The 51686-nt window shown below is 69.5% G+C and carries 43 protein-coding genes; 25 read left to right on the top strand and 18 right to left on the bottom strand.

Going from position 1 to position 51686, the window contains the following annotated elements; translation table 11 throughout:
• The first annotated feature begins 1101 nt into the window (after positions 1-1101).
• From FHG71_RS14220 to FHG71_RS14170, 11 genes are all read left to right on the top strand, one after another.
• Positions 1102-1554 carry an RbsD/FucU family protein gene (locus tag FHG71_RS14220; protein ID WP_139082356.1) on the top strand — a complete coding sequence of 151 codons (453 nt, stop codon included), beginning with the start codon at positions 1102-1104 and terminating at the stop codon, positions 1552-1554.
• Positions 1555-1899: 345 nt separating this feature from the next.
• Positions 1900-3090, top strand: coding sequence for a cation:proton antiporter domain-containing protein (locus FHG71_RS14215; protein ID WP_139082355.1), 1191 nt, complete (start codon positions 1900-1902; stop codon positions 3088-3090).
• A gap of 88 nt (positions 3091-3178) precedes the next feature.
• Entirely contained in the window at positions 3179-4141 is a 963-nt protein-coding gene (locus tag FHG71_RS14210; protein WP_139082354.1) for a metal ABC transporter solute-binding protein, Zn/Mn family, read from the top strand.
• Positions 4138-4920, top strand: coding sequence for a metal ABC transporter ATP-binding protein (locus FHG71_RS14205; RefSeq protein WP_139082353.1), 783 nt, complete (start codon positions 4138-4140; stop codon positions 4918-4920). Before FHG71_RS14210 ends, FHG71_RS14205 begins: the two co-directional genes overlap by 4 nt.
• Positions 4920-5972 carry a metal ABC transporter permease gene (locus FHG71_RS14200; protein WP_139082352.1) on the top strand — a complete coding sequence of 351 codons (1053 nt, stop codon included), beginning with the start codon at positions 4920-4922 and terminating at the stop codon, positions 5970-5972. Before FHG71_RS14205 ends, FHG71_RS14200 begins: the two co-directional genes overlap by 1 nt.
• Entirely contained in the window at positions 5972-6898 is a 927-nt protein-coding gene (locus FHG71_RS14195) for a metal ABC transporter permease (protein WP_139082351.1), read from the top strand. The genes FHG71_RS14200 and FHG71_RS14195 overlap by 1 nt, the downstream gene beginning before the upstream one ends.
• A 66-nt stretch (positions 6899-6964) precedes the next feature.
• Entirely contained in the window at positions 6965-7603 is a 639-nt protein-coding gene (locus FHG71_RS24310; protein WP_139082350.1) for a paraquat-inducible protein A, read from the top strand.
• Positions 7579-8223 (top strand): paraquat-inducible protein A, encoded by a 645-nt coding sequence (locus FHG71_RS24305; RefSeq protein WP_139082349.1) that lies wholly within the window; start codon positions 7579-7581, stop codon positions 8221-8223. The genes FHG71_RS24310 and FHG71_RS24305 overlap by 25 nt, the downstream gene beginning before the upstream one ends.
• Positions 8220-10598 carry an MlaD family protein gene (locus FHG71_RS14180; RefSeq protein WP_139082348.1) on the top strand — a complete coding sequence of 793 codons (2379 nt, stop codon included), beginning with the start codon at positions 8220-8222 and terminating at the stop codon, positions 10596-10598. The genes FHG71_RS24305 and FHG71_RS14180 overlap by 4 nt, the downstream gene beginning before the upstream one ends.
• Position 10599: 1 nt before the next feature.
• Positions 10600-11169 carry a PqiC family protein gene (locus FHG71_RS14175; protein WP_139082347.1) on the top strand — a complete coding sequence of 190 codons (570 nt, stop codon included), beginning with the start codon at positions 10600-10602 and terminating at the stop codon, positions 11167-11169.
• Positions 11170-11244: 75 nt separating this feature from the next.
• Positions 11245-12219, top strand: a complete 975-nt coding sequence (locus tag FHG71_RS14170; RefSeq protein ID WP_139082346.1) for an SGNH/GDSL hydrolase family protein — start codon at positions 11245-11247, stop codon at positions 12217-12219.
• Here the strand turns inward: FHG71_RS14170 and FHG71_RS14165 are convergent.
• From FHG71_RS14165 to FHG71_RS14150, 4 genes are all read right to left on the bottom strand, one after another.
• The gene (locus FHG71_RS14165) at positions 12216-13568 is read right to left on the bottom strand and encodes a formimidoylglutamate deiminase (protein ID WP_139082345.1); all 1353 of its coding nucleotides are present in this window, start codon (positions 13566-13568) and stop codon (positions 12216-12218) included. The genes FHG71_RS14170 and FHG71_RS14165 overlap by 4 nt on opposite strands.
• A 192-nt stretch (positions 13569-13760) precedes the next feature.
• Positions 13761-14567 carry a 3-methyl-2-oxobutanoate hydroxymethyltransferase gene (locus FHG71_RS14160; RefSeq protein ID WP_139082344.1) on the bottom strand — a complete coding sequence of 269 codons (807 nt, stop codon included), beginning with the start codon at positions 14565-14567 and terminating at the stop codon, positions 13761-13763.
• Positions 14567-14881 carry a MocE family 2Fe-2S type ferredoxin gene (locus tag FHG71_RS14155; protein WP_139082343.1) on the bottom strand — a complete coding sequence of 105 codons (315 nt, stop codon included), beginning with the start codon at positions 14879-14881 and terminating at the stop codon, positions 14567-14569. The genes FHG71_RS14160 and FHG71_RS14155 overlap by 1 nt, the downstream gene beginning before the upstream one ends.
• An 81-nt stretch (positions 14882-14962) precedes the next feature.
• Positions 14963-16057, bottom strand: coding sequence for a fatty acid desaturase family protein (locus tag FHG71_RS14150; RefSeq protein ID WP_139082342.1), 1095 nt, complete (start codon positions 16055-16057; stop codon positions 14963-14965).
• 154 nt (positions 16058-16211) lie between these two features.
• On the opposite strand from FHG71_RS14150, the gene FHG71_RS14145 reads away from it, so the two are divergent.
• The 10 genes from FHG71_RS14145 to iolB all read left to right on the top strand — a co-directional run bounded on the left by FHG71_RS14145 (position 16212) and on the right by iolB (position 27521).
• Entirely contained in the window at positions 16212-17243 is a 1032-nt protein-coding gene (locus tag FHG71_RS14145) for a LacI family DNA-binding transcriptional regulator (protein ID WP_139082341.1), read from the top strand.
• A gap of 163 nt (positions 17244-17406) precedes the next feature.
• The gene (locus tag FHG71_RS14140; protein ID WP_139082340.1) at positions 17407-18225 is read left to right on the top strand and encodes a TIM barrel protein; all 819 of its coding nucleotides are present in this window, start codon (positions 17407-17409) and stop codon (positions 18223-18225) included.
• A 156-nt stretch (positions 18226-18381) separates the two neighbouring features.
• Positions 18382-19284, top strand: a complete 903-nt coding sequence (locus FHG71_RS14135) for a sugar ABC transporter substrate-binding protein (RefSeq protein WP_139082360.1) — start codon at positions 18382-18384, stop codon at positions 19282-19284.
• Positions 19285-19731: 447 nt separating this feature from the next.
• The gene (locus FHG71_RS14130) at positions 19732-20778 is read left to right on the top strand and encodes an ABC transporter permease (RefSeq protein ID WP_139082339.1); all 1047 of its coding nucleotides are present in this window, start codon (positions 19732-19734) and stop codon (positions 20776-20778) included.
• Between the two features lie 12 nt (positions 20779-20790).
• Positions 20791-21561, top strand: a complete 771-nt coding sequence (locus tag FHG71_RS14125; protein ID WP_139082338.1) for an ATP-binding cassette domain-containing protein — start codon at positions 20791-20793, stop codon at positions 21559-21561.
• Between the two features lie 132 nt (positions 21562-21693).
• Positions 21694-22698: an inositol 2-dehydrogenase gene (gene iolG, locus FHG71_RS14120; protein WP_139082337.1), complete on the top strand. Its 1005-nt coding sequence runs from the start codon at positions 21694-21696 to the stop codon at positions 22696-22698.
• Positions 22699-22711: 13 nt separating this feature from the next.
• Complete coding sequence (locus FHG71_RS14115; RefSeq protein WP_139082336.1) at positions 22712-24634, top strand: bifunctional 5-dehydro-2-deoxygluconokinase/5-dehydro-2-deoxyphosphogluconate aldolase; 1923 nt, start codon at positions 22712-22714, stop codon at positions 24632-24634.
• Positions 24631-26460 carry a 3D-(3,5/4)-trihydroxycyclohexane-1,2-dione acylhydrolase (decyclizing) gene (gene iolD, locus FHG71_RS14110; protein WP_139082335.1) on the top strand — a complete coding sequence of 610 codons (1830 nt, stop codon included), beginning with the start codon at positions 24631-24633 and terminating at the stop codon, positions 26458-26460. The genes FHG71_RS14115 and iolD overlap by 4 nt, the downstream gene beginning before the upstream one ends.
• 54 nt (positions 26461-26514) lie before the next feature.
• Positions 26515-26718: a hypothetical protein gene (locus tag FHG71_RS14105; RefSeq protein ID WP_139082334.1), complete on the top strand. Its 204-nt coding sequence runs from the start codon at positions 26515-26517 to the stop codon at positions 26716-26718.
• The gene (gene iolB / locus FHG71_RS14100; RefSeq protein WP_139082333.1) at positions 26715-27521 is read left to right on the top strand and encodes a 5-deoxy-glucuronate isomerase; all 807 of its coding nucleotides are present in this window, start codon (positions 26715-26717) and stop codon (positions 27519-27521) included. Before FHG71_RS14105 ends, iolB begins: the two co-directional genes overlap by 4 nt.
• 719 nt (positions 27522-28240) lie before the next feature.
• Here the strand turns inward: iolB and FHG71_RS14095 are convergent.
• From FHG71_RS14095 to FHG71_RS14055, 9 genes are all read right to left on the bottom strand, one after another.
• Positions 28241-29872: an alpha-D-glucose phosphate-specific phosphoglucomutase gene (locus FHG71_RS14095; RefSeq protein WP_139082332.1), complete on the bottom strand. Its 1632-nt coding sequence runs from the start codon at positions 29870-29872 to the stop codon at positions 28241-28243.
• Positions 29873-29881: 9 nt separating this feature from the next.
• Positions 29882-32026 carry a glycogen debranching protein GlgX gene (gene glgX, locus FHG71_RS14090; RefSeq protein WP_139082331.1) on the bottom strand — a complete coding sequence of 715 codons (2145 nt, stop codon included), beginning with the start codon at positions 32024-32026 and terminating at the stop codon, positions 29882-29884.
• Positions 32016-33449 (bottom strand): glycogen synthase GlgA, encoded by a 1434-nt coding sequence (gene glgA, locus FHG71_RS14085; RefSeq protein WP_139082330.1) that lies wholly within the window; start codon positions 33447-33449, stop codon positions 32016-32018. The genes glgX and glgA overlap by 11 nt, the downstream gene beginning before the upstream one ends.
• Positions 33446-34708, bottom strand: coding sequence for a glucose-1-phosphate adenylyltransferase (glgC, locus tag FHG71_RS14080; protein ID WP_139082329.1), 1263 nt, complete (start codon positions 34706-34708; stop codon positions 33446-33448). The genes glgA and glgC overlap by 4 nt, the downstream gene beginning before the upstream one ends.
• A gap of 21 nt (positions 34709-34729) precedes the next feature.
• On the bottom strand, positions 34730-36919 hold the full coding sequence (glgB, locus tag FHG71_RS14075) for a 1,4-alpha-glucan branching protein GlgB (RefSeq protein WP_139082328.1): 2190 nt from the start codon (positions 36917-36919) through the stop codon (positions 34730-34732).
• A gap of 84 nt (positions 36920-37003) precedes the next feature.
• The gene (locus FHG71_RS14070; protein ID WP_139082327.1) at positions 37004-37639 is read right to left on the bottom strand and encodes a nucleoside/nucleotide kinase family protein; all 636 of its coding nucleotides are present in this window, start codon (positions 37637-37639) and stop codon (positions 37004-37006) included.
• 1 nt (position 37640) lies between these two features.
• Positions 37641-38465, bottom strand: coding sequence for an ATP-binding cassette domain-containing protein (locus FHG71_RS14065; protein WP_246045458.1), 825 nt, complete (start codon positions 38463-38465; stop codon positions 37641-37643).
• On the bottom strand, positions 38465-39547 hold the full coding sequence (locus FHG71_RS14060) for an ABC transporter permease (RefSeq protein ID WP_139082326.1): 1083 nt from the start codon (positions 39545-39547) through the stop codon (positions 38465-38467). Before FHG71_RS14060 ends, FHG71_RS14065 begins: the two co-directional genes overlap by 1 nt.
• A 122-nt stretch (positions 39548-39669) precedes the next feature.
• Positions 39670-40686 (bottom strand): sugar ABC transporter substrate-binding protein, encoded by a 1017-nt coding sequence (locus tag FHG71_RS14055; protein ID WP_139082325.1) that lies wholly within the window; start codon positions 40684-40686, stop codon positions 39670-39672.
• A gap of 172 nt (positions 40687-40858) precedes the next feature.
• Between FHG71_RS14055 and FHG71_RS14050 the strand changes: the two genes are divergently transcribed.
• Entirely contained in the window at positions 40859-42058 is a 1200-nt protein-coding gene (locus FHG71_RS14050) for an ROK family transcriptional regulator (RefSeq protein WP_139082324.1), read from the top strand.
• An 80-nt stretch (positions 42059-42138) separates the two neighbouring features.
• Positions 42139-43014, top strand: a complete 876-nt coding sequence (phhA, locus tag FHG71_RS14045) for a phenylalanine 4-monooxygenase (protein WP_139082323.1) — start codon at positions 42139-42141, stop codon at positions 43012-43014.
• 232 nt (positions 43015-43246) lie between these two features.
• On the opposite strand, the gene FHG71_RS14040 is transcribed toward phhA, so the two are convergent.
• Genes FHG71_RS14040 through glmU form a run of 4 tightly spaced genes read right to left on the bottom strand, consistent with a single transcriptional unit; the run spans position 43247 to position 47663 of the window.
• Positions 43247-43915 carry a DNA alkylation repair protein gene (locus tag FHG71_RS14040; RefSeq protein WP_139082358.1) on the bottom strand — a complete coding sequence of 223 codons (669 nt, stop codon included), beginning with the start codon at positions 43913-43915 and terminating at the stop codon, positions 43247-43249.
• 14 nt (positions 43916-43929) lie between these two features.
• Positions 43930-44472 carry a pyridoxamine 5'-phosphate oxidase family protein gene (locus FHG71_RS14035; protein ID WP_139082322.1) on the bottom strand — a complete coding sequence of 181 codons (543 nt, stop codon included), beginning with the start codon at positions 44470-44472 and terminating at the stop codon, positions 43930-43932.
• A 1-nt stretch (position 44473) separates the two neighbouring features.
• Positions 44474-46294 (bottom strand): glutamine--fructose-6-phosphate transaminase (isomerizing), encoded by a 1821-nt coding sequence (glmS, locus tag FHG71_RS14030; protein ID WP_139082321.1) that lies wholly within the window; start codon positions 46292-46294, stop codon positions 44474-44476.
• A gap of 4 nt (positions 46295-46298) precedes the next feature.
• The gene (gene glmU / locus FHG71_RS14025) at positions 46299-47663 is read right to left on the bottom strand and encodes a bifunctional UDP-N-acetylglucosamine diphosphorylase/glucosamine-1-phosphate N-acetyltransferase GlmU (RefSeq protein ID WP_139082320.1); all 1365 of its coding nucleotides are present in this window, start codon (positions 47661-47663) and stop codon (positions 46299-46301) included.
• A 141-nt stretch (positions 47664-47804) separates the two neighbouring features.
• On the opposite strand from glmU, the gene FHG71_RS14020 reads away from it, so the two are divergent.
• Positions 47805-48464 (top strand): HAD-IA family hydrolase, encoded by a 660-nt coding sequence (locus tag FHG71_RS14020; protein WP_139082357.1) that lies wholly within the window; start codon positions 47805-47807, stop codon positions 48462-48464.
• Between the two features lie 648 nt (positions 48465-49112).
• The gene (locus FHG71_RS14015; protein WP_139082319.1) at positions 49113-49991 is read left to right on the top strand and encodes an SDR family NAD(P)-dependent oxidoreductase; all 879 of its coding nucleotides are present in this window, start codon (positions 49113-49115) and stop codon (positions 49989-49991) included.
• Between the two features lie 44 nt (positions 49992-50035).
• Here FHG71_RS14015 and FHG71_RS14010 read toward each other — a convergent pair whose 3' ends face one another.
• Positions 50036-51403, bottom strand: coding sequence for a M20/M25/M40 family metallo-hydrolase (locus FHG71_RS14010; RefSeq protein WP_139082318.1), 1368 nt, complete (start codon positions 51401-51403; stop codon positions 50036-50038).
• Positions 51404-51686: the final 283 nt, after the last annotated feature.

The following is a 51686-nucleotide window of genomic DNA, read 5'->3' as shown; positions in this document are numbered from 1 at the left end:
CCCAAGGTCTTTCTCTCGGCCATCGCCTTGGCCGCAACCGTCATGTTCTGGCTATGAGTCCTGAGCGTAGCCACGACTCCCAACCTCCAGAACACCTTTATCGCCTTGCCAAATGGACTGCTTGTTCACTCTTTCGACGTTGGCGACGGCTAGAGGCATCGCCCGACCGTGGACCCGACAGGCGGCCCGATGCCAAGCCAAGTCTACCCACGGCTGGTCGAAGCGGAACTCAGACGCCAGCCCAACGACTGGCACGGGCCCTAGGCTGCGAGTTCTTCTTAGATGAAACGCCGAGTTCAGGTACCCGGTCCACGATGAACTGACTTGCCGGCACATGGAATTGCCTGACCACTCAGGGTCGGACATCGGCCCCCGTCCGATCGAGGTGTCCAAACTCACCCAACAGGGGCAACCTCGGAAGAGATAGACGCTCTGGCCCGGAGGCTGACCAAGACTTGCGCCGCCGGTGCAAAGTTCGATCCGTCACTGCCCATCCAAGATGGGTCCGACATGCCTACATGGACAGGCCGAACACCCACAGCTACGGTTTTCTGGACTGCATCGGGGAGGGGTGATGGCCGAAGTCGCAAGACGAAACCCGCACAGGGCTGCCGACATCGTGGCCAGATCGTTGCCGGGCCGACCTTGACCAGTCGGACCATCCCATGGGCACGCCGGCCGACCTATTGTAGTCCGGTCGGCCCTGACATGCTCGCCTGCGCCTCAGGCTCCACGAACGCTCTTATCTTGGGACCTACTCCGGTTGCAGACTGCGGCGTCTATCATCATGACGGCGATATGGTGCGCGAGCCCTGGGTGAGCAGTGGGCACGACTCGGTCGCAAGAGTCACGATTGTGAAGCCGAGACCGGCAATCTGGCGAGAGAAGTTCGGGCGCTGCATGAAGCATGACTTGGAACCATGCAGCACAACAGGTCTTTTCGGTCGAGCGCCTCGCGAGGGCGTGGGGCATATGCAACCGGAAATGGCCCAAGGCCCCACCATCCTTTTCACCCCGACCGCTTTCGATGCTTGATCGGTTGGCCTTGGGCGCATCTCTTCGGTGCAGGCACAGGAAAATTCATCAATAGAGGGACGGAACATGTTGAAAGGAATCGACAACCGGCTGAGCGCAGACGTGCTCTATGCTCTTCGCGCGATGGGGCACGGGGACCTCCTGGTGGTCTGCGACACCAACTTCCCCGCCGACAGCATCGCGCGCGAGACGGTGCTGGGCGAGCTGCTGCACATGGACAATCTCACGGCCGCGCAGGCCATCGAGGCAATCCTCTCGGTGCTGCCGCTCGACACCTTCGTGCCCGACTTCGCCGGCCGGATGGAGGTGGTGGGCGAGCCCGCGACGGTTCCGGCGGTGCAGAAGGAGGTGCAGGAGGTCATCGACCGGGTCGATGGTCGCGAGGCGCGCCTCGTCGGCATCGAACGCTTCACCTTCTATGACACGGCGCGCCAAGCCTACGCGGTGATCCAGACCGGCGAGCGGCGGTTCTATGGCTGCTTCACGTTGCGCAAGGGCGTAATCCCGCCCGAGGGCTGAGCGCCCCGGGCGCGATCGGCGGTCCAGTGATCGGGCGTGTCGCGCCCTGACCGGAGACGTGTTCGCACGAGCGGCTCTGGGCGTGGCGAACGGCGTGATCCGATCCTTCAAGGGTGAAGAGGGATGGCGCCGGACCGGTCCGACCTTGCCCGGAGATCCGCTTCCGCCACGCAGCACGGTTCACGATGGTCCTGGTGCGGGTGGTCCCCGCGTGAGGGGCGGCCACGCCGAAAAAGCGCTCTACACGATTCTGGTCGGAACTGTTCCCAAGCCGAGGCCCTTGCGCATCTCGGATCCGAGGCCCCAGATCCGCACCATCCCGAACCGCTCGCTGAAGGAGACCCGATGGAGGGCCACAGCCTCATCACCACGCTCGTCGCCGGCTTCGTCATGGCCTTCCTGTTCGGCCTCGTGGCTAACCGGCTCCGGCTGTCGCCCTTGGTGGGCTACATCCTGGCGGGGGTTGCGGTGGGTCCCTTCACGCCGGGATTCGTGGCCGACACCGAGCTTGCTCCCCAACTCGCCGAGATCGGGGTGATCCTGCTGATGTTCGGGGTGGGGCTGCACTTCTCGCCCAAGGATCTCATGTCAGTGCGCCGCGTGGCACTGCCGGGGGCAGTGGCGCAGATCGCCGCCGCCACTGGCCTGGGCTGGCTCCTAGGCGAGATCTATGGCCTGAGCCATGCCGAGGCGCTGCTGATGGGCTTCTCGGTGTCGGTGGCCTCCACGGTCGTCCTGATCCGCGCGCTCGAGGAGCGCGCCCAAGTCCGCAGTCCCACGGGCCGCCTCGCCGTCGGCTGGCTCATCGTCGAGGACCTCGTGATGGTGCTGGCGCTCGTGCTCCTGCCGCTGATGGCGGGCTCGGGCGAGGAAACTTCGGCCGCCGGCGCCGCGGCCCAGGTGGGCTGGGTTCTGTTCAAGGTCGCGACCTTTGTTCTCCTCATGGCAGCGGTGGGGACGCGGGTCCTGCCCAGCGCCCTCATCGCCATCGCCCACGAACGCTCGCGCGAGCTCTTCACGCTGGGCGTCCTGGCCATCGCCATGGGCATCGCCTGGCTGGCCTACGCCGTCTTCGACGCCTCCTTCGCGCTGGGGGCCTTCGTGGCGGGCCTCGTGCTGGCCGCCTCGCCCCTGGGCCACAGCGCGGCCGAACGCTCGCTGCCGCTGCGCGATGCCTTCTCGGTGCTGTTCTTCGTGTCGGTGGGAATGCTCTTCGATCCCAGGATCCTTGTCGAGCAGCCGGTCAAGGTCCTGAGCCTTCTGGCGATCATCATGCTGGGCAAGTCCCTGGCCGCGCTCGCCATCACCTCGGCCTTCGGCCAGGACCGACGCACCGGCCTCACCGTCGCCGCAAGCCTCGCGCAGGCCGGGGAATTCACCTTCATCCTGGCGGGCCTGGGCGTGTCGCTGGGGGTGATGGCATCCCGGACGCACGACCTCGTGCTGGCGGCGGCGCTCCTGTCCATCGCCCTGAATCCCCTGATGTTCAAGCTCGTCGACCGGCTCGCGCCGCGTCCCGTGCCGCAGCCGGCCTGAGCGCCACTGCTGCGAATTACTCGCATTTGACTTGACGTATTGCGAATGCCTCTCAATATCATCCTGTGGATAACACGAGGGGGACCGCATGCCGCCCACGCCGCTCTGCCGACGCTCCGTGATCCTGGGCCTCGCGGCCGCGCCTTGGCTGACGGGGGCGGCCCGTGCCGCCGGGCCGCTTCGGGTCGTCGCGACCATGAGCATGATCGCCGACACCGCCCGGGCCCTCGGGGGTGAGGGGGTGGCTGTGCAGGGCCTGATGGGGCCGGGCGTCGACCCCCACGCCTACCGGCAGACCCGTAGCGACATCGCCGCCATGGTTAACGCCGACCTCACGCTCTGGCACGGCCTCTTCCTCGAGGCGCAGATGGAGGACTTCCTCCACGACCTCGCCGCGCACAAGCCCGTGGCGGCCGTGGCCGAAAGCCTACCGCGCGATCGGCTTCTGGGGCACGACCGCTACGCCGACCGCTTCGACCCGCATGTCTGGATGGACCCGGCGCTCTGGTCGGGCGTCAGCGACGCCATCGGCGGGGCGCTGCTCTCGGTCGCGCCCGACCTGCCCGTGGAGGCGGCGCTCGGCCCCTACCAGGCCGAGCTCGCCTCGCTGCGCGCCTATGCCGACGAGGTGCTGGGCTCCGTCCCGCCCGAGTCGCGCGTCCTGGTCACCGCCCATGACGCCTTCGCCTATTTCGGCCGCGCCTGGGGGTTCGACGTGCAAGGCATCCAGGGAGTCTCGACCGAGTCCGAGGCCGGCGTCGCTCGCATCGAGGAACTGGTGAGCCTTCTCGTGGAGAGGCAGGTCCGCGCCGTCTTCGTCGAAAGCTCCGTCTCGGACCGCGGCCTGCGCGCCCTGATCGAAGGCACGGCCGCCCGTGGCCACACGGTGCGCATCGGCGGCGTGCTCTTCTCCGACGCCATGGGCGAGGAGGGCACCTACGAGGGCACCTATCTCGGCATGATCGACCACAACGTGACGCTGGTCGCCCGCGAACTCGGGGGCACCACCCCCGAGGGCGGGCGGCTTGGCCGGCTCTGGAGGCCCGCATGAACGCCCTGGGACGCTTCCCCGAGACGCTGATCCCGCTCGACGAGAGCCCCCTGGCCGTTCATGGCCTCTCGGCAGGCTATGGCGGCAAGCCGGCCGTGATGGATGTCGACATGACGGTCATCCCCGGAACGCTGATGGCCATCGTGGGGCCCAACGGCGCGGGCAAGTCCACGCTCCTCAAGGCCGTGCTGGGCCTGGTGCCGCGCCTGGCGGGCGAGGTTGCCGTCTTCGGCGAGCCTTTCGCCCGCGCGCGCCACCGCGTGGCCTACGTGCCCCAGCGCGCCTCGGTGGATTGGGACTTCCCGGTGCGCGTCATCGACGTGGCGCTGATGGGCCTCCACCGCGAACTGGGGCTCCTGGGTCGCATCCGGCCCCACCACCGCGCCCGCGCCGAGGCCGCGCTCGAACGCACCGGCACGCTGGAGCTCGCGGACCGCCAGATTGGCCAGCTTTCGGGTGGCCAGCAGCAGCGCGTGTTCCTGGCGCGCGCGCTGGCGCAGGGCGCCGATCTCGTCCTCCTCGACGAGCCCTTCGCAGGCGTGGACGCCGCGACCGAGGCCGCCATCGTCCGCGTGCTCAAGTCGCTGCGCACCGAGGGCAGGTCGGTCGTCTGCGTCCACCATGACCTGGGCACCGTGGCCGAGTACTTCGACCGCGTGCTCCTCCTGAACCGCCGGCCGATCGACGAGGGCCCGACCGACCTCGTCCTGACCGACCGCAACCTCCAGGCCACCTATGGCGGCCGCTTGTCGGCCCGCCATCTCGCGCTGGTGCGCTGATGATGCTCTTCCTCGAAGCGCTGCTGCTCCAGGCGGGCCGCAACGCTGCGCTCGTGTCCGTGGGCGCGGCGCTCCTCGGCCTCTCGGCCGGAGCGGCCGGGACCTTCATGGTGCTCAGGAAGCGCGCGCTCGTGGCCGACGCCATGGCGCATGCGACGCTGCCCGGCGTGGCGCTGGCCTTCCTGGTCATGGTGGCCTTCGGCGGCGAGGGGCGCTCGCTTCTAGGGCTCCTCCTCGGGGCGGCGGCCACGGCCGCGCTCGGGCTCTGGGCGGTCGAATGCCTCACCTCCCGCACCCGACTGCCCGAGGACGCATCCATCGGAGCGGTCCTGTCCGTGACCTTCGGGGCCGGGCTCGTGCTCCTCACGGTGATCCAGGCCATGTCGGCAGGGCAGCAGGCCGGGCTCGAAGGCTTCCTTCTGGGCTCGACGGCCGGGATGCTCCAGGCCGATGCGCTCACGGTGGCGGCCGGGGGCGCGATCGCGGGTCTTGTCATCTGGGCGCTGCGCCGGCCCATGGCCATCGTGGCCTTCGACGAAGGCTACGCCGCCACTGCCGGGATCGACGTGCGCCGCACCGACCTCGCCGGAATGCTCCTCGTGCTCTTCGTGACGGTGGCGGGGCTGCGGATCGTGGGCCTCGTGCTCATCGTGGCGCTCCTCATCATCCCGGCCGTCGCCGCGCGCTTCTGGACCGACCGGGCCGGGGTGCTGCTCGCGGTTGCGGCCGGTATCGGCGGCGTCTCGGGTTGGGTGGGCACCGCGCTTTCGGCCACGGCGCCGTCCCTCCCCGCGGGGCCGCTCGTGGTGCTGGTGGCCGCCGGGATCTTCGCGGCCTCGCTCCTCTTCGCCCCTGGCCGGGGGGCCGTCGCCCGCGCCCGCGCCGCCCGCCGGGCCGCGCCGATCCTGAGCCGCGAGGAGTCGCTCCGCTGGATCGCGCTGCGCCATGCCGACCCGTCCTCGCCGCTCATCGCGCAGGACGACGGCCGCACGCCGCTCTCGGCCCTGTTGCCCGTCGAGCAGATCGCGGGTCTCGACCGGAGGATCGGCTGATGGGGGCCGAGTTCGTCCAGCTCTCGCTGCCGCCCATCATGATCGGCATATGCGCAGCCGTGGCCTGCGCGCTGCCGGGAAACTTCCTGCTCCTGCGCCGCCAGGCTCTCCTGGGGGACGCGGTGTCCCACGTGGTGCTGCCCGGCATGGTCGTGGCCTTCCTGCTGACCGGCGCGCTCGCGCCCATTGCGATGATGCTGGGGGCTCTGGTCGCCGCGCTCCTCGCGGTCGTGCTGATCGAGGCGGTGCGCCGCTGGGGCAACGTCGAGCCCGGCGCCGCCATGGGCACCGTCTTCACAACACTCTTCGCGGTTGGGGTTCTGCTCTTGGAAACGACGGGCGCCTCGGGCGTCCACCTCGACGTGGAGCACGCGCTGATGGGCAACCTCGAATCGCTCATCTGGTTCGCGGCCAGCGACTGGGGCTCGCTCCTCGATCCCGCCGCGCTCGCGGGCCTGCCGCCCGAGCTTGGACGCCTCGCGCTCGTGCTGGTGGCGGCCGTCCTCTACATCGCGGTCCTGCGCCGCCCGCTGGTCGCCGCCACCTTCGACGAGGGCTTCGCCCGCGCGACCGGCCAGCGCCCGGCGGCGGTGGGGCTGGGGCTCGTCGCGCTGGCCGCCGCCGCCGCCGTCACGGCCTTCGAGGCCGTGGGCGCCATCATCGTCATCGCCATGTTCGTCGTCCCGCCCGCCACCGCGCGGCTGCTGACCGACCGGCTCTGGACGCAGGTCTGGCTCAGCGCGGGCCTGGCCGCCCTTTCGGCCGCGCTGGGCTACATTCTCGCGGGCTACGGGCCGCTCTGGCTGGGCGGAGAGCATTCCGTCAGCGCGGCGGGCATGATCGCCGTCGTCTCGGGCCTGGGCCTCGCGCTCGCCGCCCGGCTCGGCCCCCGCCGCCACCGGCGCGAGGCGCTCCCCCTGCCGTGACGCGGGCCCGCCTTGGCCTTCGGCAGTCGCGGGCCTAAGTCACGGGGGGACAGAGGGGCAGGGGCCGTGGCGGACGGGACGGGCAACTTCGCGGACACGGCGCTGGACGGGCTCATCGCCTGCCCGGAATGCGACGCGCTCTACCGCGCCGCCGAGGTCGCGCACGGCCAGCGCGCCATCTGCGCGCGCTGCCACACCGTCCTGATCTCGCCCCGCCGCCACGCCGGGATGGCGATCATCTCGCTCGCGCTCGCGGCGGTGGTGCTCGTCCTGGGGGCGCTCTGGTTTCCCTTCCTGCGCATCGACCGGCTGGGCTTCTCGCAGGAGGCGTCGCTCTGGCAGGTCGCCACCAGCTTCGTGGGAGGCCCGCTCCTCGCGGTGTCGGTGGCGGTCACGGCGGCGATCCTAGTCCTGCCGCTCGTGCGGGCCATGCTGCTCCTCTATACGCTGGGGCCGATCGTCTTCGACCGCCCCCCCGCGCGGCAGGCGGCGCGCGCCTTCCGCCTGTCGGAGTCGCTGCGCCCCTGGTCCATGGCCGAGATCTTCGCCATCGGCTGCGCGGTCAGTCTCGTGAAGATCGCCGACCTCGCGCAGGTCTCGCTCGGCCCCGCCTTCTGGATGTTCGCGGGGCTCGTGGTGGTGACCATCGCGCAGGACCGGCTCGTCGACCGGTGGTCGGTGTGGCGCTCGATCGACCCGAGCTGATCCACCTCACCGCGCGCGAGGCGGGGCTGGTGGCCTGCCGCCGCTGCACGCGCGTCTGGCCGCTGGGCACCGCCCGCTGCGCCCGCTGCGGCGGCCAGCTCGTGTCGCGCGACCCGCGCGCGCTGTCGCGCGTCTGGGCCTGGTGGGCGGCCGGGGTGCTGGCCTACATCCCCGCCAACCTCTGGCCCATGCTCTCCACCCGCACGCTCTTCTCGACCGAGGAGGCCACGATCATCGGCGGCGCGGTCGAGCTGTGGCAGTACGGAAATCCCGGCATCGCGCTCATCATCCTCGTGGCCTCCGTGGGCATCCCGATCGCCAAGTTCCTGGCCATCGCCTTCCTCGCGCTCTCGTCCCGGCGCGGCTCGCGCACCTCGCCCGCGCGGCGGATGCAACTCTACGAGATCGTCGAATACATCGGCCGCTGGTCGATGATCGACGTGTTCGTGGTTGCGATCCTCGCTTCGCTGGTGCAACTCAACGTGGTCGCCCGGATCGACCCCGGCCCCGCCTCGCTCGCCTTCGCGCTTTCGGTGATCTTCACGATGCTCTCGGCCCAGGCCTTCGACCCCCGCACGATCTGGGACGGCATCGAGGACCGGGCCCGCGATCCCGCATGACCGATCCCGTTCCCCAGATCCCCGTGACCTCCACCCGCCGGAGCCTGTGGGAGCGCGCCTCGATCGTCTGGCTGATCCCGCTTGCCGCCACGGTCATCGCCGTGGGGGTGGCCTGGCAGCAGCTCCGCGACCAGGGCCCTCTCATCGACATCGTCTTCGAGGACGCGGCCGGCGTCGTGGCCCGAGAGACCGAGCTGCGCTTCCGCAACGTGACCGTGGGCCTCGTGGAGCGCGTCCGCTTCACCGAGGGGCTGGACCATGTCGTGGTCTCGGTCCGCGTCGACCCGGACGTGGCGCCCTACGTGGACGAGGACGCCCAGTTCTGGGTCGTCCGCCCCGAGATCACCACCCAGCGCATCACCGGCCTCGAAACCGTGCTCTCGGGCGTCTTCATCGAGGGAAGCTGGGACACCACCCCCGGCGAGATCCAGGACGAATACGTCGGCCGTGCAACGACGCCGCTCCTGCGCGCGGGGCAGGAGGGGCTGGAGTTCACGCTGCGCTCCGTCGACGGAACCCTGACCTCCGAGGTCCCCATCCTCTACCAGGGCGTGACCGTGGGCCAGGTGGGCGAGCCGCGCGTGGGCGAGGACGGCGTTTCCATCATCGCCCCGGCCGTGGTCTTCGCGCCCTACGACCGCCTCGTGACCGAAGCCACGGTGTTCTGGGACGCCTCGGGCTTCGCGCTCTCGGTGGGCGCCGCCGGGGCCGAGGTCAGCTTCGACTCGCTGTCCTCGCTGATCGTCGGCGGCCTCGCCTTCGACACCTTCGTCTCGGGCGCGCAGCCCGCCGAGGACGGGGACGTGTTCCAGGCCTTCCTCTACGAAGCCGACGCCCGCGACTCGATCTTCACCGACCCCAACTCGCCCATCCTGAACCTGTCCGCCGTCTTTTCCGGCAACATCGCGGGGCTCGCGGTCGGCGCGCCGGTGGAGCTGAACGGCCTGCGCGTGGGCGAGGTGACGGACGTGGACGGCCTGCTGGACCCCGCCCGCTTCGGCGACAACGAGGTGCATCTCCAGGCGGTCCTCGCCCTCCAGCCCGCTCGCCTGGGCCTTGAGGGCGAGGAGGGCCGGGACGAGATCTTCGCCATCCTCCAGGAGCGCGTGGCCGAGGAGGGGCTCCGCGCCCGGCTCGCCACCGGCAGCCTTCTGGGCGGGCTCAAGGTCGAGCTGGTGGAGGTCCCCGAGACCGGTCCCGCCGCCATCGACCTCGCCGCGCTGCCCTTCCCGGCGCTGCCCGTCGCCACGAGCGAGATCACCGACATCGCCGGCACCGCCGAGGGCCTGCTGGAGCGGGTGGACAACCTTCCCGTCGAGCAGCTTCTCGATTCGGCCATCTCCTTCCTCGACAACGCGTCCGTTCTCGTGGGCAGCGAGGCGACGCGGGCCATCCCGGCCGAGGTCAGCGCGCTCCTGGGCGACATCCGCGGCGTCACCGCCTCGCCCGAAGTGCAGGCGCTGCCCGAGCAGATCTCCGCCACCATCGCCGAAATCGACGCTGCCGTGGCCGAGATCCGCGGCTCCCTCGCCGACCTGCGCGAGCAGAACGCCGCCGGCCGCATCCTCGCCGCCGTCGACTCGGCCAACACGACGATCCAGCGCTTCGGCGAAGCGACCGAAGGCGTGCCCCAGCTCATCGCCCGCCTCGACGCGGTGGCCGCCAAGGCGGAGGGGCTTCCCGTCGAGGCCCTCCTGGCCGAGGTCACGGGCCTCTCGACCGAGGCCCGCACGCTCCTCGCCCAGCCCGGCCTGCAAGGGCTTCCCGCCCAGATCGGCACCCTCTCGCAGGAGGCGTCCGCCACGCTGGCCGAGGCGCGGGCCATCCTGACCGACCTGGACGACGGCCAGCTCGCCACCCGCCTGTCCTCCGCCATCGCGGCGGGCGAGGACGCGGCCCGTTCCATCCAGGCCGGCGCCGACCGGCTCCCGCAGATCGTGGAGCGGATCAACGCCCTCGTGGCCAAGGCCAACGGTCTCCCCGTCGAGCAACTGGTGGTCGAGCTGACCACGCTGTCCGCCAGCGCCAACGCGCTCGTCTCGGCCGAAAGCACCCAGGCTCTGCCCGCCGATCTGTCGGCCGCGCTCACCGAGGTCGAGGCCCTTCTGCGCGAGGCACGCGAGGGCGGGGTGGTCGCCAACGCCAACGCCGCGCTGGCCTCGGCCGCCGCCGCCGCCGAGTCTCTCCCCGCGCTGGTGGAGCGCGCCGGGGCGCTTCTCGACCAGGCGGGGACGGCCATCGGTGGCCTCGACACCTCCGGCGTCGTGCGCGAGGCGCAGGCCGCCATCCGCGAGGTGTCGGACGCCGCCAACGCCGTGGCCGACCTCGCCCGCGCCATCGAGCGCGACCCCAACTCGCTCATCTTCGGAGACTGACATGACGCTCCGCCCCTTGGCGCTTTCAGCCCTCGCGCTCCTCGCCGCCTGCGGCGGGCCGGGGCCGCTCCTGATCGCCGTCCCTCCCGCACCGGCCGAGGGGCGCGTCGGAATCGGCTTCGCTTCGGTGGAGGTTCTGGAGGTCTCGCTTCCGGCCTATGCGGACGGGGAGGAGATCTTCCTTCAGGGGCAGGGCGGCGCGCTGACCGAAGCCGGCGGCGCCGTCTGGGCCGACGATCCCTCCCGCGCCCTGACGCTCGACCTGTCGCGCGCCTTGGGCGAGCTGACCGGGGCCCAAACCGCGCCCGACCCCTGGCCCTTCGACGACGGTCCCGAGGCGCAGGTCGACGTCCGCCTGGCCGAGTTCGCGCCGGACCTGACGCGGGGCGCCTTCGTCTTGCGCGGCCAGTACTTCGTGGCGTCCCAGGACGGCTCGGGCCGCGACCGCGCGGCCGAGTTCCTCGTGACCGCGCCACTCCCGCCCGAGCCCGGCCCCGCCGCCATCGCGGCCGCCCGCGCGCAAGCCACCCTGACGCTCGCCCGGCAGATCGCGGCCGAGGGGCTGCGCTGATCCGAGCGCGCTTGCTCGCTTCAAGGGATTGTTGCTAGCCTCGGGGTCAGAGCCCCCAGTCCCGAGGTATCGTCCATGAAGCCGACCCGTCTCAAGGCCGCTCTCCTGTCGTTCGCCCTCGTGACCGGCGTTCCCCTCGGGGCCGACGCGGGCACCTTCACCAGCTTCTGGACCTTCGGCGACAGCCTGTCGGACCCCGGCAACATCTTCGCCGCGACGGGCGGGCAGGTGCCCGTCTCGCCGCCCTATGCCGGCCGCTTCTCCGACGGCCCCGTCTGGGCCGAATACATCGCGCAGGACTTCGCGGCGAAGGGCCTCGCCACCGGCAACTTCGCCTATGGCCTCGCCCGCGCCGTCACGAACGATGACGGGGCCGAGGGGTTGCCGTTCCAGATCCCCGACCTCGACCAGCAGATCGCGCTCTTCGACGCGGCCTCGGCCGGGCGGCTGGGCGACCGTCCGGTGGCGGCCATCTGGATCGGCGCCAACGACCTCTTCGCCGCCATCGGCACCGGCAGCGCCCAAGCGGTGATCGCCACCGCCACTCAGGCGGCCCAGGCCGTGCTGGGCGGCGTGGCCCAGCTCGCCGCGCGAGGCGTGGACGACGTGGTGCTCCTCAACATGGCGCCCCTGGAGCTGACCCCCGCGTTCAACGTGTTCCAGACGGCGGCCGCGCCCCTGGCCCAGCTCGGGGCCCAGACCTTCAACGCCGTGCTCGCCGCTGGAGCCGAGTCCGACGTGGCCATCGTCGACATCGACGCCGCCCTGCGCGACCTGATCGCCAACCCCGCCGCCTACGGCCTCACCGATCCGGTCCTGCCCTGCTTCGCAACGGTCAGCCCCGGCCAGCCGATGGAGCCGATCTGCACGCCGGAGCAGCTCGCCGGCAAGGCCTTCATCGACACCGTCCATCCGACCGCCAAGGTCCATGCCGCCGTGGCCGACCTCGCGCGCGAGGAGATCGCGCCCGTGCCCCTGCCGCCCGCGCTGGCCATGACCGGCACGGCGCTCCTGGCGCTCCTGGCCCTGGGCCGCCGCCGCGTGGCCTAGAGCGCTCCCCGGAGCCCTCGCACCGCCCGCCGATAGGCCGCCTCGATCCGCTCGCGCGCGACGTGGCGGCCGTCCTGGACCCGGTGCCGGCCGGCGGACCAGACATCCGTCACCAGCCGGTCGTCCCCGGCCATGATCCAGGCGTCCAGCACCGCGTCGCCCGCCAGTCCCTCCAGGTCGACATGGCCCGAGTCCAGCGCCAGCAGGTCCGCCCAGAGCCCCGGCGCGATCGCGCCCGAGGCCCGCCCGCCCGCCTGCGCGCCGCCCCGGCAGGCCGCCTCGTAGACCCGCCGTCCCGTGGACAGCTCGGTCGTCGCCAGCATGGCCCGCCCATGGTCGCGCAGCCGCTGCGTCGTCTCGAGTTGCCGCAACTCCTCGGCCAGCGCGATGCGGATGTTGCTGTCGGAGCCGACCCCGATCCGCCCGCCCGCGCCCAGCCATCGCACCCCGTCGAAAATGCCGTCGCCCAAGTTCGCCTCGGTCAGCGGGCAGACCCCGGCCACGGCCCCGGTCACGGCCAGCGCCAGCGTCTCGCGCGGTTCCATCTGCGTGCAGTGGATCAGGCACCAGCCGGCGTCCACGCCCGCGTTGCCCAGAAGCCATTCGACCGGCCGCGCTCCGGTCGCGGCACGCACCTCCGCGACCTCCTCCACCGTCTCGGCCAGGTGCATGTGAATCGGCCCGACCCCCTCGGCCAGCACCTCCCTGAGGCCGTCCAGCGAGACCGCCCGCAGCGAATGCGGCGCAGCCCCCAGATCGGAGTCGGGCAGTTCCCGCAGCGCGGCCGCGCTGTCGGCGATCAGCCGCAGGAACTGCGCCGGGTCCGTCCCGAAGCGCACCTGCCCGGGCGACAGCGGCCGCCGGTCGAGCCCGCCATACTGGTAGTGCACCGGCAGCAGCGTGAGGCCGATCCCCGAGTTGGCCGCCGCCGCCGCGATCCGTTCGGCCATCTCGGCCAGCCGCGCATAGGGGCGCCCGTCCGGCTGGTGGTGGAGATAGTGGAACTCGCAGACCCCGGCATAGCCCGCCTCAAGCATCTCCATCTGCACGAAGGCGGCGATGGCCTCGACCTGATCGGGGTCGAGCCGATCGAGGAAGCGGAACATCAGCCGCCGCCAGGTCCAGAAGCTGTCGGGCTCGGTCCCGCGCCGCTCGGTCAGGCCCGCCATCGCGCGCTGGAAGGCGTGGGAATGGAGGTTCACCGGCGCGGGCAGAAGGATCGCCCGCCGCTCGCCCTCGGGCGCAGCGCCGGGCGTCACCCCCCCGATGCGCCCGTCCTCGACCTCGATCCGCACGCCGCTGGCCCAGCCCTCGGGCAAAAGCGCCCGCTCGGCCCAGATCACCGCCATGGATTCCCCTCCCGTCGTCCGTCGGGACTTTCATACATCGCCGGACGAGCGGAGGGCATCCCGTAGGGTGGGATCGACAGGTTCGGGCGTCGCAGGCGTATTTGAGGCCAAGTTGATGAGCATCGTCCTGTCAACTTGGCCCCAAATACGCAGCCCTGGCCGGACGCCCGCGCGCCGGCCGGGGGAGGGGGCTCAGCCTTGCGCGACCAGCCAGTCGCGGAACTCGGCCACGACCTCGGCCCTGGCGCTCACCACGTAATCGGACGAGGGATAGGCGCCGCCATGCACGTCGTCGGCGAAGGCCCGCATCGCGGCGATCCGCTTCGCCTGCAGCGCGGCGTATTCGCTGCGGAAGTCGGCATAGACCTTAGCGTGGCGCGGCACCTTGCCCGCATTCTGCCCCAGCACGTCATCGGTGAAGAGGTACTGCGCATGCCCCTGCGCGCCACCACCCATCGAGATCAGGAACAGCGAGGTCCGCTCGGCGATGGCAGCCGTGATCTCCTGCGGCACGACCTCGATCTCGACGGCGAAGGCCCCGGCCTCCTCCTGCGCCCTGCACATGTCCCAGACGAGCTTGGCGCTGTCGAGCGTCTTGCCCACGGCCTTGAAGCCGCCGGTCCAGGTGCGCTTCGACGGGATCAGGCCCACGTGCCCGCAGACCGGGATGCCATGCTCCGCGAGCGCCCGCACGGTCTTGAGCGACCCCGAGCAGTAGACCGCGTCCGCGCCGTGCTTGTAAAGCGGGAAGGCCCATCTCAGGAAATCGGACGTGTCCCCGATCTCGTAGAAGTTGTCGCCCGGACAGGCGAAGGCGTTGGGCGCGACCTCGCGAAAGCGGCGGTCCAGGATCATCGCCGGCGGCACCGAGAGCATCTCGACCCCTGCCTTCTCGGCGGCCTCGGCCTCCTCCAGCGTCTCGACGCGGAGCATGGCGAACCGGTGCCTGCCGCGCGCGGCGCGCAGGTCCGCGACGGTCCAGCGTTGCGATGGTCCCATCACTCCACCTGCACGAGCACGCGCCCGCCTTCGGACCTGGCCGGGTAGGTCTTCAGGTTCACGCAGACCGGCGCGCGCTTGGCCTGACCCGTCCGGTAGTCGAACTGGCCGTTATGCTTGGGGCACTCGATCACGTAGTCCATCACCAGGCCTCCCGCGAGGTGAACGTTCTCGTGCGTGCAGATCCCGTCGGTGCAGAAGAACTCGCCGTCCGGGCTGTGGTAGATGGCGTAGGTGCGCCCGCCATGATCCCAGCGCATCACGTCCTCTTCGTCGATCTCGTCCGCCGCGCAGGCATCGACCCATTGGGGCATTGGTGGTTCCTTCCCTCGTAAGCTTGTTGTTCGGCTAGGCGTTACGGCCCGGCCGGTTGTCGGTCGTCCCTGATGGTCCGCCTATTCGGCCGCCACGGCCCCACCCAGCGCCTCGACGTGGAAGTCCTCGCGGTAGGGTTTTGCCGTGGCGGGCAATTCGCGCCGCAGGAAGTAGTCCTCGTGCCGGAGCTGACTTTTCAGCGCGGGCCACATCTCGCGGAAGCCTTCGGCGATCGAGGCGTTGGGCGCGGGCAGGTCGTGCTTGATCAGCTCGTGCAGCCTCGGCAGCGCGTGGTAGGGCACCATGGGGAACATGTGGTGCTCCACGTGGTAGTTCATGTTCCAGTAGATGAAGCGCGACACCGGATTCATGTGGACGGTGCGCGAATTCAGCCGGTGGTCGATGACGTTGTCGGCCAGCCCGCCATGCTGCAGCAGCCCCGTCATGATATGGTGCCAGGCGCCGTAAAGGCGCGGGCCGCCGATCAGCAGCAGCGGGATGATCGAGCCGGTGGCAACCGCGACCGTGATCGTGGCGGCGTAGATCAGCGTCCAGAGGCGGGCGACGCGCACGACCTTGGGCCATTCGCTTTCCGGCACGAAGGTCTGCTCCTCCGGGTGCAGCTTTCCGCTCGCGTTGAGCAGCATCCGGGTCCAGCCGCTCCAACCGTCGAGGATGCCGAAGAAGTTCAGCACCAGCTTGAAGAACGCTGGCGGCCGCATGATCGCGATCTCGGGGTCGCGGCCGACGATGTAGGTGTCGGTGTGGTGGCGCGCGTGGCTCCAGCGCCAGGTGTGCGGGTTCCGCACGATCATGAAGCAGGCGATCTGGTAAACGACGTCGTTCATCCACGGCGTCTTGAAGGCCGTGCCGTGCGACGATTCATGCCAGCGCGAATCCGAGGCCGAGCCGTAGAGCACGCCGTAGGACAGCCAGAAGGGCACCGACAGCCAGGGATGCCCCGTCAGCATCAGAGCGATGGCGATCCCCGCGAAGACGGCCATGAGCCCCAGCCATAGGATGGTGTCCCGGATGGCCGGGCCGTCCTTGCGCTGCATCAGCTCCTTCATGACCTTCCGCGGCACCTCCGTGTGGTACCACTCGGCGGCGGCCAGCCCCGTCTCCACGGCGCGGCGGCCGTCAGGGCCCAGCAGGCTGTAGTCTCTCGTCCCCATATGCTCCTCCCCGAGCGTGTCGCGATGTCAGGATGTGGCCCCGGTCCTTACCGGAAGGCGACAAACTCTCCCACTAACCCTGCTGGACATTCCGTCACCGCCCATCAGAGATGGGAGGGAACATTGAGGCGAAACCATCAAAGGTGTCGAAACCATGGCACGCCGCCCGACCATCCAGGACGTCGCCAAGGCCGCGGGCGTGAGCCAGGCCACCGTGGACCGCGTGCTCAACGGCCGCGAGAACGTGCGCGAGGAAACGGCGCGCCGCGTCTACGAGGCGGCGCGGCGCATCGGCTACCACGCCACGCCGCTCATCGCGCAACGGCTCCAGGCCGAGATCCCCGTGCTGCGCATGGGCGTCGTGCTCCACAAGGAGAAGCAGGCCTTCTATCAGGCTTTCGCCGCCGAGCTGGAGGCCGCCGCGCGCCGGGCCACGGGCGTCCGGGTGCGACTCGTGCTCGAATTCGCCGCCTCCCAGGCGCCCTCGGATTTCGCCACTCTGATGCTGGGGATGCGTGGCCGGGCCGACGCGGTCGCGGCCAGCGCAGTCACCCATCCCGACGTGACCGACGCGGTGACATCCCTCAAGTCGGCCGGGATTCCCTGTTTCGCGCTCCTCAACGACTTTGCGCCCGGCGTGCGGCAAAGCTACCTGGGTCTCAACAACCTCAAGGTCGGGCGCATCGCTGCGTCCATGATCGGCCTCGCGGCGCACCGGCCCGGCAAGGTCGCCGTCTTCGTGGGCGGCTACCGCTGGCACGGCCACGAGCTGCGCGAGGCCGGATTCCGTAGCTGGTTCCGTGAGTTCGCCCCCCAGTTCCAGGTGCTCGACACGCTGGTGAACCTCGAGACGCGCCAGCTCACCTACGAGGCCACGCTCGATCTCCTGTCGCGTCAGAAGGAGCTGCGGGGCATCTACTGCGCCGGCGGCGGGATGGAAGGCGCCATCGCTGCGCTGCGGGAAATCCGCAAACCTCACGAGGTTTGCCTAGTTGTGAACGAACTGACGCCCCAATCCCGTGGTGCATTGGTGGACGGGTTCGCCACCATGGTGATCGCCACCCCGCTTTCTCAGCTTTGCGACGATCTCGTGCGTCTCATGGCCGAAGCGGTGCGGAGCGGACCCTCGGAGGTGGCGGGGCAGCACTTCCTCCGACCGGAACTGATTCTGCCCGAGTCGGTCTGACGAAAACCCGTCATGGGTCTGAGGTTCTAGGCGTCAAAGATGAAGAATTCGTTAAGGCCTCGGATTGACGGACGGGCCCTCACGGCCGCAAGCAGCACCTCGTCAGACGCGGGAGTGCGAGCGGCGATCAACGCGGCCGGCCACGCGGGAGGAAGACCCTGAAATGCTGCCCTTTGCATTGAACCACATGACCGTGGCCCGCATGACCTATGCCGGCCTCCTGGACACCGCGCAGGCGTTGGGATGCGTCGGCGTCGAGGTCCGCAACGACCTGCCGCAGCCCCTGTTCGACGGCCTGGCCCCCGAGGCAGCCGGCGAGTTGGCGCGAGAGAAGGGCCTGCGCATCCTCGCGCTGGCCGAGGTCAAGCGCTTCAACGACTGGTCCGACGCCAAGCGCGACGAGGCGCTGGCGCTGATGAAGACCGCGCAGGCCTGCGGCGCCGAGGCCGTGGCCCTCATCCCGCGCAACGACAACGGCGGCATGGGCAACGGCGAGCGGCAGGCCAACCTCCGCGTCGCCCTGCGCGAGCTCAAGCCCATGCTGGAGGACCACGGCCTCACAGGCCTCGTGGAGCCCCTGGGCTTCGAGATCTGCGCGCTGCGCCACAAGGCCGAGGCCGTCGAGGCCATCGAGGCTCTGGATGCCGTCGGCCGCTTTAAGGTCGTGCACGACACCTTCCACCACCACCTCGCCCATGGCGGGCCGCTGTTCCCCGCGCACACGGGCATCGTCCACATCTCCGGCGTCGTCGACCCGGCGCTCGCCGTGAGCGAGATGGGCGACCAGCACCGCGTGCTCGTGGATGGCGCTGACCGCCTGGGCAACGTGGCCCAGATCGCCGCGCTCGAGGCGGCGGGCTACCGGGGCGCGATCAGCTTCGAATGCTTCGCGCCCGAGGTTCACGGGCTGGCCGACCCCGTCGGCGGCCTCCGCAAGTCCATCGACTTCATCGCCGCGCAGCTCGCGGCGAAGGCGGCATGACCAGGGCCGCCAGGGATCGGGCCTCCTAGGGACAGGGGGCCTTCCGGCACAGGGCGCGGCGGACCGGACGCCGCTTGATTGGGAGGGATTACCTTGAACACGAAGCTTCTTCTTGGCGCGGCCGTCATCGCCGCCGCCGCGGGCGGCATCGCCGTCATGTCGTCGGCGGGCGGCTCCAAGACCGTCGGCGTCTCGATGGCGGCCTTCGACGACAACTTCCTGACCGTCCTGCGCAACGGCATGACCGAATATGCCGGAACGAAGGAAGGCCTCGAACTGGCGGTCGAGGATGCCACCAACGACGTCGGCAAGCAGCTCAACCAAGTCGAGAACTTCATCGCCGCGGGCGTGGACGCCATCATCGTCAACGCCGTGGACACCTCGGCCACCCAGGCCATCACGGACGCCGCCGCCGCCGCGGGCATCCCGCTGGTCTACGTGAACCGCGAGCCGATCAACGTCGACGCCCTTCCCGACAACCAGGCCTTCGTCGCCTCCAACGAGGTCGACTCGGGCACGCTTCAGACCAAGGAAGTCTGCCGCCTCCTCAAGGAGCAGGGCGCGACCGCTGCGAACATCATCGTCATGCAGGGCGAGCTCAGCAACCAGGCCGCCGTGGTACGCACCAAGGACGTCCACGACGTCATCGCCACGCCCGACTGCTCGTTCATGACGGTGGTCGAGGAGCAGACCGGCAACTGGCAGCGCCAGCAGGGCGCCGACCTCATGACCAACTGGATCACGGCCGGCATCAAGTTCGACGCCGTGATCTCGAACAACGACGAGATGGCCATCGGCGCGATCCAGGCGCTCAAGTCCTCGGGCGTCTCCATGGATGACGTGATCGTCGCCGGCATCGACGCCACGCAGGACGCGCTGGCGGCCATGCAGGCGGGCGACCTCGACGTGACCGTGTTCCAGAACGCCGCCGGCCAGGGCCGGGGCGCGCTCGACGCGGCGCTGGCGCTGGCCGAAGGCCAGGCCGTCGAGCAGAAGGTCTACATCCCCTTCGAGCTCGTCACGCCCGCCAACATCCAGGACTACCTGACCGCGAACTGATCGCGTCCCCGGACGTGCGACCCCGGCCGCCCGAGGGCGGCCGGGGAACAAGGCCCAGAAAGGACCCCCCGATGAGCACGACGCATCTCCAGGCCGCCGCCGATCCCGGTGCCGCGACCGGACGCCTCTCGGTCGCGGCGCGGGTCCCCGAGGCGGCGGCGTGACCGCCCGCCGCGAGGGGAGGGCCGTCGACCCGTCCCGGTCGTCCAGGGCCGCCGGACGTCCCATAGGGGACGGGGCCGGCGCGGGTCCGGACGCCGCGAGGACGGCCGAGCGGCCACCCCAGGTTCCGGCCCGGCGCGCGGCGCCGGCCAGCATGCGGAATTGCCTGACGGCCGCCTGAGGCGTCGGGAGAATGCCCGGGGCCTTCAGGCATCCGGTTTCGCGGGACGGCGCCCCAGGTGCCGGCCCGCTTCTCAACCCCAAACCGGCAGGAGAAGATCACCCATGGCCGAACTCGCAATCAACACCGGGAGGGCCGCCGGGCCGGCGAAACGCCGGAACTGGCCCATGGAGCTCAACGCCCTCTTCGGCCTCGTGGCCCTCGCGCTCATCTTCGAACTCGCGGGATGGTTCATCCGGGGCGACAGCTTCCTCATGAACTGGTCGCGCCTGTCGATCATGATTCTCCAGGTGTCGGTCATCGGCATCATCGCCGTGGGCGTGACGCAGGTCATCATCACCGGCGGCATCGACCTCAGCTCGGGCTCCATCGTCGGCGCCACGGCCATCATCGCCATGAGCTTCGCGCAGGCCGGCGAGCGCAACGGCCAGGAGTTCACCGACGCCGTGTTCTGGGCCCAAGGCTGGGTCGACCTGCCCGTGATGGTGCCGATCCTGGTGGGCCTGGCGATGGGCCTGCTCGCGGGCTTCGTCAACGGCGCGGTCATCGCCTACACCAAGATCCCGCCCTTCATCGCCACGCTCGGCATGATGGTGACCGCGCGCGGCGTGGCCAAGTGGTGGACCGAAGGCCAGGCCGTGTCGAACCCGACCGAGTCCTTCACCGCGCTGGGCTCGGGCATGATGCCCGTGGTCATCTTCGCGCTCGTGGCCATCCTGTTCCACCTGATCCTGAGCCACACGCTCTACGGCCGGCACACCTACGCCATCGGCTCGAACCCCGCCGCCGCGCGCATGGCCGGCATCAGCGTCGAGAAGCACCTCGTCCTGGTCTACTCGATCGCCGGGATGCTCTCGGCCGTCGCGGGCCTGGTGGCCGCCTCGCGCGCGCTGACCGCGCAGGCCGGCATGGGCCAGATGTACGAGCTCGACGCCATCGCCATGGCGGTGATCGGCGGCGTGTCGCTGATCGGCGGCCGGGGCTCCATCATCGGGACCTTCATCGGGATGCTGATCTTCGGGGTCATCATCTCCGGCTTCACCTTCCTTCGCGTCGACGCCTACTACCAGGAGATGATCAAGGGCGCGATCATCGTGGCCGCCGTCGTGGCCGACATCTACCGGCAGAAGCGCCGCGGCATCGTGGACTGAGGATAACAGAACATGGCAAAGACCGTTCTCAAGACGGAAGGCCTCACCAAGCACTACGGGGGCATCCATGCCCTCGTGGACGCGGACTTCGAGGTCAGGGAAGGCGAGCACGTCGCCATCGTGGGCGACAACGGCGCCGGCAAGTCCACCTTCGTGCGTCAGATCACCGGCGTGGAGCAGCGCACCGGCGGCCGGATCTTCTTCGACGGCAGGGAAGTGGCCTTCAAGGGCCCCCTCGACGCCCGTGAAGCCGGCATGGAATGCGTGTTCCAGAACCTCGCGCTCGCCGACGACCTGGACGTGCCCGCCAACCTGTTCCTGGGGCGCGAGAAGACCCTCGTGAACCTCGGGCCCTTCTCGATCCTCGACAAGCGCGCGATGCGCAAGGCGACCGAGGAAGGCCTCAAGCGGACCGGCGTGCGCATCCCGCGGCTCGACTTCCCGATCCGCCGGATGTCGGGCGGCCAGCGTCAGGGCGTCGCGATCGCACGCTCGGCCACCTTCGCCTCCAAGCTCATCATCATGGACGAGCCGACGGCGGCGCTGGGCGTGCAGGAGACCGCGCAGGTCGAGAACATCATCCGGACCCTCAAGGCCCAGGGCATCTCGCTGATCCTCATCAGCCACAACCTGCGCCAGGTCTTCGACCTCGCCGACCGGATCGTGGTGTTCCGGCGCGGGCACATCGTCGCCAACCTCCGCAAGGAGGAAACCGACGGCTCCGACATCGTGGCCTACATCACCGGCGTGAAGACGCAGAACACCGCCGCGGCGATGATGTGATCCGCTGATGGGTTCGACCTCAGACGCATCAGGAATGATGCGATCTGCTGGAGCCCGGACCCCCGGCCGCAGTATCAGGACGACAAGGACCCCCGCTTCGGCGGGGGTCGGCTTTAGCAGGGACCTATCTCCATGACTGTGAAATTCGGGCTTCTCGGCGCGGGCCGCATCGGCAAGGTGCACGCGCGCGCGATCCGCTCCGACGCCAACGCCGAGCTGGTGGCCGTCGCCGACGCCTTCCCCGCCGCCGCCGAGGCCATCGCCAACGAATACGGCTGCGCCATCCGCACGATCGAGGAGATCGAGGCCTCCTCGGACATAGACGCGGTGGTGATCTGCACGCCCACCGACACCCACGCCGACCTGATCGAGCGCTTCGCCCGCGCCGGCAAGGCGGTCTTCTGCGAGAAGCCGGTGGACCTCTCGGTCGCCCGCGTCCAGGACTGCCTCAAGGTCGTCGAGGAGACCGGCGCCACGCTGATGGTGGGCTTCAACCGCCGCTTCGACCCCGACTTCATGGCCGTCAAGGCCGCCATCGACGCGGGCACCGTCGGGGACGTGGAGATGGTCACCATCTCCTCGCGCGACCCCGGCGCCCCCCCGGCCGACTACATCAAGCGCTCGGGCGGCATCTTCCGCGACATGACCATCCACGACTTCGACATGGCGCGCTGGCTCCTGGGCGAGGAGCCCGAGACGGTGATGGCCTCGGCTTCCGTCCTGACGGACCCCGCCATCGGCGAGCTCGGCGACTACGACTCGGTTAACGTCATCCTGCGCACCGCGAGCGGCAGGCAGGCGATCATCACCAACTCGCGCCGCGCCACCTACGGCTACGACCAGCGCATCGAGGTGCTGGGCTCCAACGGCTCGGTCGCGGCCGAGAACATGCGCGAGGCCAACATCGAGATCGCGACGGCGAACGGCTTCACGCGCCCGCCGCTTCTCAACTTCTTCATGACGCGGTACATCGCGGCCTATGCCAACGAGATCGCGGGCTTCATCAAGGCGGTCAACGGCGGGGGCCAGACCCCCACCACCGGCGAGGACGGGCTCAAGGCCCTGGCGCTCGCCGATGCCGCCCTTCTCTCGGCGCAGCAGGGCCGCGCCGTGAAGGTGTCCGAGATCCTCGGCTAAGGGAGGGAACCCCATGACCAAGACGCTGGACGTCATCACCATCGGCCGGTCCTCGGTGGACCTTTACGGCGCCCAGGTGGGCGGGCGGCTCGAGGACATGGGGTCCTTCCAGAAGTACATCGGCGGCAGCCCTACCAACATGGCGGCGGGCACCGCGCGGCTCGGCCTCAAGTCGGCCCTCATCACGAGGGTCGGCGACGAGCACATGGGCCGCTTCATCCGCGAGGAGCTGGCCAAGGAGGGCGTGGACGTCCGCGGCGTCGTCACCGACCCCGAGCGCCTGACCGCTCTCGTGATCCTGGGCATCCGCGACCAGGAGAGCTTCCCGCTCATCTTCTACCGCGCCGACTGCGCCGACATGGCGCTCTGCGAGGACGACATCGACCCGTCCTTCATCAGCGAGGCCCGCGCGGTGGTCGCCACCGGCACGCACCTCTCGCACTCCCGCACCGAGGCCGCCGTCCTCAAGGCGCTGCGCCTCGCCCGCGAGAGCGGCGCGCAGACCGCGCTCGACATCGACTACCGCCCGAACCTCTGGGGCCTCGCCGGCCACGGGGCCGGGGAGTCGCGCTTCATCGAGAGCGCGGCCGTCACGGCGAAGCTTCAGACGCACCTGCACCTCTTCGACCTGATCGTGGGCACCGAGGAGGAGTTCCACATCGCGGGCGGCTCGACCGACACCGTCGAGGCGCTCCGCGCCGTCCGCGCCGTCTCCAAGGCTCACCTGATCTGCAAGCGCGGGGCCAAGGGCGCGGTGGCCTTCACCGGCGCGATCCCCGACAGCCTCGACGACGGCGAGACCGGCCCCGGTTTCCCCATCGAGGTGTTCAACGTGCTGGGCGCGGGCGACGGCTTCATGTCCGGCCTGCTCAAGGGCTGGCTCGACGGCGAGGACTGGCCCACGGCGCTCAAATACGCCAACGCCTGCGGCGCCTTCGCCGTCTCGCGCCACGGCTGCACGCCCGCCTATCCGTCGCTGGAGGAGATGGAGTTCTTCCTGGCCCGCGGCGTCCAGACGCCCGCGCTCCGCAAGGACGCCCAACTTGAACAGATCCACTGGTCCACGAACCGCCATGGCACCTGGGACCGGATGCGCGTCTTCGCCTTCGACCACCGCAAGCAATTGGAGGAGATGGAGGGTGCGACGCCCGAGAGGATCGGAGCCTTCAAGACCCTCTGCCTGGAGGCCGCCCAGGCCGTCGCGAACGGCCAGCACGGCTACGGCATCCTCTGCGACGGCCGCCTCGGCCGCGACGCCCTCTACAAGGCGGCCGGCACCGGCCTCTGGATCGGCCGCCCGGTCGAATGGCCCGGCTCCCGCCCTCTGACGCTGGAGCCCGAGATCGGCCCCGACTTCGGCGGCCTCTCGGAATGGCCGCTGGAGCATGTCGTCAAGGTCCTCTGCTTCTGCCACCCCGACGACGACGCGGCGATGTGGGCGGAGCAGGAGGCGACGCTGATCCGCCTCTTCGCGGCTGCCCGCCGCAACCGACTGGAGGTCCTCCTGGAGGTGATCCCCTCCAAGGTGGGCCTGGTGGACGACGACACCACCGCCCGCATCATCGACCGCATTTACGCCCTCGGCCTCTACCCCGACTGGTGGAAGCTCGAACCCTTCAAGACGCAAGCGGCTTGGGCCAAGGCCTGCGGCGCCATCACCGCCCATGACCCGCACGTGCGCGGCGTCGTGGTCCTGGGCCTCGACGCCCTCGCCGAGGAGCTGGCCGCGAGCTTCGCGCTCGCCGCCGCCCAGCCTCTCGTGAAGGGCTTCGCCGTCGGCCGCACGATCTTCGCCGACGCCGCCCGTGCCTGGCTCACGGGCCGGATGACCGACGCCGAAGCCATCGAGCAGATGGCCGCCCGATTCCGCGCCCTCGCCGAGACCTGGGACCGCGCCCGCGCGGGCGCCCCCGCTGCCCAAGGACACGCCGCATGACCACGATCCGCCTCACCGCCGCGCAGGCCATGGTGCGCTGGCTCCAGAACCAACTCGCCGAGGATGGCACCCCCTTCATCTCCGGCTGCTGGGCCATCTTCGGCCACGGCAACGTCGCCGGGATCGGCGAGGCGCTGCACGGGGCGCGCGAGACCTTTCCGACCTACCGCGGCCACAACGAGCAGGGCATGGCCCACGCCGCCATCGCCTACGCCAAGCAGCTTGGCCGGCAGCACGCGATGATGGTGACCTCCTCCATCGGGCCGGGCGCGCTCAACATGGTCACGGCCGCGGGCCTCGCCCATGTCAACCGCCTGCCGGTCCTGTTCGTCGCCGGCGACGTCTTCGCCAACCGCGGCCCCGACCCGGTGCTCCAGCAGCTTGAGGACTTCAACGACGGCACCGTCTCGGTCAACGACTGCTTCCGCCCCGTCTCGCGCTACTACGACCGGATCGAGCGGCCCGAGCAGCTCCTGACCGCGCTGCCCCGCGCCATGCGGACGCTCACCGACCCCGCCGACTGCGGCCCGGCGACGCTCGCTTTCTGCCAGGACGTGCAGGCCGAGGCCTACGACTACCCGGCCTCGTTCTTCGAACCCCGCACTTGGCGCCGCCGCCGCCCGCAGCCCGACCCGGTCGAAGTGCAGGCCGTCGTGGACCTCATCAAGGGCGCGGAGGCCCCTGTGATCATCGCCGGCGGCGGCGTCCACTACGGGCAGGCGACCGAGGCGCTGCGCCGCTTCGCGGAAGCCACCGGCATTCCCGTGATCGAGACGCAGGCCGGCAAGTCCTCGCTCCCCTGGGACCATCCCTTGAACCTCGGCGCCGTGGGCGTCACCGGCACCGCGAGCGCCAACGCCGTTGCGGCGCAGGCCGACCTCGTCCTCGGCGTCGGCACGCGCTTCCAGGACTTCACCACCGGCTCCTGGTCGCTCTTCTCCCGCCCGAACCGCCGGCTCGTCAGCCTCAACGTCCAGGCCTACGACGCGGTGAAGCACGGGGCCGAGCCCTTGTGCTGCGACGCCGAGGCCGGCCTTGCGGCGCTCCTCGCACAGCTTGACGGCCACAAGGTCAGGCCGATCCCCGCCAGCCTCAAGGCCGACTGGTTCGCCGACGTCGACCCGCTCACCGCCGCGCCCGAGGGCAACGCGGGCCTGCCCACCGACCAGCAGGTGATCGGCGCCGTCCAGCGCGCGGCGGGCCCCGACACGGTGGTCATGTGCGCCGCCGGCACCATGCCGGGCGAGCTGCACAAGCTCTGGAAGGCCACGCGCCCCATGTCCTACCACATGGAGTACGGCTTCTCGACCATGGGTTACGAGGTGGCGGGCGCGCTCGGCATCAAGATGGCCGAGCCCGACCGCGACGTGGTCTGCATGGTGGGCGACGGCAGCTACATGATGATGAACAGCGAGATGGCCACCGCCGCGATGATGCAGGTGCCCTTCACCGTCGTCATCACCGACAACCGGGGCTACGGCTGCATCAACCGCCTCCAGATGTCGACCGGGGGCGCGGAGTTTAACAACCTCCTCAAGGACGCCCACGGCGGCTCCAACAGCGCCATCGACTTCGTGGCCCACGCGGCCAGCATGGGCGCCACCGCCATCAAGGCGGGCTCCATCGCCGAACTGGAAGCCGCGCTCGCGAAGCGTCACGAGGCCCGCGGCCCCTACGTCGTCGTCATCGACACCGACCCCTATCCCTCCACGCCGCATGGTGGCCACTGGTGGGACGTGGCCGTGCCCGAGGTCTCGGCCCGCGCGCAGGTGCGGGCCAGCCGCCAGGCCTACGAAGACCGCCTGAAGGAGCAGATCCGAACCTGATCCCCCACGGCCCCGGCACCGCCCGGGGCCGCCAGCCGCCAAGGGAGCCGCCTTATGGACCGCCTCTTCGACCTCAACCACCCCTTTTTCATCCCGCTCTGGCGGCGCGTCGCCATCGTCGTGGCCTGCGTGCTCTGGGCGATGGTCGAGGCCGCCACGGGCAGCATCATGTGGTCGGCGCTTTTCGCCTCGATCGGGCTCTATTGCGGCTGGCACTTCTTCTTCAACTTCCACCCCCGTCCGCCCGAGGAAAAATGAGCCGCCTCCTGATCCACCCCGCCGGGGAGACCGGCAAGGTCCACGACATCACCCCCGCCTCCGCCGGCTGGGGCTACGTGGGCTTCGGCCTTTACCGCCTCAAGGCCGGCGAGACGGCCCGGGAAGCCACGGGCGACACCGAGGTCATCCTTGTCCTGGTCGAGGGCAAGGCCCGCATCCAGGGCGCAGGGAAGGACTGGGGCGAGATGGGCGACCGCATGGACGTCTTCGAGAAGACGCCGCCCCACTGCCTTTACCTCCCCAACGGCACGGACTGGGAGGCCACGGCCACCACCGACTGCACGCTCGCCGTCTGCACCGCGCCGGGGCAGGGTGGCCACGAGGCCCAGCGCCTCGGCCCCGAGGGGATCACCCTCACGCCACGCGGCAAGGGCACCAACACCCGCCACGTCAACAACATCGCCATGGAAGGGCGCGACGTGGCCGACTCGCTCCTCGTGACCGAGGTCTTCACCCCCGCCGGCCACTGGTCCAGCTACCCGAGCCACCGTCATGACGAGGACGACTTCCCCCGCATGACCTACCTCGAAGAAACCTACTACATGCGCCTGAACCCCGCGCAGGGCTTCGGCATCCAGCGGGTCTACACCGAGGACGGCTCGCTCGACGAGACCATGGCGGTCAAGAACCACGACGTGACGCTCGTCCCCAAGGGCCACCACCCCTGCGGCGCGCCCTACGGCTACGAGATGTACTACCTCAACGTCATGGCCGGCCCGATCCGCAAGTGGCGCTTCCAGAACGACCCCGACCACGACTGGATCGCGCAACGGGACGCCTGAGGCAGGCTAGGCCCGGTTCCGCCACGAGGCGGGTCGGGCCCTCCGCGACACGGCCGACCATGTCGGAAGCCGGGAGGTCCCGCCAAGAGGCGATCTCCTGTGGTTCCCCGCGACACCATCGCCTGCCATCGGTGGCGTCGCCATCATCGCCGTCGCGCCCCCGCCGGTCCCGGCCAACGGCTTGCCGCGCCCCGGCCGCCTCACGCCCCCGCAAGCCGGCCCGAGCCCCGCTTCGGACGCCTCGCCTCGCGCCCGTGGTGCGCCTCACCCGCTCGACGGGCGTTCTGCGCTCCGGGCAGGGTGTTGCGCGGATCGGGGTAGGACCGTTCGGTGCTGTAGGAAACCGTTAACCCGCTTGGGTCAGGCTGAACCCCAAGGGGACCCGAGCGCGCCCCGCCACGATCCGTCCCCCGTGCCTGCCCGGACAGTTCCACCGAAAGGGGACCCGGCTGGCGGGATGGGCCCGAGGACCGGCGGCGCGCTCGCCCGGCGTGGCCGCGTGGATGGACGGCCGCGCCTCAGGCGATGGCCCCGCGATCCGTCCCTGTCCGGGGCTCCTGCGGGAGAGAGGCTTCACGGACCGAGGCTCTTTAAAGGGACGGCGCGGGCCCCCGTCCCCCTGGGAGGACTCCCCCTCGCGTCGGACAACGCCGGGGGCGGGGCCGCAAAGACCCAGCCGCCGCGCGTCGTGGACGCGCCCCGCCGAACGGCGCGCCCGTTCAGGTCACCACGTCCGGCGCCTCGCGCCCGGTGTGCTGCCGGATGCCGGCGATCTCGTCGGCCGCCCGCGCGATGTCCGCCAGCGCCTCGGCCGGATCGCGGCCCAGCCGCGCCGGATCGGTCTCGTAGGCCTCCAGATAGACCCGCAGCGTCGCGCCCGAGGTGCCCGTGCCCGACAGGCGGAACACCACGCGGCTCCCGCCCTCGAAGCCGATCCGCAGGCCCTGGCCCTCCGACCGCGACCCGTCCACGGGGTCGTCATAGGCGAACTCGTCGGCGCTCTCGACCGTCAGGCCCGCGGCCTGCCGACCCGGCAGGGAGGGCAGGGCTGCCCTCAGCCCGTCATAGAGCGCGTTGGCCCGCTCCGTCTCCACCGCCTCGTAGTCATGGCGCGAGTAGTAGTTGCGCCCATAGGTGCGCCAATGCTCCTCCAGCAGCGCTTTCACCGAGGTCCGCCGCGCCGCCAGGACGTTGAGCCACAGGAGCACCGCCCAGAGCCCGTCCTTCTCGCGGACGTGGTCCGAGCCCGTGCCGAAGGACTCCTCGCCGCAGAGCGTCGCGCGCCCGGCATCCAGCAGGTTGCCGAAGAACTTCCAGCCCGTGGGCGTCTCGTAGCAGGGCAGGCCCAGCGCCTCGGCCACCCGGTCCACGGCGGCCGAGGTCGGCATCGACCGCGCCACGCCCTTCAGCCCCTCGCGGTAGCCCGGCGCCGCCGTCGCCTGCGCCGTAAGCACCGCGAGCGAATCCGACGGGCTCACATAGGCGCCGCGCCCCAGCACCATGTTGCGGTCGCCATCCCCGTCCGAGGCCGCCCCGAAGTCCGGCCCGTCCGCGCTCATCAGGAGGTCGAACAGCTCCTTGGCCCAGGTCGGGTTCGGGTCCGGGTGGCCGCCGCCAAAGTCGGGCAGGGGGGTGGCGTTCACCACCGTGCCCGGCGCGGCGCCCAGCCGGTTCTCCAGGATCTCCTTGGCATAGGGCCCCGTCACCGCGTGCATGGCGTCGAAGCGCATGGTGAAGCCGCCCGCGAACAGCGCCCGGATCGCCTCGAAGTCGAAGAGCCGCTCCATCAGCGCGGCATAGTCCGCCACCGGATCGACAACCTCGACCTCCATCTCGCCCAGCCGCCGCGTCCCGGGCGTCGACAGGTCCACGTCTTGCGCCACCGCGATGCGGTACTCGGTGATGGTCGTCGTCGCCTCGAAGATCTTGTCCGTCACGCCCTCGGGCGCGGGCCCGCCGTTCGGGGTGTTGTACTTGAGCCCGAAATCCTCGTCCTCGCCCCCCGGATTGTGCGAGGCCGACAGGATCAGCCCCCCGTCGGTGCCGCGCAGGCGGATCAGGTGCGACGCGGCCGGCGTGGACAGGATCGCGCCCTGGCCGACGATGGCCTTCGCGGCCCCGTTGGCCGCCATCATCCGCAGGATCACCTGCGCCGCGCGGTCGTTGAAGTAGCGCCCGTCGCCCCCCAGCACGAGCGTCCTGCCCTGCACGCCCCCGATCCCGTCGAAGATTGCCTGGACGTAGTTCTCGAGGAAATGGGCCTGCATGAAGACGCGGGTCTTCTTCCGCAGGCCGCTCGTGCCGGGCTTCTGCCCGGAGATGGGGGCGGTCGGTACGGTCGCGATCTCCATGGGAACCTCTCAGCTTTTGGGGGACAGGGGCACCGGCTCCAGCGCCAGGACCACGACCGAATCGGCCGCGACCTTGAGCGCCCGGTGGACGCGGACCGGCGGCTCGCCCGGGGTCGCGGTGTCGAGCCGCAGGACCCAGCCGCGGTCGAGCGTGTGCTCGGGCAGGAAGACGAGGCTTTCCTCCCCGGCGTTGAAGACGCAGAAGACCGCGTCCTCGCGGAAGGCGCGGGTGATGTGGTCGGGCGTTCCGGCCGCGACGCGCATCTCCACCGCGATCAGCTTCTGCCCGCCGTTGTTCCAGTCCACCTCGGTCATCGGCATCCCGTCGGCGCGCCGCCAGAACAGGTCCACATGCCCGTCGATGGAGCGGGAGCGGGAATGCAGGAACCGCTTCTGCCGCAGGATGGGATGACGGGCCCGCAGCGCGACCACCTCGCGGCAGAAGGCCAGGAAGTCCGCGTCGGCGTTGTCCCAGTCGACCCAGCCGATCTCGTTGTCCTGGCAGTAGGCGTTGTTGTTGCCGCTCTGCGAATTGCCCAGCTCGTCCCCGGCCAAGATCATCGGCGTCCCCTGCGCCAGCATGAGCGTCGCCATCATGTTCCGCCGCCGCCGCGCCCGGCGGGCAAGGATCGCGCGGTCCTCGGTCGGGCCTTCGACCCCCAGGTTGTCGCTGTGGTTGTCGCCGTGGCCGTCCCGGTTGTCCTCGCCGTTGGCCTCGTTGTGCTTGTGGGCGTAGGACACCACGTCCATCAGCGTGAAGCCGTCATGCGCGGTCACGAAGTTGACCGAAGATGTCGCCGCCCGCCCGTCATGGTCGAACTTGAGCGCCGAACCCGACAGCCGCATGGCGAGCTTGCGCACCATGCCTTCCTCGTTCCGCCAGAAGCGCCGCACCTGGTCGCGGAACTTGTCGTTCCATTCGAGGAAGGGCGCCGGGAACGCCCCGAGCTGGTAACCCCCGGGGCCCACGTCCCAGGGCTCGGCGATCAGCTTGACGCGGCTCAGCACCGGGTCCTGCCGGATCGCCTGCAGGAACGGGTGGTTGCGGTCGAAGCCCCGCGCCGTCCGCCCCAGCGTCGTCGCCAGATCGAAGCGGAACCCGTCCACGCGTACCTGCTCCACCCAGTAGCGCAGGCTGTCCAGCACCATCCGCATCACGTAGGGATGGTCCATGTTCAGCGTGTTGCCGGTCCCGGTGTCGTTGATGTAGTAGCGCGGGCTTTCTGCCAGCCGATAATAGCTGGCGTTGTCGAGGCCGCGGAAGCTCAGCGTCGGGCCCATCTGGTTGCCCTCGGCGGTGTGGTTGTAGACCACGTCGAGGAGGACCTCGATCCCCGCCGCGTGGAAGCGCTTCACCATGGCCTGCACGTCCGCAAGCTGGCCGGTGGTCATGTAGCGCGGCTCGGGCGCGAAGAACCCGAGCGTCATGTAGCCCCAGTAGTTGCGCAGCCCCTTGTCGAGCAGGAACTTGTCGTCGACGAAGGCGTGGATCGGCAGAAGCTCGATGGCGGTGACGCCCAGCTTCAGCAGGTGATCCAGCATCGGTTCCGACGCCAGCGCCGCGAAAGTCCCCCTTAGGGCGAGGTCGCGCCGCCCCATGGTCAGCCCGCGCACATGGGCCTCGTAGATCACCGTCTCAGTCAGCGGCCGGTCGGGCGCGCGGTCCTCGCCCCAGTCGAAGGACGGGTCCACCACCACGCCGCGCGGCATGAAGTTGGAGCTGTCGCGCGTGTCGAAGGTCAGGTCGCCGTGCCGGGACGAGCGGTCGTAGCCGAACAGCGCGTCATCCCATTCGAGCCGGCCGCTGATCCGCCGGGCATAGGGATCGAGCAGCAGCTTGTGCGGGTTGAAGCGGTGCCCCTCGTCCGGCCGATAAGGCCCGTGGGCGCGGAACCCGTAGGCCTGCCCCGGCATGAGCCCCGGCACGTAGCCGTGCCAGACATGGCCGTCCCGTTCGGGCAGGTCGATCCACTCGGTCTCCCAGCGCCCGTCGGGCGAGAAGAGGCACAACGTCATCCGCGTCGCGTGCTGCGAGAACACGGCGAAGTTCACGCCGCCGCCGTCCCAGGTGGCCCCCAGAGGAGTGGGGCGTCCCGAGGTGATGGCGCCATGGGGGGCGATGCCACTGGCGATGATGCTGCCTTCAGGCTTCATTCAGGGGTGCGACGTCTCGATACAGTCGGGCGTAGGCCTTGGCCGATCGGTTCCAGCCCACGGGTTGCGCCATGGCATTGGCCTGCATCCGCGTCCAGATGTCGCGATCCGCATAGAGGTCGCAAAGTTGCACGATCGCACCGCGCAAGGCGTCGGCCGTGACCGGGTGGAACTGCAGGCCCGTCGCCACGCCCGCCGCCAGCGCCGCCGGCGAGGCGTTGATGACCGTGTCCGCGAGGCCCCCGGTCAGGGCCACGACCGGAATCGTCCCGTAGCGCAGCCCATAGAGCTGCGTGAGCCCGCAGGGCTCGAACCGGGACGGCACGAGGATCGCGTCGCCGCCTGCCATCATCCGGTGGGACAGCGCCTCGTCGTAGCCGATGCGCACCCCCACCTGACCGCCACGGGCGGCGTCGCGGAACGCCTGCTCCATCCAGCCCTCGCCCGAGCCCAGCACCGCAAGCTGGCCGCCCCGCTCCAGGAGCGCCGGCAGCGCCTCGATCAGCAGGTCGAGCCCCTTCTGCTCGGTCAGCCGCGAGACGACGACGCAGAGCGGCCCCCGCGCTTCGGGCAACCCGAATTCCTGGCGCAGCGCGGCGCGGTTGGCCTCCTTGCCGCCGGTCTCGGTATAGGGCGTAATGGCCGGGTCCGTGGCCGGGTTCCAGACCTCCTCGTCGATGCCGTTGAGGATGCCGCACAGCTCCGACCGCCGCGCCCGCATCACGCCGTCCAGCCCCATCCCGAACTCGGGCCGCATCAGCTCGGTGGCATAGGTGGGCGACACGGTCGACAGCCGGTCCACCCCCACGAGCCCCGCCTTCAGCGCCGAAATCTGGCCGTAGAACTCGAAGCCCTCCGGCGTGAATCGCTCCGGGTCGAGCCGCAGCGATCCCAGCCGGGCGTAGGGCGCGAGGCCATGGAAGGCCATGTTGTGGACAGTCAGGACGGTGCCGGGCCTGCGCCGTCCGCCCGAGGCGCGGAGGTATTCCGGCACCAATCCCGCCTGCCAGTCGTGGCAGTGTATCACGTCAGGCACCCAGCCGTTCACGCCCTCGGCGGCGATGCGCGCGGCCATCCAGCACAGGCCCGCGAAACGCTCGGGGTTGTCCGGCCAGTCCTGCCCGTCAGGCCCCAGGTAGATGTTCCCCGCCCGGTCGTAGAGATGCGGCGCCTCGACCACCAGTAGCTCGATACCGGCCGCCGTGGCCGCGATCAGGTTGGCGTGCCCGCCGAAGAGGTTCCATTCCTCCAGGGCGATGCCGTCGCGGGCGATCGCGTTCAGGACCTGCGGATAGCCCGGCAGCAGCACCCGCATCTCCACGCCCTCGGGCGCGAGCGCCCCGGGCAGCGCCCCCACCACGTCGGCGAGGCCCCCGGTCTTGACCAGGGGCGCGCATTCCGAGGCGACCGACAGGACCTTCATCCGAGCGACGCTGCCCGCTTGTCGAGCATCTCCTGGGTGATGAGCGTGATGCCCTTCTCGCTCACCCGGAACCACTTGGCGTCGTCCTCCGGGTCCTCTCCGACCACGAGACCTTCGGGGATGACGACGCCCCGGTCGATGACCGCGCGGTGAAGCCGCGCATGGCGGTTCACGACGACATAGGGCAGCACGACCGCATGATCGAGCGTGGCGAAGGAGTTGGTGTGCACCTGGGTGAACAGGAGCGAGTTCCGCACCTCCGTCCCCGAGATGATGCACCCGCCCGAGACCATGGACGACACCGCGCTTCCCCGGCGTCCCTCCTCGTCATGGATGAACTTCGCGGGCGGCGTCATCTCGGAATAGGTCCAGATGGGCCAGTCCTGATCCCAGAGGTTCAGTTCCGGCGTGAAGTTCGTGAGGTCGATGTTGGCCTGCCAGTAGGCGTCCACGGTCCCTACGTCGCGCCAGTAGGACGGCGCGCCCGGCGCCCGCACGCAGGACTCGTCGAAGCGGTGCGCCCGCGCGCCACCGCGCGCCACGATGGCCGGGATGAGGTCGTGCCCGAAGTCGTGCGACGAGTTCGGGTCCTCGGCGTCGCGACGCAGCAGGTCACGCAGGAAGGGCCAGGAGAAGACGTAGATCCCCATCGAGGCCAGCGCGAGGTTCGGGTCCTCTGGCGTCGACGGAGGGTCCTTGGGCTTTTCGAGGAAGCTCGTGATCTTGCCCGATGCGTCCGTGGCCATGACGCCGAAGGCCGAGGCCTCCTCCCGAGGAACGGTCAGGCAGCCCACGGTCACGTCCGCGCCGCTCTCGGCGTGCTCGCGGATCATGACCTCGTAGTCCATCTTGTAGATGTGGTCGCCCGCCAGGATGATGATGTAGTCGACGTCGTAGCTGTCCACGATGTCGATGTTCTGCGTCACGGCGTCGGCCGTGCCGCGATACCAGTTCTCGTTGTCCATCCGCTGGGACGCGGGCAGGATGTCCAGGAACTCGTTCCGCTCGGCCCGGAAGAAAGTCCAGCCGCGCTGGAGGTGCCGGATCAGCGAATGCGCCTTGTACTGGGTGGCGATGGCGATCTTGCGGATGCCCGAGTTCATCGCGTTCGACAGAGCGAAGTCGATGATCCGGGACTTGCCGCCGAAGTAGACGGCGGGCTTCACGCGGCGGTCGGTCAGTTCCCGCAGGCGCGAGCCCCGCCCGCCCGCAAGGACGAAGGCCATGGATCTCTGGGTGAGTCGTCGGTTTTGCGGCATGGCGTCGGGCCTCCCCACCCGTCAGCGGTCGAGCTTGAAGATCAGCGTCGAGAGCGGCGGCAGCGTCATCTCGGCCGAGAACGGCTGGCCCATCCAGCCCCGCTCTTCGGCCAGGACGCTCCGGTTGAGCCGGTTGCCGCCGTGATAGGCGGCCGCATCGGTGTTGAGCGCCTCGACCCAGCGGCCCGGTGCCGGCAGGCCGATGCGGTGGCCCCGGCGCTCGACCGGCGTGAAGTTGCAGACGACCACGCAAAGCTCGTCCGGCCCGAACCCCCGCCGGGTCCAGGCGAAGATCGAATGCTCGGCGTCGCCGCCTTCGATCCACTGGAATCCCTCGGGATCGCCGTCGCGGGCATGGAGAGCCGGCGTCTCCCGGTAAAGCAGGTTGAGATCGCGCACGAGCCGCTGGAGCCCCCTGTGCTCGGGCCCGTGCTGGACCGCCGCCCAGTCCAGCTCGGCCTGATGGTTCCATTCGCCGCGCTGCCCGAACTCGCATCCCATGAACAGGAGCTTCTTGCCCGGGTGGCCCCACATGAAGCCGTAATAGGCCCGGAGGTTGCCGCACTTCTCTTCCCAGTTCCCGGGCATCTTGCCGATCATCGAGCCCTTCCCGTGCACCACCTCGTCGTGGCTGATCGGCAGGATGAAATTTTCGCTGAAGGCATAGTGCAGGCCGAAGGTCATCTGGTGGTGATGATACTTCCGGTAGAGAGGTTCCTTGTGCATGTAGGACAGGGTGTCGTTCATCCACCCCATGTTCCACTTGAAGCCGAAGCCCAGACCCCCGGCATGGACCGGCGCCGAGACGCCCGGAAAGGCGGTCGACTCCTCGGCCACGGTCATGATGCCCGGACTCTGGCCGTAGGCGGCGACGTTCATGCGGCGCAGCAGGTCGATCGCCTCCAGGTTCTCGCGCCCGCCATGGATGTTGGGCACCCATTCGCCGGCCTTTCGCGAGTAGTCGCGATAGAGCATCGAGGCCACCGCATCCACGCGCAGCCCGTCGACGTGGTACTCGTCGAGCCAGTAGAGCGCATTGGCCACGAGGAAATTCGTGACCTCGCGCCGACCGTAGTTGTAGATCAGCGTGTTCCAGTCTTGATGGAACCCTTCGCGCGGGTCCGCGTGCTCGTAGAGCGCGGTGCCGTCGAAGCGTGCCAGCCCATGGGCATCCGACGGGAAATGCGCCGGCACCCAGTCGAGCAGCACCCCAAGTCCCGCCTCGTGCGCGGCCTGCACGAGGTCGCGGAACTCGTGCGGCGGCCCGAAGCGGATCGAAGGGGCGTAGAGCCCGATGGGCTGGTAGCCCCAGGACCCGTCGAAGGGATACTCCGACAGCGGCAGGAACTCGAGATGCGTGAAGCCCATGTCCTTGGCATAGGTCACGAGCTCCCGGGCCGCTTCGCGGTAGGACAGCGGGCGCCCACCTTCGGCCCAGACCCGCTTCCACGAGCCCAGGTGCACCTCATAGATCGAGATCGGCGCGTCGCGGCGGTGCCGGGCGGCCCGCGCACCCATCCATTCGGCATCGCTCCAGCCATAGCCGTGGATGTCGCGGACCACGCTCGCCGTCTCGGGCGGGTGCTGCGAGCCGAACCCCACGGGATCGGCCTTGAGCGGAAGCATCTCGCCATGGGGTCCGACGATTTCGTACTTGTAGCAGTGCCGCTCGCCCACATGGGGAACGAAGATCTCCCACACGCCAGTTGCGCCGCGCCGGCGCATCGGATGGCGCCGTCCGTCCCAGGCATTGAAGTCGCCCACCACCGAGACGCGCCGGGCGTTGGGGGCCCAGACCGCGAAATGGGTGCCGGGCACCCCCTCATGTGTCCTCACATGGGCCCCGAGCGCCTCCCAGAGCCGGCTATGCGTGCCTTCGCCCAGAAGGTACTCGTCGAGCGACCCGAGGACCGGGCCGAAGCGGAAGGCGTCCTCGTACTCCCATTGCGTCCCGAAGCCGCGCCCGCGCAGCCGGTAGGGCCGTCCATCCGGAACCCGACCGCCAAAGAGAGCCCCCTCGATCCGGGGCAGGGGGTGCTCGGTCCCGTCGACGACCGCCGCCAGGTCCTCGGCTCCGGGGTCCAGGGCCGTGACCCAGGTGGACCCCTCATGCGAATGGGGACCCAGCACCGAGAACGGATCATCATGCCGTCCGGCCAGGAGGCGCGAGATGGTCGCGGCGTCGAGCGGGTGGGGCGCGGTCGTCGTCATATGGGTGGATCATAGGACCGCTCGGAAGGCCTGCAAGGGATCGTGATCTCTCCCTTCCAGGCGCAGCGGCGGGGCATCGTCCTTCTAGTGGCGCATGGCGAGCAGGAACTGCGCCGGCAACTCCCGCCCGATAATGCGTTCGGCGTTGGGCACGTCGTTGCTCTCGGCACGCCGCGTCGCGGCCGCGCGCGACAGGCCGTGGCTCAGCCAGCGCTGGATCAGCCGCGCCCGCAGCTCCCGAAGGGGTACGTCCACCCGCGCGGTCAGATCCCAGAGCGGAAGGAGCTCGCGCCAGGGCGCCTCGTCGAAAAGGAGGTAGCCGCCCTCGCAGATGACCACCCGGCAGTCGGCCGGAACGACCTGCGCCCCAGCGATGGCGATGTCGCGGGCGCGGTCGAAGATCGGGGCGACGACCTCGCCCCCCGTCTTGAGGCGGCGCACGAGGTGCAGGAAGCCCTGGGAGTCGAAGGTCTCGGGCGCCCCCTTTCGCTGCCGCAGCCCCCGCGCGTCGAGCACCGCCGTATCCAGAAGGAAACCGTCCAGCGGGACCACCTCGGCCGGAACGCGCTGGTCCCGCAGGCGGCGATGGACGGCGGCGGCCAGCGTCGACTTGCCCGCCGCCGGCGCCCCCGCGAGAGCCACGAGGACGCGGGGGCGCGTCTCGGTCAGCTCGGTCGCCCGCTCGGCGAGCGCCGTCACCTGCGCCGAGATGTCGAGCACGTCAGGCGGACTCGAACTCGGTGTCGGGGACGCGGGCCCCGGTCATGTAGGCCACCGCATCCGACATCGTGTGGTTCTGCGGCCGGATCACGCAAAGCCGCTTGCCCAGCCGGTGGACATGGATGCGGTCGGCGACCTCGAAGACGTGGGGCATGTTGTGCGAGATCAGGATGATCGGGATGCCCCGCGACTTCACGTCGAGGATCAGCTCCAGCACCCGGCGCGACTCCTTCACCCCCAGCGCCGCCGTGGGCTCGTCCAGAATGATGACCTTGGAGCCAAAGGCTGCCGCCCGTGCCACCGCCACGCCTTGCCGTTGCCCGCCCGAGAGCGTCTCCACGGCTTGGTTGATGTTCTGAATCGTCATGAGCCCGAGTTCGCTCAGCTTCTCCCGGGCGAACTTCTCCATGCGCGGCCGGTCCAGCTGGCGCAGCCACTGGCCCATGAAGCCGGGCTTTCGCAGCTCGCGCCCCATGAACATATTGTCGGCGATGGACAGCGCCGGCGACATGGCAAGCGTCTGGTACACGGTCTCGATGCCCGCGTCCCGGGCCTCGGTCGGATTGCGGAAGGCGATCCTTTGCCCTTCAAGGAAGATGTCGCCTTCGTCGGGAATGACCGCGCCCGAGATCGCCTTGATCAGGGTGGACTTGCCCGCGCCGTTGTCGCCGATCACCGCCAGGATCTCGCCCGGGTAAAGGTCGAAGTCGCAGTGATCTAGCGCCACGACCTTGCCGTAGCGCTTCACGAGGCCGCGCCCGACGAGGATCGGCTGCTGCCCGGCCATGGTGGGGTCCTGCACTTGGTGCTGCGTCTGGGTCTGCATCAGGCGGCGACCTTTCTGATCCATTGGTCCACGGCGACGGCCACGATGATGAGCACGCCGATGAAGAAGAAGGTCCATTGCGGGTCCACGCCCAGAAGCCGCAGGCCGAGCGAGAACACGCCCACGATCAGCGCCCCGAAGAGCGCTCCCCAGATCGACCCGCGCCCGCCGAAGAGCGAGATGCCCCCAATCACCACGGCGGTGATGGACTGGATGTTGAGCTCGGCCCCCGAGGTGGGCGACACCGAGCCGATACGGCCGATGAGAGCCCAGCCCGCGAAGGCGCAGATGAGTCCCGAGAGCGCATAGACCGAGATGAGCGTGCGCTTGACGTTCACGCCCGAAAGCTGGGCTGCGTCGGGATCGTCGCCCACGGCATAGACGTGCCGGCCCCAGGCGGTCGAGCGCAGGGCATAGGCCAAAACCGCGATCAGCAGCAGCATGAAGATCACGCCGAAGGTGAAGGTCGCGCCGCCGCGGCCCGACTCGTCCGCGCCAATCTTGAAGGTGTTAGCAAAGAACTGCAGCAACGGCGCGTTGGCCTCGATGTCCTGCGCGCGGATCGTCTCGTTCTTCGAGTACAGGAAGTTGGAGGCCAGGATGATCTGCCAGGTCCCCAGCGTGACGATGAACGGCGGCAGCTTCATCACCGCAACGAGCCAGCCGTTGAGGTAGCCCAGGATCGTCCCGACCCCCAAGCCGCACAGGATCGCCAGCGGCACGGGAAGGCCGTAGCGGAAGGCGAACTGACCCATCACGACCGACGAGAGCACCGCGATCGCGCCCACCGACAGGTCGATCCCGGCGGTCAGGATCACCAGCGTCTGCGCCGCGGCCACGATGCCCACGAGTTGCACCTGCTGGAGGATCAGCGTCAGCGTCGCCGCCGAGAAGAAGCGCGAGCCCACCAGCCCCGCGAAGAGCACGATTGACACCAGCAGCACAAGGAGCGGCACCAGCGCGGGCGACACGTGCAGGGCATGCTGGAATCGTTTGATGAGGGTCTTGTCCTCGTGGAACTCGGCCACCGCTTCGGTGCGGCGCTCCTTGACCACGGCTTCGAAGTTGTCGGTGCCGCTCATGCGGGATCTCCTCCGGGGCGGGGGCCGCTGCCCCTCATGTGCCTGGGGCGGACCGAAGCCCGCCCCAGTTCCGATCAGTGTGATGCGAGACCGCCCGAGCGATCAAGCCTCAAGCGGGGCCGTCAGCCCCAGCAGAGCTCCAGGCCTTCCTCGACCGAGATCGACTCCACGCCTTCGACCGGGGTGCCGGTCACGAGCGCCACGCCGGTGTCGAAGAAGTCCTTGCCTTCGGTGGGCTGGGGCAGGGTGCCGTCGGCCGCGTACTGGGCGATGGCCTCGACGCCGAGCGCCGCCATCTGGAGAGGGTACTGCTGCGAGGTCGCGCCGATGACGCCGTCCTGAACGTTCTGGACGCCGGGGCAGCCGCCGTCGACCGAAACGATCAGCACGTCGTTCTCGCGGCCCACGGCCTGAAGCGCCTGGTAGGCGCCGGCGGCCGAGGGCTCGTTGATGGTGTGGACCACGTTGATCTCGGGATCGGTCGCGAGGAGGTTTTCCATCGCGCGGCGCCCGCCTTCCTCGTTGCCCTGCGTCACGTCGTGCCCGACGATCCGGGGATCGCTTTCGTCCCCGATGACGGCGACGTCGGCGGTGTCGATGCCGAAGCCGGTCATGAAGCCCTGGTTGCGCAGGACGTCCACGGTCGGCTGGCTCACGTCGAGGTTGAGGAAGGCGATCTTCGCATCCGCGGCGGCGTCGCCCATCGTGGCGGCGGCCCAGCGACCGATCAACTCGCCGGCCAGGAAGTTGTCGGTGGCGAAGGTCGCGTCGGCGGCGTCGATCGGGTTCAGCGGCGTGTCGAGAGCGATTACGAGGATGCCGGCGTCACGGGCCTGCTGGACCGAGTCCACAATGGCGGCGGTGTCCGAGGCGGCGATCAGGATGCCCGAAACGCCATTGGCGATGCAGGTCTCGATCGCCTGCACCTGGGATTCATGATCCCCGTCCTCGCGGCCGGCATAGGCGTTGAGCGTGATCCCGAGCTCGGCGGCCTTGGCCTCGGCACCTTCGCGCATCTTCACGAAGAACGGGTTGGTTTCCGTCTTGGTGATGAGGCAGGCGGAGACCTCGTCCTGCGCGAAGGCAGCACCGGACATGGCGACAAGGGCCAGCGCCGAGCCGGCAAGAAGCTTCTTCATGGATATGTCCTCCCAGACATCTAGCGCGGGCTTGGTGGCCCGCGGTCCTCCCCCATCGTGGTGACGATGGAACGGCCACACCAAACAACGATCCAGGTCGTCTCGTCAATATGTAAGTCTTGTTGATTTATGAATCGTGTGGAGTATCTCCTTTCACAAGGGAGGAAGATGGATGGAGACGGGCTTGGTCCGAAGCTTGAGCGCTGGCGTGAACCAGCAGGGGCTCAGGGACCACAACGAACGGCTGATCCTGTCGACGCTGCAGCGGCATGGCCCGCTGCCGGGCAGCGACCTTGCACGGACGGCCGGCCTGTCGGCGCAGACGGTCTCGGTCATCCTCCGGGGGCTCGAAGGCGAAGGCCTCATCCGGCGAGGCGCTCCCCAGCGCGGTCGCGTGGGAAAGCCGCGCATCCCCATGAGCTTGTCGCCCGACGGGGCCTTTTCGGTGGGCCTGAAGATCGGGAGGCGCAGCGCCGACCTCCTGCTCGTGGATCTGCTGGGCGGCGTTCGGCGTCAACTTCATACGACCTATCGGTGGCCCATGCCCGAGGAGGTGTTCGGTTTCCTGCAACGGGGCCTCGATGTCTTCATCGAGAACATGAAGCCTGAAGAGACGAGTCGGATCGCCGGCATCGGCATCGCCAAGCCCTACGAGATCTGGGACTGGGACGAGGCTATCGGGGCGCCCCGAGGTTCTCTGGACGCTTGGCGCGAAGTGGACTACGCGGCAGCCGTAGGGGTCTTCTCGCCTTTGCCCGTGTTCCTCGAGAATGACGGCACCGCGGCCTGCCGCGCCGAGCAGGTCCATGGGCGAGGGCGCGAGTTTCGTGATTTCGCCTATTTCTTCATCGGCAGCTTCATCGGCGGTGGCGTGGTGCTGAACCACTCGGTCTTCGAAGGCGCCTTCGGCAATGCCGGTGCCTTCGGGTCGCTTCCGGTGCGCGGCTCGGACGGCGCCGACCGTCAGCTCATCGATCTGGCTTCGCTGTTTCTGCTCGAGGAGGCGCTGGTCCGGGCCGGTCGATCATCGGACCGGCTCTGGCATCAACCCCAGGACTGGACCGAGTTCGCGGAACCCTTGGACCAATGGATCGCCGGCACCGCGCGGCAGCTCGCCCGTGCGGCAGTCACGGTCTGCGCCGTGATCGATTTCGAGGCGGTGCTGGTGGATGGTGCATTCCCGCCCGATGTCCGCTCGCGGCTCGTGGACGCCACGCGGGAAGAGGTCGGGAAGCTCGACACCCGCGGCTTGAGTCCTATTCGCATGGAGGAGGGACAGGTTGGCGGTAACGCCCGCGCTTTGGGCGCGGCCTGCTCTCCCATCTTTTCGCGGTACTTCCTTAATACGCATGGCGGCATGACATCGGTCTGAGTATCGCGGAACAGGCCTTTCACCGCCTACGTTGAATTGGGTGAAGATCGGGTGCCCCTTTATGACGGGAGCGAACGACCATGGCCGAACATGCCGTACTGACCGCCACCCATGCCGAGGATTGCGCCGTCGATCAGGACTGGGCGAGATACACTCCCGACGACCATGCGGTCTGGGGTGCGCTGTTCGAGCGGCAGCTTCGAACCCTCGACGGCCATGTTTGCCGAGAGTATCTGGACGGTCTGCGGGTGCTCGGCATCGATGCCGGTGGGGTGCCCGATTTTGAACGCATGAACCGAAGCCTGCGCAAGGCTACCGGTTGGGAAGTGGTGGCGGTGCCAGGCCTCATCCCCTCTCGGCCCTTCTTTGAGATGTTGGCGGCGCGGCGTTTTCCAGCCGGCACCTTCATCCGCACGCGCGAACAACTCGACTATCTGGAGGAGCCCGACATCTTCCACGACGTCTTCGGCCATGTCCCTCTGCTCACAAACGCCGCGTATGCCGATTACATGACCGAATACGGTCGGATCGGCTTGGAGGCGATCGAACGGAAGGGCGTCAAGTTCCTGGCCCGATTGAACTGGTACACTATCGAGTTCGGCCTGATCCGCAAGCCGGAGGGCATTCAGATCTACGGTGCGGGGATCTGTTCCTCGTTCGGCGAGGCCCGCTATGTCGCCGAGGACTCCTCGGCCAACTGGCTGGGCTTCCAATTGGAGCGGGTGCTGAGGACAGGTTATTACATTGATGACTTCCAAGCCTCCTACTTCGTGATCGAGCGGTTCGAGGATCTGTTCGATGGGCTGCTCACGACCGACTTCCCGGCGCTCTTTGATCGTTTGGGCACGACACCAACGCTTTCGCCCTTTCAGATTGCGCCCGAGGACGTGGTGATCCGCCGTGGCAGCGGCGTCCATTGGCGGGACTTCCCAGCGATCAAGACCAAGCTCAAGTAGGGTCTGGGCCATGTCGATTGCCGGTCCGCCGATCGCCTGCATTACGCCGAGGCGTGAGCGCCGTCCCCCATGTTGCTTCTGCCAGTGAGCAGGCACCTTGGCATGATGCCTTGAAAAGCATGGCTGCTTCCCATCCAATACAGACGGTCATCTGCTGCTCGGTCGAAGGGCTCAATTCAGAAGCATATTGCGACGGCTAAGAAGACCGATCCGGGCCGGGTCGTCAGCGGTTCTATGCCAAATCAAGGTGGCGCGCGGCCTCCCTTTGGGCGAAGGGAGCGAGGCCCGCCCCATGGGCTTGAAGCCATGTGCGGACCCGGTCGGGGTCCTTCTTGGACAAGTCGCGCAGCCACCAGGCGATCGCCTTCTGGATGAACCAGTCCCGGTCGGAGGCCAACGCTTCGCACCAACCCAGGACTCGCTCGCGCACCGCTAGGTCGGACGGCTTCGGAAACCGATCCTTGGTCCAGGGCAGGGTCATGACCAACGCGGCGCGACGGGTCCACATGTGGTCGGTGCCGACCCAGGTCTCGACTTCGTCGAGACGGCGGGGGTCGGCGACAAGGCGTCGCTCGCCGGCCTTGGAGGCATGGTCAGCAATGGCCCAACCGTCGAAACTGGGTACCCAGGACGCGATCAAGCGCCAGACGGCCTCGTCTTCCGGACGGATGCGAGCCTGGGTCAGAAGCTTGGCTGCGGCGATGCGGGCCTCGTGGACGTTCGTTTCCCAAAGCGACGAGGCAAGTGCAAGCCGGTGCTCCAGGGATGCACCCGCGCGCCAGTCGTCGACGAGCGACTCGATCTCGGGTACCGGCACACCCAGATATCGGCGCGGGACCTTGTGGTACTCGGCCATCCGGATGGCGCGCTCGGGGTCGCTAAGGGCTTCCAGCGCGGTCAGCACTTCGGGGTCGGTCACTCTGGCATCCCCGTCGGAAAACCGTCGATGCTCCGACGGTTCTTCTCCTGCCAGTAGCGCTCGACTCCGTCCTCGCCTCGGTCCTCGGCCCACTTGACCAGCGTGTCGCGTTCCGACCGATAATCCATGAACGGGACCGCATAGCCGCAGGAGGTCTGCACAAGATCCACGGTCATGTCGAAGATCTGACGCGCACCAAGCTCGGACGGAAAATGCCTGTCCAGCTCGTCCCACCCAGGCTCGCCATGATGAATGACGGTGGCCGTCCCGTAGGCCCGGAGGATCAGCGGCCGGGTGGTGAACGAGCACCACATGACTGTCATCCGGTCAGCCTGTAGCAGATGAGCCGCCGTCTCGTTGCCCGAGCCGGTGAGATTGCGCCAGACCAGACGGTTCGGACCTATTACTCGAAGCGAGTCCCGGCCCTTGGGAGACACGTTCACCCGGCCTTCGGGGGCGGCGGTTCCCACGAAGTAGATGGGCTGCTCTTGGATAAAGGCTTGGTGCGCCGGCTCGAAGCAGGAGAACTGTTTGGCCATCTCACTCCACCGTAACCGATTTGGCGAGGTTGCGCGGCTGGTCGACATCGGTGCCCTTGGCGATGGCCGTATGGTAGGCGAGAAGCTGAGCCGGAACGGCATAGAGGATCGGCGCCCAGAGCGCGGCCACATCCGGCAGCACCAGCATCTCCCACACGCCATGGGCCGCCACGTTCGCGCCCTCGCGGTCCGTCACGAGGAGTACCTGACCGCCTCGGGCCATGACCTCCTGCATGTTAGAGACGGTCTTGTCGAAGAGTTCGTCATGCGGAGCCATGACGATGACCGGAACGGACTTGTCCACCAGCGCGATGGGGCCGTGCTTAAGCTCGCCTGACGCGTAAGCTTCGGCATGTATGTAGCTGATCTCCTTGAGCTTCAGCGCACCCTCCAACGCGAGCGGGTACATGCGGCCGCGCCCCAGGAACAGGATGTCACGAGCTTCGGCAAGCTTGGCCGCCACTCGGTCCGAGGCCTCCGAAAGCCCCAGTGCATGGTTCACGAGGCCAGGGATCGAGCGCAGGGCAGCGAGGCGTTCGGCATGGGTCGCTTCATCCATGTGACCACGCTGCCGTCCGGCCTCCAGCGCCAGGAGCGCCAGCACGACGAGCTGGCAGGAGAAGGCCTTGGTGGAGGCCACGCCGATCTCAGGCCCGGCGAGGATGGGCAGGGCGAGGTCGGATTCCCGGGCGATCGAGCTTTCGGCCACGTTCACGACCGACAGGATGGTGGCCGCCTTGTCGCGGCAATAGCGGAGCGCGGCCAGGGTGTCGGCGGTCTCGCCCGACTGGCTCACGAACAGCGCGGCCGTGCGGGGCGGGATGGGCGGCTCTCGGTAGCGGAACTCCGAGGCCACGTCGACGTCGACAGGCAGGCCCGCGATCTGCTCGAACCAATACTTGGCCACAAGGCAGGCGTAGGAAGCGGTCCCGCAGGCGACCATCGTGAGCCGGTCCATGGCGCGGAAGTCAAGGCCCTGGCCGGGCAGGCGGAACGTGCCGTCCTCGGCGAGATAATGGTTCAGCGCGGTGGTGAGGCGAGAGGGCTGCTCGGCGATCTCCTTGGCCATGAAATGGCGGTGTCCGGCCTTGTCGACCTGAGCCGACTCGATCTGGATCGTCTTGGCCGGACGGTTGGCGAGCCGGCCGGCGCCGTCCTTGATCCGGGCGCCGGCGCGGGTCACGACGGCCCAGTCGCCTTCCTCGAGATAGGTGATCCGGGAGGTGAAGGGCGCGAGCGCGATGGCGTCGGAGCCCACGAACATCTCGCCGTCGCCATGGCCGATGGCGAGGGGAGATCCCTTGCGGGCGGCGATGAGCAGGTCTTCCTCGCCCTCGAAGATGAACAGGAGCGCATAGGCGCCGTGAAGGCGCTGGAGCGTCATCTCCACCGCTTCCTCGGGGCTGGCGCCCTCGGACAGGAACAGGTTGGCCAGAAGAGCCACCGTCTCGGTGTCGGTGTCGGACTCCTGCACGAGGCCGCGGTCGGCCAGCCAGGCGCGCAGCTCGCGGAAGTTCTCGATGATGCCGTTGTGGACAACCGAGACGCGGCCCGCCCGGTGCGGGTGGGCGTTGCGCTCGGCCGGGACGCCGTGGGTGGCCCAACGGGTGTGGCCGATGCCGGCGTGGCCGGGCAGGGGATCATGCACCAGCACGTCCGACAGGTTCACGAGCTTGCCCACGGCGCGCCGGCGGTCCAGCCGGCCCTCGTTGACCGTGGCGATCCCCGCGCTGTCGTAGCCGCGATACTCCAGGCGCTTGAGGGATTCGACGAGAAGGGGGGCGACCTCGTGCGAGCCCAGGATTCCGATGATTCCGCACATGGGGTCAGGCTTTCGTCTTGGCGGCCTTGAGGGCCCGCAGTTTATCGAAGAACTTGGTGGCGAAGCCCGGCTTGTCGTCCTGCCGGGCGCGGGCGACGGCCAGGGCGCCGGGCGCCACGTCGCGGGTGATGACCGAGCCCGAGGCCGTCATGGCGCCGTCGCCGATGCGGACGGGAGCCACCAGCATCGTGTCGGAGCCGATGAAGGCGCCCTTGCCGATGACGGTGCGGTGCTTGAAGACGCCGTCGTAGTTGCAGGTGATCGTGCCCGCGCCGATGTTGGCGCGCTCGCCCACCTCGGCGTCGCCGATGTAGCTCAGGTGGTTGACCTTGGCGCCCTCGTCGATCCGGGCGGCCTTGATCTCCACGAAGTTGCCGACATGGACCTCCTCGGCCAGCTCGGCGCCGGGGCGCAGGCGGGCGAAGGGGCCCACGGTCGCGCCGCGGCTGACATGGCAGCCCTCCAGGTGCGAGAAGGCGCGGATGCGGGCCTCGCTTTCCACCGTCACGCCGGGGCCGAAGACCACGTGGGGCTCGACCGTCGCGTCGCGACCCACCACCGTGTCATAGGCGAAGATCACCGTCTCGGGCGCGGGCATCGAGACGCCGTCGTCAAGCGCGATGGCGCGGGCGCGGGCCTGGAAGGCGGACTCGGCGGCCAGAAGCTCGGACCGGGAGTTGATGCCCAGCGTCTCGCTCTCGTCGCAGCGGACGACGCGAGCGGTCATGCCGCGGGCGCGGGCGAGTCCGATCACGTCGGTCAGGTAGTACTCGCCCGAGGCGTTGGCGTTGCCGACCTCGCGCAGGAGGTCGAAGAGGAAGGTGCCTTCGGCGCAGAGGACGCCCGAGTTGCACAGGCGGATCGCGCGGGTGGCCGCGTCGGCGTCCTTCCATTCCACGATGCGGTCGAGCCGGTCGCCCTCGGTGACGAGGCGGCCGTAGCGGGCCTCGGGGTTCGCGGTCTCGAAGCCCAGCACGACCACGTCGGCGCTCGCGCGCGCCTCCAGCATCCGCTCCAGCGTCTCGGGGGCGACGAAGGGGGTGTCGCCGAAGAGCACGATCACGTCGCCGTCGTGGTCCCCGAGCAGGTCGCGCGCCTGAAGGACCGCGTGGGCGGTGCCCTTCTGCTCGGCCTGATGGACGGTGACCACCTCGGGGTCGAAGGCGCGGGCGGATTTTTCGACCTGCGCGGCGCCGACGCCGGTCACGACGACCATCCGTTCGGGCGCGAGCGCGGCGGCGGCGCGCATCGCATGGTGCAGCAGCGGCGCGCCCGCGAGTTCGTGCAGCACCTTGGGCCGCTCGGAATTCATCCGCGTGCCCGCGCCCGCCGCGAGGATCACGACGCCCACGCCTCCGGTCCCGCCCATCTTCGCCTCGTTCCCTCGTTCCAATTGATGGCCTTCTATGCAACAGGCCCCGGCTTTCCAAGCCTGAGGGCCGGGGCGGGGGTTCACAACCTTTGTCGGTCCGTTACAGCCGCCCAAGGAGGTGGCCCGATGACCCAAGGCCTGCGCACGGTGATCTTCGACCTCGACGGCACGCTTGCGGACACGAGCGGGGACCTGCTCGCCGCGGCGAACGGCTGCTTTCGCGACCTGGGGCTCGGGGACCTGCTGGACGCGGGCGACGCGGGCGTGGCGCTGCGGGGTGGGCGGGCGATGCTGTCGCTGGGCTTCGCGCGGGCGGGGGGCCGGGGCGCCGAGGAGATCGAGCGGCAGTATCCCCGCCTTCTCACACGCTACGAGGAGGCGATCTGCGAGCACACCGTCCTGTATCCCGGCGCGGCGGAGGCCGTGGAGCGGCTGCGCGCCCTGGGCTACGCGACGGGAGTCTGCACCAACAAGCCGCAGGGTCTGTCGGAGCTGCTGCTGGGGAAGCTGGGCGTGCGCGGGCTGTTCGACAGCCTCGTGGGGGCGGACACGCTGCCCGTGCGCAAGCCCGACCCGCGCCCCTTCGTCGAGGCGGTGACGCGGGCGGGGGGCGATCCGCGTCGGGCCTGCCTGGTGGGGGACACCGACACCGACCACCGCACCGCGCGGGCGGCGGGGGTGCCGTCGATCCTCGTGGCCTTCGGGCCGGGCGGGGAGGACGTCGCGGCCCTGGGGCCGGACGTGCTGCTGGAGCGCTATGCCGACCTGCCGGGCGTCGTGGCGCGGCTGGTGGCGTAGGGAGGGGCACTGCCCCTCGCCGCTGCGTCGATGCACCCCGGCTTGCTCGGGCGGCAAAGGCGCCGGCTGGTCCGCCCTTGGCCGGGGCAGCGGGCGGTCGCGGCGGTGCTCGGGCGGGAGGGCGGCGTCGAGCGCGGCGCGGCGGGCCCAGCCGGGCAGGAAGGGCGCCTCGGGCTCCATGCGGTAGCTGTTCCAGTCGAGGGACAGGAGGTCGTGCGTGAAGCGCGACAGCTCGTGGCGGGCGCCGTTCGCGAGCGCCTCGTCGGTGGCGGGCGAGGCGGCGAGCGCCAGCGCGGCGAGGAAGGCGCGGGCCGCGAGCGCGCGCGCCTCGGGGCGGCCCTGGGCCAGGGGGGCGAGGCGCGCGTGCAGCGCCAGGAGCGGCTGGCGGCGGGCAAAGGACAGGCGCGAGGGGTCGCGCAGGAGGGCGTCGGGGTCCATGGGGGCATCCGGGCAGCGGTGACTTGCCCCCAGGATGCGCGTCAGAGGTTAACGAGGTCTGACAGCACCGAACGGTCCTCCCCCGCTTCGCGCAACACCCCGGCGAGGGACCACGCGCCGGGGCGTCCGTGGATCACGCAACCCTTCGGCTCGGCTTGCGTTGGGCGGGCGACGGGGCGCCGGGCGCCCCCTGATCCACGGAGAGACGGCATGGCCGGACGACTGGAAGGCAAGGTGGCGATCGTGACGGGCGCGGGCGCCGGGATCGGCGAGGCGGTGGCGCTCAAGTTCGCGCGCGAGGGGGCCCAGGTCCTGCTCAACGGGTTGCCCGACGATCCGGTGGAGGACGTGGCCGAGGCGATCCGCCGGATGGGCGGGCAGGCGGCCGTCCACCTGGGCGACGTGTCCGAGGAGGAGAACGCGCGCGAGTGCGTCGAGGCCTGCGGGCGGGCCTTCGGCAAGCTCGACATCCTAGCCAACATCGCGGGCGTGCTGGTGGAGCTGGCCGCCGTTGAGGACTATGACATCTTCCAGTTCGACTACACGGTGAAGATGAACGTGCGGTCGGCCTTCCTGATGACGAAGTTCGCCATGCCGCATCTCCAGAAGACGCGGGGCAACATCGTCTTCGCGGGCTCGGAGGCCGGGTTCAACGGGACGCCCAAGTTCTCGCCCTACGGGGGCACGAAGGGCTTCATCCACGCCTTCTGCAAGGGCGTGGCGGGCGAGGGCGCGCAGCATGGCGTGCGGGCCAACTGCATCTGCCCCGGCGCGATCAGCACCGCCTGGACGCACAAGGGCGAGGGCGTGATGGACGCCAAGACCGAGGAAACGACCGTGATGGCCGCGATGATGGGCCGGCGCGGCACGCCCGAGGAGATGGCGAACGTGGTGGCGTTCCTCGCCTCGGACGAGGCGAGCTATGTGACGGGGGCGCTGTGGCTGGCCGACGGCGGCGTGACGCCCGCCAAGGGGATGCCGGGCGAGGACGTGCCGCGCGACCTGCGGAAGGAGCCGGAATTCACGCTGCCCATCCAGCACGCGCGGGACGGCGAGATCGGCAAGCCGCTGGTGACGAAGAAGGCCTGAAGGGGCCGGGCTCCGGAGCGCGAGGGCTCCGGAGCCCGTTCGGGTCAGGACAGGGCCGCGAGGATGCGGGCCCAGCTTCGAATGCCCTTGTGGAAGCTGCGGACGTCGTACTTCTCGTTGGGGGAGTGGATCAGGTCGTCCTCCTGGGCGAAGCCGATCAGCATCGAGTCCATCCCCAGGATCGTCTTGAAGTGGCCCGCGACCGGGATTGAGCCGCCGGAGCCCGTGAAGGCCGCGGGGCGGGGCCATTCGTCCGAGAGCGCGGCGCGGGCCTTCTCGAAGGCGGGGTTGGCCGTGGACATGACGGAGGCGCGCGAGGCGCCGTGGTCCCTGAACTCCACCGTGCAGTCGGCGGGCACCATGGCGCGGACCATCGTGCGGAAGCTTTCGCGGATCCTGAGCGGGTCCTGCTGGCCCACGAGGCGGAAGCTGACCTTGGCGGTGGCCTTGGAGGGGAGGACCGTCTTGAAGCCGTCGCCCGCGTAGCCGCCCGAGATGCCGTTGATCTCGCAGGTGGGGCGGGCCCAGATGGATTCGAGGACGCCCCGGCCCCGTTCGCCCGCCGGGACCGACAGGCCCACGTCGCCCAGGAACTGGGATTCGTCGAAGCCCAGGGCGTCCCACTGGGCGCGAAGCTCGGGCGTCAGCTCCTCGACGCCGTCGTAGAAGCCGGGGACGGTGACGCGGCCGTTTTCGTCGTGGAGCGTGGACAGGATGCGCGAGAGGACCCGGATCGGATTGATCGCGGCGCCCCCGTACATGCCGGAATGGAGGTCCATGCGGGGGCCGGTGATGACGACCTCCTCGCCCACGAGGCCGCGCAGCATCGTGGTGATGGCGGGCGTGTCCCGGTCGAAGAGGTCGGTGTCGCAGATGAGCGCGAGGTCGGCGGTCAGGAGGTCCTTGTTCGCCTCCATGAAGGGGACGAGGGAGGGGGAGCCCGACTCCTCTTCGCCCTCGAAGAACACCGTGACGCGGGCGGGGAGCCGGTGGTGGACGGCGATCCAGGCACGGCAGGCCTCGACGAAGGTCATGAGCTGGCCCTTGTCGTCCGAGGCGCCGCGGCCGCGGATCACGCGGCCCTGGGGCGTGTCCTGCACCTCGGGGACGAAGGGGGGTTTGTCCCAGAGGTTGAGGGGATCGACCGGCTGCACGTCGTAATGGCCGTAGAAGAGGAGGTGCCGGTCGCCCTGGCCGCCCTGGCCCACGACCATCGGGCGGCCCGAGGTCGGGTGCTTGGCGGCCTTGAAGCCCATGTCGATGAGGTCCTGCACCAGCCAGTCGGCGGCCACCTCGCAGTCGGGGGCGTGAACGCGGTCGGTGGAGATGGACGGGATCCGCAGGAGCGCGAGCAGCCGCTGGATCGCGTGCGGCAGGTCGGCGTCGATGCGGGCGAGGACGGGGTCGAGCATGGGGGTCTCCGGTTGGCTGCCCGGGAGGCTAGGGCGGGGGCGGAAAGGCGGCAATGGGGGGAGGGTCCTCGGACCAAGGTCGGTATGGAAATCCGACCTGCCGATGGGCGACGTTTTGTGCCATGGCTTCGACCGTGCATTTGATCTAGGACAAAGCCCGCAGCCGGACGGTGCCCTACATCCGTCCCGAAGGCCCTCGGCAAGGAATGGTTCTGTGGATTACACCGCCCAGCTCGACGCAGCGCTCGACCGTCTCCACCAGGAAGGGCGGTACCGCACCTTT

Origin of the sequence: Rubellimicrobium roseum, from assembly GCF_006152145.1 — a bacterium.
Taxonomy (GTDB): domain Bacteria; phylum Pseudomonadota; class Alphaproteobacteria; order Rhodobacterales; family Rhodobacteraceae; genus Rubellimicrobium; species Rubellimicrobium roseum.
The sequence above is the reverse complement of the archived record's forward strand: the minus strand, read 5'-3'. Positions and strand labels throughout refer to the sequence as shown.

What these genes read in the sequence shown, in the direction of transcription:
- FHG71_RS14220 (WP_139082356.1), top strand. Translation starts at nt 1,102, where the DNA reads ATGTTGAAAGGAATCGACAACCGGCTGAGCGCAGACGTGCTCTATGCT.
- FHG71_RS14215 (WP_139082355.1), top strand. Translation starts at nt 1,900, where the DNA reads ATGGAGGGCCACAGCCTCATCACCACGCTCGTCGCCGGCTTCGTCATG.
- FHG71_RS14210 (WP_139082354.1), top strand. Translation starts at nt 3,179, where the DNA reads ATGCCGCCCACGCCGCTCTGCCGACGCTCCGTGATCCTGGGCCTCGCG.
- FHG71_RS14205 (WP_139082353.1), top strand. Translation starts at nt 4,138, where the DNA reads ATGAACGCCCTGGGACGCTTCCCCGAGACGCTGATCCCGCTCGACGAG.
- FHG71_RS14200 (WP_139082352.1), top strand. Translation starts at nt 4,920, where the DNA reads ATGATGCTCTTCCTCGAAGCGCTGCTGCTCCAGGCGGGCCGCAACGCT.
- FHG71_RS14195 (WP_139082351.1), top strand. Translation starts at nt 5,972, where the DNA reads ATGGGGGCCGAGTTCGTCCAGCTCTCGCTGCCGCCCATCATGATCGGC.
- FHG71_RS14180 (WP_139082348.1), top strand. Translation starts at nt 8,220, where the DNA reads ATGACCGATCCCGTTCCCCAGATCCCCGTGACCTCCACCCGCCGGAGC.
- FHG71_RS14175 (WP_139082347.1), top strand. Translation starts at nt 10,600, where the DNA reads ATGACGCTCCGCCCCTTGGCGCTTTCAGCCCTCGCGCTCCTCGCCGCC.
- FHG71_RS14170 (WP_139082346.1), top strand. Translation starts at nt 11,245, where the DNA reads ATGAAGCCGACCCGTCTCAAGGCCGCTCTCCTGTCGTTCGCCCTCGTG.
- FHG71_RS14165 (WP_139082345.1), bottom strand. Translation starts at nt 13,568, where the DNA reads ATGGCGGTGATCTGGGCCGAGCGGGCGCTTTTGCCCGAGGGCTGGGCC.
- FHG71_RS14160 (WP_139082344.1), bottom strand. Translation starts at nt 14,567, where the DNA reads ATGGGACCATCGCAACGCTGGACCGTCGCGGACCTGCGCGCCGCGCGC.
- FHG71_RS14155 (WP_139082343.1), bottom strand. Translation starts at nt 14,881, where the DNA reads ATGCCCCAATGGGTCGATGCCTGCGCGGCGGACGAGATCGACGAAGAG.
- FHG71_RS14150 (WP_139082342.1), bottom strand. Translation starts at nt 16,057, where the DNA reads ATGGGGACGAGAGACTACAGCCTGCTGGGCCCTGACGGCCGCCGCGCC.
- FHG71_RS14145 (WP_139082341.1), top strand. Translation starts at nt 16,212, where the DNA reads ATGGCACGCCGCCCGACCATCCAGGACGTCGCCAAGGCCGCGGGCGTG.
- FHG71_RS14140 (WP_139082340.1), top strand. Translation starts at nt 17,407, where the DNA reads ATGCTGCCCTTTGCATTGAACCACATGACCGTGGCCCGCATGACCTAT.
- FHG71_RS14135 (WP_139082360.1), top strand. Translation starts at nt 18,382, where the DNA reads ATGTCGTCGGCGGGCGGCTCCAAGACCGTCGGCGTCTCGATGGCGGCC.
- FHG71_RS14130 (WP_139082339.1), top strand. Translation starts at nt 19,732, where the DNA reads ATGGCCGAACTCGCAATCAACACCGGGAGGGCCGCCGGGCCGGCGAAA.
- FHG71_RS14125 (WP_139082338.1), top strand. Translation starts at nt 20,791, where the DNA reads ATGGCAAAGACCGTTCTCAAGACGGAAGGCCTCACCAAGCACTACGGG.
- iolG (WP_139082337.1), top strand. Translation starts at nt 21,694, where the DNA reads ATGACTGTGAAATTCGGGCTTCTCGGCGCGGGCCGCATCGGCAAGGTG.
- FHG71_RS14115 (WP_139082336.1), top strand. Translation starts at nt 22,712, where the DNA reads ATGACCAAGACGCTGGACGTCATCACCATCGGCCGGTCCTCGGTGGAC.
- iolD (WP_139082335.1), top strand. Translation starts at nt 24,631, where the DNA reads ATGACCACGATCCGCCTCACCGCCGCGCAGGCCATGGTGCGCTGGCTC.
- FHG71_RS14105 (WP_139082334.1), top strand. Translation starts at nt 26,515, where the DNA reads ATGGACCGCCTCTTCGACCTCAACCACCCCTTTTTCATCCCGCTCTGG.
- iolB (WP_139082333.1), top strand. Translation starts at nt 26,715, where the DNA reads ATGAGCCGCCTCCTGATCCACCCCGCCGGGGAGACCGGCAAGGTCCAC.
- FHG71_RS14095 (WP_139082332.1), bottom strand. Translation starts at nt 29,872, where the DNA reads ATGGAGATCGCGACCGTACCGACCGCCCCCATCTCCGGGCAGAAGCCC.
- glgX (WP_139082331.1), bottom strand. Translation starts at nt 32,026, where the DNA reads ATGAAGCCTGAAGGCAGCATCATCGCCAGTGGCATCGCCCCCCATGGC.
- glgA (WP_139082330.1), bottom strand. Translation starts at nt 33,449, where the DNA reads ATGAAGGTCCTGTCGGTCGCCTCGGAATGCGCGCCCCTGGTCAAGACC.
- glgC (WP_139082329.1), bottom strand. Translation starts at nt 34,708, where the DNA reads ATGCCGCAAAACCGACGACTCACCCAGAGATCCATGGCCTTCGTCCTT.
- glgB (WP_139082328.1), bottom strand. Translation starts at nt 36,919, where the DNA reads ATGACGACGACCGCGCCCCACCCGCTCGACGCCGCGACCATCTCGCGC.
- FHG71_RS14065 (WP_246045458.1), bottom strand. Translation starts at nt 38,465, where the DNA reads ATGCAGACCCAGACGCAGCACCAAGTGCAGGACCCCACCATGGCCGGG.
- FHG71_RS14060 (WP_139082326.1), bottom strand. Translation starts at nt 39,547, where the DNA reads ATGAGCGGCACCGACAACTTCGAAGCCGTGGTCAAGGAGCGCCGCACC.
- FHG71_RS14055 (WP_139082325.1), bottom strand. Translation starts at nt 40,686, where the DNA reads ATGAAGAAGCTTCTTGCCGGCTCGGCGCTGGCCCTTGTCGCCATGTCC.
- FHG71_RS14050 (WP_139082324.1), top strand. Translation starts at nt 40,859, where the DNA reads ATGGAGACGGGCTTGGTCCGAAGCTTGAGCGCTGGCGTGAACCAGCAG.
- phhA (WP_139082323.1), top strand. Translation starts at nt 42,139, where the DNA reads ATGGCCGAACATGCCGTACTGACCGCCACCCATGCCGAGGATTGCGCC.
- FHG71_RS14035 (WP_139082322.1), bottom strand. Translation starts at nt 44,472, where the DNA reads ATGGCCAAACAGTTCTCCTGCTTCGAGCCGGCGCACCAAGCCTTTATC.
- glmS (WP_139082321.1), bottom strand. Translation starts at nt 46,294, where the DNA reads ATGTGCGGAATCATCGGAATCCTGGGCTCGCACGAGGTCGCCCCCCTT.
- glmU (WP_139082320.1), bottom strand. Translation starts at nt 47,663, where the DNA reads ATGGGCGGGACCGGAGGCGTGGGCGTCGTGATCCTCGCGGCGGGCGCG.
- FHG71_RS14015 (WP_139082319.1), top strand. Translation starts at nt 49,113, where the DNA reads ATGGCCGGACGACTGGAAGGCAAGGTGGCGATCGTGACGGGCGCGGGC.
- FHG71_RS14010 (WP_139082318.1), bottom strand. Translation starts at nt 51,403, where the DNA reads ATGCTCGACCCCGTCCTCGCCCGCATCGACGCCGACCTGCCGCACGCG.